The 57,671-nt window shown below is 42.9% G+C and carries 56 protein-coding genes and 1 tRNA gene (2 of these 57 cut by a window edge); 31 read left to right on the top strand and 26 right to left on the bottom strand.

All coding sequences use genetic code 11. The features are described 5' to 3' along the window. The 5 genes from FGG15_RS16315 to FGG15_RS16295 form a co-directional block, all read left to right on the top strand. Positions 1 to 2,094, top strand: the 3' portion of a protein-coding gene (locus tag FGG15_RS16315; RefSeq protein ID WP_138838154.1) for a zinc-dependent metalloprotease. 405 nt of this gene lie to the left of the window's left edge; only the last 2,094 of its 2,499 coding nucleotides appear in the window; the start codon falls outside the window, past its left edge; it ends in the stop codon at positions 2,092 to 2,094. 173 nt (positions 2,095 to 2,267) lie between these two features. After that, positions 2,268 to 2,456 (top strand): hypothetical protein, encoded by a 189-nt coding sequence (locus tag FGG15_RS16310; RefSeq protein ID WP_138838152.1) that lies wholly within the window; start codon positions 2,268 to 2,270, stop codon positions 2,454 to 2,456. A gap of 105 nt (positions 2,457 to 2,561) precedes the next feature. Continuing rightward, entirely contained in the window at positions 2,562 to 3,008 is a 447-nt protein-coding gene (locus FGG15_RS16305) for a hypothetical protein (protein WP_138838150.1), read from the top strand. A 169-nt stretch (positions 3,009 to 3,177) separates the two neighbouring features. Next, on the top strand, positions 3,178 to 3,996 hold the full coding sequence (locus FGG15_RS16300) for an SH3 domain-containing protein (RefSeq protein ID WP_138838149.1): 819 nt from the start codon (positions 3,178 to 3,180) through the stop codon (positions 3,994 to 3,996). Between the two features lie 247 nt (positions 3,997 to 4,243). Further along, complete coding sequence (locus FGG15_RS16295; protein WP_237561845.1) at positions 4,244 to 5,581, top strand: vanadium-dependent haloperoxidase; 1,338 nt, start codon at positions 4,244 to 4,246, stop codon at positions 5,579 to 5,581. A gap of 29 nt (positions 5,582 to 5,610) precedes the next feature. Here FGG15_RS16295 and FGG15_RS16290 read toward each other — a convergent pair whose 3' ends face one another. Both FGG15_RS16290 and FGG15_RS16285 read right to left on the bottom strand, forming a co-directional pair. Further along, entirely contained in the window at positions 5,611 to 6,447 is an 837-nt protein-coding gene (locus tag FGG15_RS16290) for an NmrA family NAD(P)-binding protein (protein ID WP_138838147.1), read from the bottom strand. A 30-nt stretch (positions 6,448 to 6,477) separates the two neighbouring features. Further along, positions 6,478 to 6,879 carry a DUF5367 family protein gene (locus FGG15_RS16285; protein WP_138838145.1) on the bottom strand — a complete coding sequence of 134 codons (402 nt, stop codon included), beginning with the start codon at positions 6,877 to 6,879 and terminating at the stop codon, positions 6,478 to 6,480. Between the two features lie 102 nt (positions 6,880 to 6,981). Here FGG15_RS16285 and FGG15_RS16280 point away from each other — a divergent pair, with 102 nt between their 5' ends. Next, positions 6,982 to 8,040: an adenylate/guanylate cyclase domain-containing protein gene (locus FGG15_RS16280; protein WP_138838143.1), complete on the top strand. Its 1,059-nt coding sequence runs from the start codon at positions 6,982 to 6,984 to the stop codon at positions 8,038 to 8,040. On the opposite strand, the gene FGG15_RS16275 is transcribed toward FGG15_RS16280, so the two are convergent. Continuing rightward, positions 8,041 to 8,898 (bottom strand): helix-turn-helix transcriptional regulator, encoded by an 858-nt coding sequence (locus FGG15_RS16275; protein WP_138838141.1) that lies wholly within the window; start codon positions 8,896 to 8,898, stop codon positions 8,041 to 8,043. It lies immediately after the preceding gene. 68 nt (positions 8,899 to 8,966) lie between these two features. Between FGG15_RS16275 and FGG15_RS16270 the strand changes: the two genes are divergently transcribed. From FGG15_RS16270 to FGG15_RS16250, 5 genes are all read left to right on the top strand, one after another. Next, positions 8,967 to 9,374 carry a VOC family protein gene (locus FGG15_RS16270; protein ID WP_138838140.1) on the top strand — a complete coding sequence of 136 codons (408 nt, stop codon included), beginning with the start codon at positions 8,967 to 8,969 and terminating at the stop codon, positions 9,372 to 9,374. Positions 9,375 to 9,488: 114 nt separating this feature from the next. After that, complete coding sequence (locus FGG15_RS16265) at positions 9,489 to 10,073, top strand: TetR/AcrR family transcriptional regulator (protein ID WP_138838138.1); 585 nt, start codon at positions 9,489 to 9,491, stop codon at positions 10,071 to 10,073. Positions 10,074 to 10,122: 49 nt separating this feature from the next. Next, positions 10,123 to 11,010, top strand: a complete 888-nt coding sequence (locus FGG15_RS16260; protein ID WP_138838136.1) for an SDR family oxidoreductase — start codon at positions 10,123 to 10,125, stop codon at positions 11,008 to 11,010. A 146-nt stretch (positions 11,011 to 11,156) separates the two neighbouring features. Beyond that, a complete protein-coding gene (locus tag FGG15_RS16255) occupies positions 11,157 to 12,011 on the top strand; it encodes a helix-turn-helix transcriptional regulator (RefSeq protein ID WP_138838134.1) in 855 nt (284 codons plus the stop codon). Positions 12,012 to 12,093: 82 nt separating this feature from the next. After that, positions 12,094 to 12,849 carry a hypothetical protein gene (locus FGG15_RS16250; protein WP_138838133.1) on the top strand — a complete coding sequence of 252 codons (756 nt, stop codon included), beginning with the start codon at positions 12,094 to 12,096 and terminating at the stop codon, positions 12,847 to 12,849. Positions 12,850 to 12,901: 52 nt separating this feature from the next. On the opposite strand, the gene FGG15_RS16245 is transcribed toward FGG15_RS16250, so the two are convergent. After that, complete coding sequence (locus FGG15_RS16245) at positions 12,902 to 13,426, bottom strand: FMN-binding protein (protein WP_138838131.1); 525 nt, start codon at positions 13,424 to 13,426, stop codon at positions 12,902 to 12,904. Beyond that, entirely contained in the window at positions 13,410 to 14,333 is a 924-nt protein-coding gene (locus tag FGG15_RS16240) for a DUF6607 family protein (RefSeq protein ID WP_138838129.1), read from the bottom strand. The genes FGG15_RS16245 and FGG15_RS16240 overlap by 17 nt, the downstream gene beginning before the upstream one ends. A 101-nt stretch (positions 14,334 to 14,434) precedes the next feature. Between FGG15_RS16240 and FGG15_RS16235 the strand changes: the two genes are divergently transcribed. Genes FGG15_RS16235 through FGG15_RS16225 form a run of 3 tightly spaced genes read left to right on the top strand, consistent with a single transcriptional unit; the run spans position 14,435 to position 18,604 of the window. Continuing rightward, positions 14,435 to 16,600 (top strand): TonB-dependent receptor plug domain-containing protein, encoded by a 2,166-nt coding sequence (locus tag FGG15_RS16235; protein WP_138838127.1) that lies wholly within the window; start codon positions 14,435 to 14,437, stop codon positions 16,598 to 16,600. Positions 16,601 to 16,605: 5 nt separating this feature from the next. Beyond that, positions 16,606 to 18,147, top strand: coding sequence for an HmuY family protein (locus tag FGG15_RS16230; RefSeq protein WP_138838125.1), 1,542 nt, complete (start codon positions 16,606 to 16,608; stop codon positions 18,145 to 18,147). A 10-nt stretch (positions 18,148 to 18,157) separates the two neighbouring features. Then, positions 18,158 to 18,604 (top strand): DoxX family membrane protein, encoded by a 447-nt coding sequence (locus tag FGG15_RS16225; protein ID WP_138838123.1) that lies wholly within the window; start codon positions 18,158 to 18,160, stop codon positions 18,602 to 18,604. A 199-nt stretch (positions 18,605 to 18,803) separates the two neighbouring features. On the opposite strand, the gene FGG15_RS16220 is transcribed toward FGG15_RS16225, so the two are convergent. The 3 genes from FGG15_RS16220 to FGG15_RS16210 form a co-directional block, all read right to left on the bottom strand. Next, complete coding sequence (locus FGG15_RS16220) at positions 18,804 to 19,220, bottom strand: nuclear transport factor 2 family protein (protein WP_138838122.1); 417 nt, start codon at positions 19,218 to 19,220, stop codon at positions 18,804 to 18,806. Positions 19,221 to 19,328: 108 nt separating this feature from the next. Beyond that, positions 19,329 to 20,288 (bottom strand): alpha/beta fold hydrolase, encoded by a 960-nt coding sequence (locus FGG15_RS16215; RefSeq protein ID WP_138838120.1) that lies wholly within the window; start codon positions 20,286 to 20,288, stop codon positions 19,329 to 19,331. A gap of 67 nt (positions 20,289 to 20,355) precedes the next feature. Beyond that, the gene (locus FGG15_RS16210) at positions 20,356 to 20,910 is read right to left on the bottom strand and encodes a TetR/AcrR family transcriptional regulator (RefSeq protein ID WP_237561844.1); all 555 of its coding nucleotides are present in this window, start codon (positions 20,908 to 20,910) and stop codon (positions 20,356 to 20,358) included. 158 nt (positions 20,911 to 21,068) lie between these two features. On the opposite strand from FGG15_RS16210, the gene FGG15_RS16205 reads away from it, so the two are divergent. From FGG15_RS16205 to FGG15_RS16195, 3 genes are all read left to right on the top strand, one after another. After that, complete coding sequence (locus FGG15_RS16205) at positions 21,069 to 21,932, top strand: helix-turn-helix domain-containing protein (RefSeq protein ID WP_138838117.1); 864 nt, start codon at positions 21,069 to 21,071, stop codon at positions 21,930 to 21,932. Positions 21,933 to 22,013: 81 nt separating this feature from the next. Then, positions 22,014 to 23,018: an NAD(P)/FAD-dependent oxidoreductase gene (locus tag FGG15_RS16200; protein WP_138838115.1), complete on the top strand. Its 1,005-nt coding sequence runs from the start codon at positions 22,014 to 22,016 to the stop codon at positions 23,016 to 23,018. 129 nt (positions 23,019 to 23,147) lie between these two features. Next, a complete protein-coding gene (locus FGG15_RS16195; protein WP_138838113.1) occupies positions 23,148 to 23,501 on the top strand; it encodes an endonuclease domain-containing protein in 354 nt (117 codons plus the stop codon). Between the two features lie 168 nt (positions 23,502 to 23,669). Here FGG15_RS16195 and hemL read toward each other — a convergent pair whose 3' ends face one another. The 4 genes from hemL to FGG15_RS16175 form a co-directional block, all read right to left on the bottom strand. Next, complete coding sequence (hemL, locus tag FGG15_RS16190) at positions 23,670 to 24,947, bottom strand: glutamate-1-semialdehyde 2,1-aminomutase (RefSeq protein WP_138838112.1); 1,278 nt, start codon at positions 24,945 to 24,947, stop codon at positions 23,670 to 23,672. Between the two features lie 87 nt (positions 24,948 to 25,034). After that, complete coding sequence (locus FGG15_RS16185; RefSeq protein ID WP_138838110.1) at positions 25,035 to 25,886, bottom strand: glucosaminidase domain-containing protein; 852 nt, start codon at positions 25,884 to 25,886, stop codon at positions 25,035 to 25,037. Next, positions 25,883 to 26,761 (bottom strand): 1-aminocyclopropane-1-carboxylate deaminase/D-cysteine desulfhydrase, encoded by an 879-nt coding sequence (locus FGG15_RS16180; protein WP_237561843.1) that lies wholly within the window; start codon positions 26,759 to 26,761, stop codon positions 25,883 to 25,885. Before FGG15_RS16180 ends, FGG15_RS16185 begins: the two co-directional genes overlap by 4 nt. Before the next feature lie 36 nt (positions 26,762 to 26,797). Next, positions 26,798 to 27,127: a hypothetical protein gene (locus FGG15_RS16175; RefSeq protein ID WP_138838107.1), complete on the bottom strand. Its 330-nt coding sequence runs from the start codon at positions 27,125 to 27,127 to the stop codon at positions 26,798 to 26,800. Between the two features lie 167 nt (positions 27,128 to 27,294). Here FGG15_RS16175 and FGG15_RS20110 point away from each other — a divergent pair, with 167 nt between their 5' ends. Continuing rightward, complete coding sequence (locus FGG15_RS20110) at positions 27,295 to 27,456, top strand: DUF5522 domain-containing protein (protein WP_161991984.1); 162 nt, start codon at positions 27,295 to 27,297, stop codon at positions 27,454 to 27,456. Between the two features lie 69 nt (positions 27,457 to 27,525). Beyond that, the gene (locus FGG15_RS16170) at positions 27,526 to 28,113 is read left to right on the top strand and encodes a DUF4136 domain-containing protein (RefSeq protein ID WP_138838105.1); all 588 of its coding nucleotides are present in this window, start codon (positions 27,526 to 27,528) and stop codon (positions 28,111 to 28,113) included. Between the two features lie 86 nt (positions 28,114 to 28,199). Here the strand turns inward: FGG15_RS16170 and FGG15_RS16165 are convergent, their stop codons facing one another. Beyond that, the gene (locus FGG15_RS16165; protein ID WP_138838103.1) at positions 28,200 to 28,667 is read right to left on the bottom strand and encodes an Lrp/AsnC family transcriptional regulator; all 468 of its coding nucleotides are present in this window, start codon (positions 28,665 to 28,667) and stop codon (positions 28,200 to 28,202) included. Positions 28,668 to 28,825: 158 nt separating this feature from the next. Between FGG15_RS16165 and FGG15_RS16160 the strand changes: the two genes are divergently transcribed. Further along, positions 28,826 to 30,592: an aromatic amino acid hydroxylase gene (locus FGG15_RS16160; protein WP_138838101.1), complete on the top strand. Its 1,767-nt coding sequence runs from the start codon at positions 28,826 to 28,828 to the stop codon at positions 30,590 to 30,592. Here the strand turns inward: FGG15_RS16160 and FGG15_RS16155 are convergent. The 4 genes from FGG15_RS16155 to alaS are packed head-to-tail and all read right to left on the bottom strand — an operon-like array spanning position 30,560 to position 35,449. Further along, positions 30,560 to 31,186, bottom strand: a complete 627-nt coding sequence (locus tag FGG15_RS16155) for a DUF4230 domain-containing protein (protein ID WP_138838099.1) — start codon at positions 31,184 to 31,186, stop codon at positions 30,560 to 30,562. The genes FGG15_RS16160 and FGG15_RS16155 overlap by 33 nt on opposite strands. Beyond that, positions 31,183 to 32,166 (bottom strand): GSCFA domain-containing protein, encoded by a 984-nt coding sequence (locus FGG15_RS16150; protein WP_138838097.1) that lies wholly within the window; start codon positions 32,164 to 32,166, stop codon positions 31,183 to 31,185. The genes FGG15_RS16155 and FGG15_RS16150 overlap by 4 nt, the downstream gene beginning before the upstream one ends. 1 nt (position 32,167) lies before the next feature. Beyond that, on the bottom strand, positions 32,168 to 32,821 hold the full coding sequence (locus FGG15_RS16145) for a hypothetical protein (protein ID WP_138838096.1): 654 nt from the start codon (positions 32,819 to 32,821) through the stop codon (positions 32,168 to 32,170). Between the two features lie 3 nt (positions 32,822 to 32,824). After that, positions 32,825 to 35,449, bottom strand: a complete 2,625-nt coding sequence (gene alaS, locus FGG15_RS16140) for an alanine--tRNA ligase (protein WP_138838095.1) — start codon at positions 35,447 to 35,449, stop codon at positions 32,825 to 32,827. Positions 35,450 to 35,554: 105 nt separating this feature from the next. Here alaS and FGG15_RS16135 point away from each other — a divergent pair, with 105 nt between their 5' ends. The 6 genes from FGG15_RS16135 to FGG15_RS16110 all read left to right on the top strand — a co-directional run bounded on the left by FGG15_RS16135 (position 35,555) and on the right by FGG15_RS16110 (position 39,219). After that, positions 35,555 to 36,532, top strand: coding sequence for a M23 family metallopeptidase (locus tag FGG15_RS16135; RefSeq protein WP_138838094.1), 978 nt, complete (start codon positions 35,555 to 35,557; stop codon positions 36,530 to 36,532). Continuing rightward, positions 36,532 to 36,861 carry a MerR family transcriptional regulator gene (locus tag FGG15_RS16130; RefSeq protein WP_138838093.1) on the top strand — a complete coding sequence of 110 codons (330 nt, stop codon included), beginning with the start codon at positions 36,532 to 36,534 and terminating at the stop codon, positions 36,859 to 36,861. Before FGG15_RS16135 ends, FGG15_RS16130 begins: the two co-directional genes overlap by 1 nt. A 27-nt stretch (positions 36,862 to 36,888) precedes the next feature. Beyond that, positions 36,889 to 37,488: a LemA family protein gene (locus tag FGG15_RS16125; RefSeq protein ID WP_138838092.1), complete on the top strand. Its 600-nt coding sequence runs from the start codon at positions 36,889 to 36,891 to the stop codon at positions 37,486 to 37,488. A 2-nt stretch (positions 37,489 to 37,490) separates the two neighbouring features. Next, positions 37,491 to 37,928 carry a TPM domain-containing protein gene (locus tag FGG15_RS16120; RefSeq protein ID WP_138838091.1) on the top strand — a complete coding sequence of 146 codons (438 nt, stop codon included), beginning with the start codon at positions 37,491 to 37,493 and terminating at the stop codon, positions 37,926 to 37,928. Then, positions 37,909 to 38,694: a TPM domain-containing protein gene (locus tag FGG15_RS16115; protein ID WP_138838090.1), complete on the top strand. Its 786-nt coding sequence runs from the start codon at positions 37,909 to 37,911 to the stop codon at positions 38,692 to 38,694. The genes FGG15_RS16120 and FGG15_RS16115 overlap by 20 nt, the downstream gene beginning before the upstream one ends. An 87-nt stretch (positions 38,695 to 38,781) precedes the next feature. Then, a complete protein-coding gene (locus tag FGG15_RS16110) occupies positions 38,782 to 39,219 on the top strand; it encodes a hypothetical protein (RefSeq protein WP_138838088.1) in 438 nt (145 codons plus the stop codon). Positions 39,220 to 39,237: 18 nt separating this feature from the next. Here FGG15_RS16110 and FGG15_RS16105 read toward each other — a convergent pair whose 3' ends face one another. Both FGG15_RS16105 and FGG15_RS16100 read right to left on the bottom strand, forming a co-directional pair. Next, positions 39,238 to 39,708 (bottom strand): nuclear transport factor 2 family protein, encoded by a 471-nt coding sequence (locus FGG15_RS16105; RefSeq protein ID WP_138838086.1) that lies wholly within the window; start codon positions 39,706 to 39,708, stop codon positions 39,238 to 39,240. A gap of 27 nt (positions 39,709 to 39,735) precedes the next feature. Further along, positions 39,736 to 40,143 (bottom strand): nuclear transport factor 2 family protein, encoded by a 408-nt coding sequence (locus FGG15_RS16100; protein ID WP_138838084.1) that lies wholly within the window; start codon positions 40,141 to 40,143, stop codon positions 39,736 to 39,738. Positions 40,144 to 40,359: 216 nt separating this feature from the next. Here FGG15_RS16100 and FGG15_RS16095 point away from each other — a divergent pair, with 216 nt between their 5' ends. Further along, positions 40,360 to 45,927, top strand: coding sequence for an alpha-2-macroglobulin family protein (locus FGG15_RS16095; RefSeq protein ID WP_138838082.1), 5,568 nt, complete (start codon positions 40,360 to 40,362; stop codon positions 45,925 to 45,927). 13 nt (positions 45,928 to 45,940) lie between these two features. Beyond that, positions 45,941 to 48,313 carry a penicillin-binding protein 1C gene (gene pbpC / locus FGG15_RS16090; RefSeq protein WP_417936062.1) on the top strand — a complete coding sequence of 791 codons (2,373 nt, stop codon included), beginning with the start codon at positions 45,941 to 45,943 and terminating at the stop codon, positions 48,311 to 48,313. Between the two features lie 3 nt (positions 48,314 to 48,316). Here pbpC and der read toward each other — a convergent pair whose 3' ends face one another. Beyond that, positions 48,317 to 49,618 carry a ribosome biogenesis GTPase Der gene (gene der, locus FGG15_RS16085; protein ID WP_138838078.1) on the bottom strand — a complete coding sequence of 434 codons (1,302 nt, stop codon included), beginning with the start codon at positions 49,616 to 49,618 and terminating at the stop codon, positions 48,317 to 48,319. A gap of 76 nt (positions 49,619 to 49,694) precedes the next feature. On the opposite strand from der, the gene FGG15_RS16080 reads away from it, so the two are divergent. Then, positions 49,695 to 50,195, top strand: a complete 501-nt coding sequence (locus FGG15_RS16080) for a 6TM ABC transporter family protein (protein WP_138838076.1) — start codon at positions 49,695 to 49,697, stop codon at positions 50,193 to 50,195. A gap of 14 nt (positions 50,196 to 50,209) precedes the next feature. On the opposite strand, the gene era is transcribed toward FGG15_RS16080, so the two are convergent. Both era and FGG15_RS16070 read right to left on the bottom strand, forming a co-directional pair. Further along, entirely contained in the window at positions 50,210 to 51,094 is an 885-nt protein-coding gene (gene era / locus FGG15_RS16075; protein WP_138838074.1) for a GTPase Era, read from the bottom strand. Next, on the bottom strand, positions 51,081 to 52,445 hold the full coding sequence (locus FGG15_RS16070; RefSeq protein ID WP_138838071.1) for an alanine/glycine:cation symporter family protein: 1,365 nt from the start codon (positions 52,443 to 52,445) through the stop codon (positions 51,081 to 51,083). The genes era and FGG15_RS16070 overlap by 14 nt, the downstream gene beginning before the upstream one ends. Before the next feature lie 235 nt (positions 52,446 to 52,680). Between FGG15_RS16070 and FGG15_RS16065 the strand changes: the two genes are divergently transcribed. Both FGG15_RS16065 and FGG15_RS16060 read left to right on the top strand, forming a co-directional pair. Further along, positions 52,681 to 52,753 (top strand) — tRNA-Met (locus tag FGG15_RS16065). A gap of 54 nt (positions 52,754 to 52,807) precedes the next feature. Then, a complete protein-coding gene (locus tag FGG15_RS16060) occupies positions 52,808 to 54,175 on the top strand; it encodes a tyrosine-type recombinase/integrase (RefSeq protein WP_138838069.1) in 1,368 nt (455 codons plus the stop codon). Positions 54,176 to 54,202: 27 nt separating this feature from the next. On the opposite strand, the gene FGG15_RS16055 is transcribed toward FGG15_RS16060, so the two are convergent. From FGG15_RS16055 to FGG15_RS16040, 4 genes are all read right to left on the bottom strand, one after another. Continuing rightward, positions 54,203 to 55,066, bottom strand: coding sequence for a hypothetical protein (locus FGG15_RS16055; protein WP_138838067.1), 864 nt, complete (start codon positions 55,064 to 55,066; stop codon positions 54,203 to 54,205). A 143-nt stretch (positions 55,067 to 55,209) separates the two neighbouring features. Beyond that, positions 55,210 to 55,662, bottom strand: a complete 453-nt coding sequence (locus FGG15_RS16050) for a hypothetical protein (protein WP_138838066.1) — start codon at positions 55,660 to 55,662, stop codon at positions 55,210 to 55,212. Between the two features lie 82 nt (positions 55,663 to 55,744). Continuing rightward, complete coding sequence (locus FGG15_RS16045) at positions 55,745 to 56,419, bottom strand: recombinase family protein (RefSeq protein WP_138838064.1); 675 nt, start codon at positions 56,417 to 56,419, stop codon at positions 55,745 to 55,747. 257 nt (positions 56,420 to 56,676) lie between these two features. After that, positions 56,677 to 57,671 carry the 3' portion of an MFS transporter gene (locus FGG15_RS16040; protein WP_237561842.1) on the bottom strand. It continues 244 nt past the right edge of the window, so the window shows 995 of its 1,239 coding nt (coding positions 245-1,239); the start codon falls outside the window, past its right edge; it ends in the stop codon at positions 56,677 to 56,679.

The following is a 57,671-nucleotide window of genomic DNA, read 5'->3' as shown; positions in this document are numbered from 1 at the left end:
CTACCCATTCATGAAGCGGTGGTCAATTCCAATTTTGAACCGGTGCTTTTTGCATTCAACATCAAGGCCTTTAATGAAAAAGATTCCTTAAACCCAGCAACAGTCATTGAGGTGGATCCTTTGTTTACCAAAGATGTCAATTCTCTTGGCTTGCCGGAAGGCCGTCGCAAACAGTTTAAAGTAAGCCGATTGGATGGGGAACGAAGTTATATTGAGACCCTCAAAAGTTATCCGCTAAATGTGGAAGCTCGGCATGTAAAGACCTATTTTGCCAAGGAAGCTCCCAGTAATCAGAGTCTGGGTTCCATTTCCATAGAAATCAACAATTCCATGATTCTGTTGCCCAAGGAACCTATGAAACGTAGATACTTTGATGAGCGCGTAGGTTGGTTTGCCCGCGGACAAGTAGACTACGGGCTGGATGCCCAGGAAAGCAAAACGGTTCGCTATTTGGATCGTTGGCGTTTGGAGGTGAAACCCGAGGACATAGAAAAATACAAGGCTGGAGAATTGGTAGAACCTAAGAAGCCCATTATATATTATGTGGATCGCGCTACCCCTAAAAAATGGCTTCCTTATATAAAACAAGGTATTGAGGACTGGCAAGTGGCCTTTGAAGCGGCTGGGTTTAAAAATGCCATTTTGGCGAAAGAACCTCCAACTCCAGAAGAAGACCCCGAATGGTCACCGGAGGATGTTCGGTATTCTGTGGTCCGCTATTTGGCCTCCCCTATTCCCAATGCAAACGGCCCACACGTTAGTGATCCGCGAAGTGGGGAGATTTTGGAATCGGATATCAATTGGTACCATAACGTAATGACCCTTCTGCGCAACTGGTTCTTTGTGCAGACCGCAACCATAAATCCAGATGCACAAGGTGTTGCCTTTAAGGATGATATCATGGGTAGGTTGATTCGTTTTGTGTCTGCACACGAAGTTGGGCATACGCTTGGTTTGCCCCACAACATGGGAAGTAGTGTTGCCTATCCTGTAGATTCTCTGCGTTCCGCTTCCTTTACTAAAAAATATGGCACTGCTCCATCCATTATGGATTATGCACGATTCAATTATGTGGCACAACCTGGTGATGGCGATGTTGCATTAATGCCCAATATTGGGGTTTATGACAAATACGCCATTAAATGGGGATACAAACCCATTTTGGACAAATCGGCAACGGATGAGAAACCCATTCTGAACAGCTGGATACGTGCCCATGAAAACGACCCTATGTATCGCTTCGGGCATCAACAAGTAGGTGACATCCACGACCCCAGTTCCCAAACTGAGGATTTAGGTGACGATGCTATTAAAGCCAGTCTATATGGCATTGAAAACTTAAAACGAATCGTACCCAATCTGGCCCAATGGACTACAGAGGATGGGGAAAATTATGATGACCTGGAAACTCTGTACGGTCAAGTAGTGGCCCAATACAGAAGATATATGGGTCATGTTTCCAATAATATTGGTGGGGTTTATGAGCACCATAAAACGGCGGATCAAGAAGGGGCGGTGTACACCCATGTGTCCAAGGAACATCAGAAAAATTGCATGGCCTTTATCCAAGAGCAATTGTTTAAAACTCCCGATTGGCTAATAGATCAGGACATTTTCAATAAGATTCAATATTCTGGATCCGTGGAGAATATCCGTTCCACCCAAGTTCGATATTTGAACACCATCCTGCATTTAGGAAAAATGGCACGTCTTATTGAAAATGAGACCATAAATGGTTCCAATGCCTACGGTGTGTTGGAAATGATGCAAGATCTACGAAGTGGAATTTGGTCAGAAACCCGAAGCGGAAGGGCCATTGATACCTACAGAAGAAATCTTCAAAAAGCCCATATAGATCGATTGGAGTATCTAATGACCGCTGGAAATCAGGGCAAGCTTCCGGATTTTGGGGGTTATCGTAAATCTACCATAATCAATACCAGCCAGTCCGATATTCGTTCTGTGGCTAGGGCAGAGCTTGGTAATCTAAAAAGGGATATCAGAAATGGGCTCGGTAGAATTTCCGATCGTATGAGCAGGTATCATCTTCAAGATGCCTTGGAGCGCATTGACGCGATTCTAGACCCAAAATAGAAGGGTCTTTGTAGGAATATAATACAAGCTTTGATGGATTTTCGGTAAACCATGCATTTTATCGATTATACCATACATTTTATCTGATTCACATCTAAAAATGCTATTTTCACAACATATCGTGGAAACACGCTAATGGTTTCCCTATTTTAGTAATCCCAAATCCTAAAATCATGACCTACAAAATCAAAAGTCTTCTTTATTTCTGCGCTTTTCTGATTTCATCCACCATCTATTATGGTGTAGAACAGTACGAAGAATTTCAGCAACAAATCCTAAATGAAGAAGTGGCTGAAACGCAGTTCGCAGATTCCTTGGAGAACAATGATTCCTCAGAAGAGTCTTTAAAAACTTCCAAGTAGGTCAACTACCAATCCAATTCTTAAAAGCTTCATAAATGATACTTGGTTATTAAACCATTGGGCGCAAGTTATGTCCAATAACCAAATCATTAAAAATTTAAGCATATGAAACGATTAGTAGTATTTGTAGTGTTGTTGACCTCTGTTGGAGCGATAGCACAGCGACATCAGGATTCTAGGATGGGGAAAAAAATCAAAGCGGACATGACGGCCGAGCAGCTGGCTACGCTCCATACCAAAAAGCTTATTCTTGCACTTGACCTAACAAGCCGTCAAGAACAACAGGTCATGGCCATTAACTTGGAACAGGCTGAGTTTAGAAAGGCCAAGCACGAGGAGTTCCAAGAAAAAAAGGAAAGTGGCACCTTTAAAAAACCCACGGCGGACGAACGTTATGCCTTGGAAAATGCGCGATTGGATCGTCAAATCGCCCATCACCAAAAAATGAAGGAAGTATTGTCCGAAGAACAATACAAAACCTGGAAAAAGTTAGCGCTAGGAAAAAGAATGAACGGCAAAAAGAAAATGCAGGAGAAGGGAAGAAGAGGATAGTGTTTTTTGTTGATTTTAGAAGCCCCGCCTTGCCATGGACGGGGCTTCTTTTTTTTTATCCCATTAGTTTCCACGGGCTGTAGGGACATTTGATAAACCATTTTAACATTTTGCTCCGTATATAAGATAACACCCATTTGGGCTGTCTTCATCTTAAATTTGACACGATATGAAAGCAAAATTTCTAATCACGGCCCTAACCACCCTATTTACTCTCCTTTTTACACATGCACAAAATAGAATTCATTGTCCTCAGGAAGAATGTTCCTTTCAATCAGGACAAAAGGTATATGTTTTTGGTAATGATGTGAAACTTAGAACCTCCCCTAGTGCGGAATCCAAGGTTTTGGAGCTCCTCAAAATTGGGGAATGGGTAGAAATTGTGGAAAAGACCAATTTCTCCTGGCCCTATAAAGGTTTTGACTCTCCTTTTTACAAAGTAAAATATGATGATGGCGTCACCGGTTATGTCCTAGGAGGACTGCTATCCTTGGAACGAAAAACGCTGAACGGTGAAAACTACTATTTCGCCTACTCAAAAGAGGGAGATAGAATTTATCTGAACATACGAAATGTAATGAACGGGAAATATGATGAAAAGAAAATTTCCCTATCGAACTCGCATTTTGAGATAAAAACGTTTGACGACAAGGGTATCACCGGCCTGGACGGCATGCTATATGTCGACTACTTTTCGGAAGCCTGCGGCGAAGATGGGGGTGGTATTTATCTTTTTGTTCAAAATGGTGAGCTTAAAGATGTAGCTGCCCTTTCGCAAGTTTCGGATGCTGGGGTGTACTTCCACGCAGAACAATTTATCTTTCCTGATGACGCCGGCGGGCTTCCGGACAAAATCCTGTTCAAAAAAGAACAAGGTGAAATTTTCGACGAGTCTACCCATTGGACCAAGACCACAGTAGAAATCCGGGAATTGAGTTGGATGGATGGTCAATTGGTTCCTGATTATCGAGAATCGGCTCCGAACTAGATATTTCTCGCAGGGACTTGGAATCTTCACCACTGCCGTTTTTCATTTTGCTAATATTTAGCAGAGGACACATTAAAAATGTCCAAAAATGAAATTATAGTGTTGGCTATTAGAATTTTAACGTAATTTAGTTTCTAGAAGTCTTCCCCCTTATTTATTAATACCAACGCATCATACGTCCTCGTTTTCCATTCAGTTTACCCATGGAAATTTGACGAGATACGATTGCGATTAAATCCGCGAAGACATGAAAAAACCAATCTCATCTTTATCTAAGTTTTCAGTTATTGCCGTTTGTGCAATTTTATGGCATGGTTGCGCAGAAAAAAAGATTAGCATTGCCGAGTACGGACCAGAAGTACTCAATAACTGGAATCAAAAAGTGATGGAAGTTGCCGTGGAAGAGGATGGATTGCTTACCCTGAAAGGGCTTCGGACAATTTCCATGATGCATATTGCCATTCATGATGCCCTAAATTCAATTTCACCAGTCTATGGTACCTATGCATTTTCTGAATCGAAAGGGCAAGGAGACCCTTTGGCAACTGCTGCTTACGCTGCATATCTTGTGGCAACTGCGCAATATCCTGATAAAAAAGATCAATTTGATGCAGAACTTCATCTTTGGCTCCCAGATCCCGAAAATCCATATTCCAACGCCAAAGTGCTTGCTGAAAAATCGGTAAATGCTATTCTACAAAAACGCCATCAAGATGCTTGGGATGGTGCAGCTGAATATACTTGGCATCCTATGGCGCCCGGTGTCTATGCAGAGTTCAACGAGCATAGTGGAACTCCTGAAGGTTTTATTTTTGGTTCAGGCTGGGCAAAAGCGGAGCCATTTATGCTACCCGCGCCTGATCATTTTCGATCTCCACCTCCGCCCGATATCCAAAGTGAGGCTTATACCAAGGCTTTTAATGAGGTAAAGGAAGTTGGCGGCACCCAAAATGAAATACGAACAACAGATCAGGAGCATTTGGCCATGTGGTGGAAGGATTTTGTGGAAAATTCCCATAATCGACTGGTCAGGCAATTGGTGCTAAAAGAAGAATTAAATCTATGGGAAGCAGCACGCCTTTACGCCCTTATGAATATGGCTGTATATGATGCCTACATAAATGTATTTGACAACAAATTCCACTACAACCATTGGCGGCCGTATACGGCAATCCGATGGGCCGATAACGATGAAAACCCAGATACGGAAGCTGATCCCGATTGGAACAACCTCCACAAACACACCTATGCCTTCCCTTCATACCCCTCTGCGCATGGCACCGCAAGTTCTGCGGCCATGGAAACTTTGGCACACACTTTAGGGAAGGGATATGATTATAGCTTTGTAATGGTAACAGAGGAAGTGGACAGCGCCGGTCCATTCTCCGAAAAAGTAAAAATGGATCCCCCAACCCGTTCCTTCGATAGCTTTTCAGATGCGGGCTTGGAAGCTTCCTTGTCCAGAATTTATCTGGGAATCCATTTCCGTTACGACTCCGAGGAAGGGCACCGGTTAGGACAGAAAATAGGTGACTATGCCGTGCAGAATTTTTTATTGCCTCTAACAGAAAAAGGCGGACAGTAAAGTCCACCTTTTTTTTCATTTAATCGGCGTTATACCTTAACTGGTTCGTTCCAGATACCAGTGGCCATAGTTCTTTCGAGATATTCGGAAAAATCTGTGGGCTTTCTTCCCAACACTTTTTCAATATCCCTTTTGATAACCTGATTATCAGGATTGGTGAGTACTTCGGCGAACAAATAATTGATCAACCAAACGTAATCCGCAGGGACTCCCTGATCTTCCATAGCTTTTACATAATCAGCCAGGGAAATAGGCATAAATCCAATCTTCCTACCCGTAATCTTGGAGATGTCTTGAATGACTTCCCTAAAGGTCAACAACCTCGGACCCGTCAATTCGTAGATTTCTCCATTGTGTTCCTCCTTCAATAAAGCTTCAACCACCACATCGGCAATGTCATCGGCGTCCACATAAGGAACTTCAACATCGGCGTGGGGTAAAGCCACAAATCCTTGCTGAATGGGTTCCAAGAAAAAGCTTTCGCTAAAATTTTGGTTGAACCAGCTGGCGCGAACAATAGTTTGTGCCACACCTGAATCAATGACCACTTGCTCACAACGTTCTGCCTCCCTCTCACCTTTCCCGGATAATAATACTACCTTTTGGATATTTTGTCGCTTTGCTTCCTCCATCAATCCCTGAATGGCCTCAAATGCCCCGGGTACGGCCAAATCGGGTTGAAAAGTAATATACATACTATCCATTCCATCCATGGCCTTCGCCCAAGTTTCTGGTTTGTCCCAATCAAATGCGGGAGTTTCACTTCGGGATCCAATACGCACATTATGTCCCATTTTTGATAGTCGTTCTGCCACTCGGCGGCCAGTTTTTCCCTTACCGCCCAATACTAAAATGTTGCTTTTCATGATTTTCTAATTTTGATGTTATACTTTTTGTTATTGTGTTATGCTATGTGTTGGTTTAAACACTTTGAAATACCAAAAGAGGGCAGATACCGTAATGAATTCCAAACCGATTAGCCAGAAATCCATTGATCCAAAGAAGCTTGCATAGGACCCTCCAGACGGAAGAATCAATAAGGGTACTGTGATCAAAGCGTCCAAGCTTGCGCTAACCAAAAGCATCGCCAATCCCAATTTTAAACCGTGGGTTGAGCTGCCCTTGCGATAGTACAACCAAGCACCTGCCCATACCAAAATTGGGACTACCAAGGCCAACCCAATATTGGCTTGTACATATCTGTTTTCCGTTATAGGTAGCTCGTAAATCAATGTGAAAGCAGATACCCCTAGAATCCAGATTGCGATAGATATGCCTAATGTTTTTATTGTTTTCATTTCTTTGTTTTTTTTGATTACAGGACAAAACTACCTTGGGTTTTCTGGCTTGATTTGTTCAAAACGGATGAAGATTTGTTCGAAAAGGATAACTTTGAAAATATGGTTGGAACGTGGATCAACAAGCGCCGATGGCGCACCCTTAGATTCTATATGATTGGTTGGACCTTGAGTTTTGTCTTTCTAAGTATCGTTCGCGGTGTGGGTACGGAAGAAGTAGGAAGTCTTAAGTTTGAATTTCAGGATAGCCTGCTTATTGCCTTTTCGTTGGGACCCATTATGGGATTCGTTTCTGGCTTGGCTCAAATTATTTCCGAAGAACGCATCTATAAGAATATTTCACTTAGAAAGTTTCTGCTTATACAGCTACTCTATACACTTCTATTTATGGTTCTCCTAGTGGTAGTCGCCTTCGGTATCTACAGTCTGTATTTTGGCACATCCATTGATCTGCTCACTTTTGCATTTGATACAGGAAGTGTGGCCATTTATTTTTACGTGACCTGTGTGAATATTTTTTTGTCCATTCTTCGGCAGGTAAACCTTATGCTTGGGGAAGGGAATCTGTTCAAATTGATTATGGGAAGGTTCTACACACCTCATGAGGAAGAACGCATCTTTATGTTTTTGGACCTACAGGCATCAACCACCCTAGCAGAACGATTGGGTCATGTAACCTATAGCAAATTGGTCCAGGATTGTTTCAACGATCTAGGAATTGCTGCGGCCAATAATGGGGAAATATATCAGTATGTGGGTGATGAAGCCGTGTTGACCTGGCCTTTGGATGAGGGCATTCATAATCAGAATCTACTCAAGACCTTTTACAGATTCAAACAGCAATTGGAAAGCAAGCGGGAGTATTACGAGAACACCTACGACTGCCTTCCCTTTTTTAAAGCTGGCGTACACGCCGGTATCGTTACGGTAACCGAAGTGGGAAAATACAAAAAGGAAATAGCCTATCACGGCGATACTATCAATACCGCAGCCAGAATTCAAGGGCAGTGCAACAATTTGGGCAGTGAACTTTTAGTATCTGAGACCTTAAAAAATCGACTGGATGGTTCCCATTACATTTTTGAACATATTGGCAGTGTGCCGCTTAAAGGGAAAAAAGGTGCCGTATCCATTTGTTCGGTACGAGTAGATGTGTACTAGCTATCCTCGTATCTGACTAGGACGAAACCCATATTTCTTGGCAAAGGCGTTGGAAAATGAACTTAAACTGTCATATCCCACATGCCATGCGGCCTCTTGAACCGAGGCTTCCTGATTTCGTAACAGGTCATGCGCCTTGGACAATCTTTCGTTTTGGAGATACTTAAAAACCGGCACCCCAAAATAGGCCTTGAAGTTCTTTTTTAGTTTAAAGCTGTTCAACCCTATTTGTTTGGAAAGTTCTGATAAGGAAGGAGGCGCGTCCAAATTTTGAGCCAGGATTTCCCTGGCCTGTACCAACTTTTCTTTTTCGGATGTTTTGATTCCGTTGTCATCCCGCTGTGCCAATTGTCCAAAAAAATGGGAGAGCAAGGTGGTAACCTGACTACGGAAAAACATCATTTTGGTCTTTCCTTGGTAGGGCGAATGAAATATCTGGTGGACAATGGACTGCATCTCTGGGGTCATATAAAATTTGGGGCCCTGCACATAGTGGTCGGAAGGATGCACCAAATGGTTCAACATCTGGGCAAACAACTCCCCTTCCCCATGGGGCAATTTTTCCAAATTTCGAGGTGAGGTAGCAATCAGAATGCATTCCAAGGGTTTATTTGCGGAGACTGTATGGACAAATTCCACTTTGTCATCGGCATAAAAGGATAAAGCAAGTCCTTTACTATGCCGATACGCCTTTTCTTTCCCTTCAAATTGAACGCTTAGTTCCACATTTCCTGCACCATAGAAGGCAACCGCGATTACCGGCTCGTCAAAAGTGCAAGAATCAATGGTAATTTCCTCGGAATCTGCCTCTTCCACTAAAACTATAAAGTCGTTGATGTCCAATAGCTCCCTGATCATTCGTCATATAAATAGGTACTTAAATTTACGTAATTTGAAAACAACACATTAACCTAAACCATACACAAATGGACATTTTTAATACGTACATCCCAGAAGGGTTCCAAACGGTTAGCAGCTACTTATTTGTTTCTGACCCCATTCAGGAAATTAGCTTTCTAAAAAATGCCTTCCATGCCGAGGAATTAAATCGGACCAGCATGCCCAATGGCGATGTGGCCAATTGTATTCTTAAGATTGGCAATAGTTGCTTTATGATCAGTCAGGCCCGTGGGGAATTTGAAGGAATGCGAACCTCCTTTTATTTATTTGTAAACGATGTGGACCGGATGTACCAACACGCTTTGGATAATGGAGCCGAATCCGTCCTTGAACCAGCCGATATGTCTTATGAAGACCGGCAGGCAGGGGTTAAAGACCCAGCTGGCAATTATTGGTGGATTTCCAAAAGACTGGTACAAAAACCTTACAACTAGTCGGTTACCATTATTTTGATATCACTTTGACCTAAAATTGATTGACCTTTTTCAACAAAATAGCGGTAATATAAAAAAATGTGCTACTTTTGTAGACGACTGGTCTAATACCATATGGAAACAGCAAAGGAAACTACTTTACAGCGCATTTTAAAAATTGGGGGCGATCTGATTATCCAAAAGGGATTTAACAATGTGGGCATCAATGAGGTCTTAAGCGCTGTGGACATTCCCAAGGGTTCCTTTTATTATTATTTCAAAAGCAAGGAGGATTTCGGACTACAAATCATTAAGAATTATGGGGATGAGTCCTTAAAGTTGCTCAACTCCTACTTTAAAGATAAGACCAAGAATCCCAAAGAGCGCTTCATGACTTTTTTCCAGGATATTAGACTAGTGTATATCCAGAAAGACTTTACAGAGGGCTGTTTGCTAGGGAATTGCAGCTTGGAACTAAGCGATTTGAAATCGAGCTACGCTCACGGGGTCGCCCATGAGCTTGACCGATGGGAAGCACTATTTGAAGCTTGCATCAAGGAAGGACAAGAGGACGGTAGCATTGGTAATACTACAGATGCAAAAAAATTGGCAGCCTACATGCTCAACAATTGGGAAGGGGCCATCCTACGGATGAAGTCCACCAAAAGTGCAAAACCCCTTTCCCTCTTTATAGAATTTACAGAAGAATTATTATCCTAAATTTTTTAATCTATTTGTAGACGACTAGTCTACTATTAATTTAAACATCATGAAAAAAAACATTTTAATTACAGGAAGTAGCAGCGGATTTGGATACCTAACCGCTCTATCGGCCGCAAAGGCAGGCCATAAAGTTTGGGCCACCATGCGCAATGCCGATGGTAAGAACTTGAAAAAGAAAAAAGAACTGGAACAAATTGCATCCGAAGAGGCTTTACAACTTAATGTGCTTGAACTGGATGTTACGGATTCCAACTCCATAGATCGCGCCGTGGAAACCATTGTTGCAGAAGACGGTAAAATTGATGTGCTGGTCAACAATGCTGGAGTCATGTTTGTAGGTATCACGGAAGCGTACAGCTTGGAACAAATCCAGAAGCAATTCGATGTGAACTTCTTTGGTATTGCACGAACGGTAAAGGCGGTGACCCCACACATGAGAAAAGTTGGGGATGGCTTGATCATCAATACCACTAGCCTAGCTGGAAGACTTGCATTCCCTTATTTTGGTGTGTATTGCGCCAGCAAACATGCTGTTGAGGCATATTCACAATCCTTGCGATACGAATTGGCCCCTTTTGGCGTGGAAGTGTGCATCGTGGAACCAGGACCGTTTGGCACCAATCTCTTGTTTACCGGACCCAAAGAAGCTGACCAAATAACTTTTGAGGCCTATGGCGACTTTAAGGAAGTTCCCCATGCCATGCTCAAAAATTTTGAAGGTCTTTTCAATAGCGAAGATGCCATTGACCCACAATTGGTAGCCGATGACACCTTAAAACTTGTTGAAATGGACAAAGGCAACAGGCCTACCCGAACAGTTTCGGGAATTGATTATGGCACAGTGGAATTTAATGCAAGAACCCAACCTATTCAAGATGCCCTGATCAAAGAAGAATTGCAAATGGAACACTTGCTCACCGTTTCCCAAAACTGAGCTAAAGGAAACCAAAAGGTAAAACCCTATACTTCGAGGTTTTGGTTGTGGAAAGCACATTTGAGCGCAATAGACTGAATGCAGCTTGCTTGCTAACGGCGGGGCTATGCCCCGCCAAATCCCTATTTGGCACTAAATGATTCACCGTGATTAAAGAATATAAGCGCATAGATCTTTTTGGGAAAATGTTGTTTGAAAAAGCACTCATTTTACCCCCTTTTAGAGCGCCCAACCCCATGCATAACGAGGCCTGTTTTCTTCATGTCCGGGAGGGGAGGTATAAGTCATTTTCAGAAAATGAATTCCTCCAAATGCATACCAGGCAATCGGTCTTGATGAAATGTGGTAATTATGTAGGACAAATGGTTTCTGATAATAGAACAGGTCAATACCAAGCAGTCGCAGTACACTTTCATCCGGAAGTGTTACGGAAAATATATGGTAACGACCTACCCAAATTTTTAGTCAACCAAAAGAAAAACACACCTCGCTATAATATGGCACTGATTGAAGCCTCAATTCCAGTAGATAAATATGTGGAGGACGTGTTGTTCTATTTTGACAACCCCCATTTGGTCAACGAGGAACTCCTATGCCTAAAGACCAAAGAAATCATCCTGCTTTTAATGCAAACACAGAATGCAACGCACATTCTTCAAATACTGGAAAACCTTTTTACAGAGCGAACGGTGGATTTCAAAACTACAATAGCAGCCCATATTTTCTCGGAAATAAGCATAAACGAACTGGCCCAACTGACCAATCTAAGCTTGTCCTCATTCAAAAGAAGGTTCAAGGAAATCTACCAGCTACCTCCCCAACAGTACATCCTTGGTCAACGTCTGGCAAAAGCCAAAGATTTATTGCAGGTCTCTGATAATTCCATCCAGGACATTGCCTTTGCAACTGGCTTTAAAACCATCCATCACTTTTCCTTTAAATTCAAGCAACGTTTTGGTACCTCCCCTTCCAACTATAGATTGAACTTCCTAGGTAAATAGTTGGCCCTTAGCCTAAAAATCTTCTCCTGTTTCATTTGCAACTTTGTGTCGTTGAATGAGTTAAATCTAAATCAATGACATCATGAAAAAAACAATCACCCTTAGTTTAATGCTAATGGCCACATTGGTTCTTAGCGGATTCATTATTTCAAAAACAGCAAACAAAAACATGGAAACAATTGCAGACAAGGATGAACAAATCATCAATACCGGCTTCTTTTATCTCAAGGAAGGGAAGGAAAAAGATTTTGAAAAACTGCGAAGCAGAGGTAATGTGCTTCTAGAAAAATATGGAGCTAAAATAGAGCGCGTCATTAAGCCGAAAATGTTGGCCATGGGCGACCTAGATCTACCCGATGAAATCCATTTTGCAGTATACCCCAATTTAGCGGCCAAAGAAGCCTTCGACAAGGATCCGGAATTTATAAAGTTAAAACAGGACTATATTGCCACATCTGTGGAAAAAATGTTTGGATTCGCTACAAAAAGAGACCCCGACTTTGACTTTTTCAGGGAAATTGGGGATGCCACCAAAACCTATGGTATTGCCTTGATCTATTACAAGGAAGGTAAAAAGTTTCAAGAACAGTTCACGGAATATCACAATGCGGCTTGCGAGATCATCCCAGAATTTGGAACCCATTTTGAGCGCTTTCTAATCCCATTTGCCTCGGCTAACGATTTAGTGGAACAACCCAATGAGATTCATAGGTTTTATTTTGACAGCCCTGAGGGGATGCAGAATATGGTACAGGACTCAAGGATGCAGGCCTTGTTTCCAAAGCGGGATGACAGTTTAAAAAATCTAGTCTTCATTATTGGTGAAGCCTTGCAATAGACAAAATGACCAAAGAAAAAACGGGGCGTTAAACCCCGTTTTTTCTTATTGGTTAGAGATTTCTATCTGTCTGAAGCAATTTCATTTTGGCCAACGCCTCATTCACAGCTTTGGTCATGGATTTTGCGGAAATGGTCGCCCCGGAAATGGCATCAATATCAGTCCCATACTCCAGGGTACTATCGGTTGTTTTGCCAATAAAATGTTTTAACCACCGCTGACTCCCAATTTGCCTACCGTGGTTTTCCCGATAAATCAGCACCTTGGCTTTTTTAACACTAAGATCTGGATTAAAAAGCACCACATAGTCAAAAACATCCTTCATACTGGGGGCCTTTCCCAAATAGGCGTAACCCAAAATCTCGTTTTGAAGCAGTATTTTAAACAAACTGTCTTCGCCTAATTCTACATTCATAGGTTGAAGTTCAAAATCTTCAACTTCAAAAGTGGTTTGAACGGCACTTTCCAACTTTTGCTGTAAACGGGGCGAAATCTTATCAGAGGTAAAAGCCAAAAAGAAAAAGGCCATGCATAGCACGACCCATTTCTGAAAATTGTACTTATTTACTTTCTTCATTGGTTTGGCCTGAATCCGCAACAAACTTGTTGATCAATTGGGAAATTTCTCCAGCACCTGCTTCTGCTTTTTCTAAAGGATAAAAGTGCATAAACATAGGTTTTTCGTCCACTTTTTTAAGCAGGGTTAAATCCCCTTGACGGTCATAGACCTGATCCCAAGAATCGCGAACATTGGCCCAAAACTCCTTATGTTCGTTCCACCAATCCACAGCTAATCGGCATTTGGAATCCTCCACTTTTTTATAAATGTTCATCCCTTTTTCTTGTGCCAACAGTACATCAGCCTTCCCATCCTTGCGGATTATCTTATCGTTGTCCTGCTCGTGAACCCAACCATAGGAAGTGATTTCCAGACGGTTACCTCGTTTCATAACGTTGTAGTCGCTTCGTTTGGAGTATTCGCGTCTTGGCAAAGGTGAATCCGTCTTGTTTTCCCAGTAGTGTTTGCCGTCTACATGCACCCAGGTGGCAGAACCGGAATAACGCGGGCTATCGTCCACCTGATATACTTTTTGGCTCCATTGGCCCTTAACCTGTTCCTTCGGAAGCGTTCCAAACTTCCAATTGTTGTCCTTGTCATAATAGAACACATTTTGGTTTTCGTATTCCCAATCCTGACGCCAATGTTTGATGACCATGGAATCATTGATCACCAATAAATGTTGGATCGAAATTTTGTTTTTTTCATCAACAATGGGCAAAGCCAGTTCCAAGGCGCCAGCTGTATAGTCCATTTTCTTCTCGTAATCGATTTCAGGGGCAAAGGTCTCCGTGTACTTAAAAGTGATGTCGTAGCAACCGCACATGTCCAAAATAGCTTGGCGGTCCAAATCCTTTTTTTTCTGCGCTTGCATAATTGTAGTTGCACTTACCAATAGTGCCAATAAAATGGTTGATTTCTTCATAGTGGATTCTTATAGATGAATTAAAAATTGAATGACAAAAATATTAATTTTATTTAGACTGAATTAAAATTACTTATATATTTGTCGACAATTAATCAAGAATGAATCTAAATAACCAAATACCCGTAATCTTAACATCCTGTTTAATAGGTGCTTATGTAAATTCGCAACAACTCGATTCTCTAGAGCAAGAATCCATGGCACTCAAGCAATTGAATGAAGTTGTGGTGACCGGAGAGAGCAAAGTGATGTCGCTCAGCAAGAAACTATTCGCCGTTGGGGTGGTAGATCAAAAGGACATTGCCAAAGTTGCGGGTAACAATCTGGCCGATATTCTGAACTATAACCTCAACATCACAATTACCCCAGATGCTTCTACCGGAAGATCCACTGTGAACATGTTTGGTTTGGATGGGCAATACGTGAAAATCTTGATTGATGGCATCCCTGTTGCCAGTGATAATGGGGTAGGCAATAATATCGATATCACCCAAATAAATCTAGAGGATGTTGACCGCATCGAAATCGTGGAAGGCTCTATGGGAGTGCTGTATGGGGATAATGCGGTAGCAGGGGTTATCAATATCGTAACCAAACGAGGCCTGGAAGGTGACTATGCCTGGCAGGTGCAAGTATCCGTACAAGAGGAAACCGTTGGAGACGAATATGCCCTGTTTGATGAAGGCCGACACATCCAAAACTTTAAAGTCAGCAATCAGGTCAATAACAAGTTGGGCTACTCCATTGGCGCATCCAGAAACGATTATGCCGGTTTCTATAACAACTTCCGAGGTAAAGATTATGTCAATATCCAAGATAATACCTTGATCAATGACGGTCTCCGCGGAACCGAATGGAATCCTAAGGAACAACTGACCGCATTTGGTAACCTAAATGCCACCTTGGGCAAGCACAGTATCTTTTTTAAGCTGCAGTACTTTGACGAAGAGGTGACGGTTTACGATCGCAACGTAACCGGACGTTTGGACCCCGGCACCGGTTTGGTAAACCCTACTGCATTGGACGAAATTTTTGAAACCGATAGCTGGGTCAACAACCTCACCGTTTCGGGTCCTTTAAAAGGACAGACCAATTACAATCTGTTCTTTTCATACCAAGACCAAAAACGCCACTACCAACAATATGTCTACAACATTCTACAACAAGGTATTGAGTCTTTTATCGCGGATGATCTAAGTCAGTCTAGTAAAATTTACTATTCCAAGGGTTTTGTCTCCAACATCGTCCCCAAATCGGAGTTTTTTAATGCGCAGTTGGGGTATGAGTTCACCCGCCAAACCGGGTTTGATGCCATCGCCACTGGGGAATATTCCAATGACGTGGTCGAAAACACTTTGGAAAACTATGACTTTTTTGGGGTACTGGACTTTAATCTAACAGACAAGCTTTCCTTTTATCCGGGAGCACGGTTCACCAACAATTCCCAGTTTGGCAACCAATTGATATGGTCCCTTTCCTCTACCTATGATTTTACAGATACCTTCAAACTAAAAGCCGTCTTTGGCTCTGCATTCAGGGCGCCCAATTTTGAGGAGTTGTTCTTCTATTTTGTGGATGCCAACCACAATGTGCAAGGGAATCCCAACCTTCAACCTGAAGATGGAATTTCCGTGTTTTTGAATTTGGAAAACAAGTACAAAATCGGGGAAAGTGGCCTTCTAAAATCGGCGATTAAGTCGTATTACTTTGATATTCAGGACAAGATAGCCAGCGTGGTAACCGCGGATGATAATGACCGAAGCCTCTTCACCTTTGCGAATGTGGATTATTCCAAGATTTTGGGATTTTCGTGGGAGAACAGCATCAAATTGGACCGTTGGCAAGCTGGATTGGGCGCAACTTATATGGGCGAATCCACAGCGATTGACGGCTCTGCGAATAGTAACAGTGATTATCTCTGGAGCTTTAACCTTCAGACTACCTTGGGCTATACCATCCCTTCTTGGAAAACCACACTTTCCACCCAATTAAAATATACCGGAAGAACACAGGTTTTGGTCCCTGGGGACAGTGGTCCCGTGGTAGGGCAAACCGATAATTTCACTTGGATGGACGCTTCTGTTAGAACAAGTCTTACCAAGGATTTGGATATCACCCTTGGTGCACGAAACATCCTCGACATTGTTACCGTAAACGCCTCCAATGTGCCTTCAGGAGCACATGCATCCAATTCAACTTCTAGCAGGTTGTTCGGTAACGGAAGATCTTATTTTCTAAAACTATCATACAAATTAAACCTTAATTAAAAACCATGAAAAAACTTACTTTTCTATCCGTATCACTGTTTTTGGCAATGCTGAGTGCTTGTAGTAGTGACGATTCAGATGATCTTATTGATTTTTCGGTAACTTTTAGTACTGCCACCATTAGTACTTCGGAAACGGATACCACCAAGGAAATCACCCTGAATTTTTCACGAGCGGCCACTGAAGCTGGCACGATCACGGTATCCTTTACAGGCGAAAATGCGGTTTACGGCACCGATTTCTCTACTGTTCCAGCAGCAACCTCCGGAAGTATTTCCCTTCCTGTGGCGGTGGGAGATTTAAGCACTACCATTACCTTCACTAAAATCTTGGACCCCATTGAAGGAACCACCAAGTCGGTTACCTTCTCCTTGGATGAATTTGACAATACGGACTGGATGAATGGTTCCGTAAACTCCGCGACCGTTAGTTTTTCACCCATCGCAGCCTTGAACGGTATCATCGATTTGGAAAATGGGGGTTCCAACATGCCCAATCAAGTGTATTTCGATTTTAGCTCTGGAGTTCAGACAGCGGTAAAACGGGATACTTGGGAACTAGGTCTGTTCAATGGCTCCGAAAACCGGGTGTATTTGAATGCCTCGCTACTGGTATCGGCCGCCGAGTTGGAAGGAATCACAGATCTACTTTCGGTAACCGAGGCCACAGCTTTAACCTCTCCCTTGGAACTGAACACTTTGGATGCTATGACCTTTCAACCTACCACAGTAACCGTAAACACTGTGGAAGAACTACTCCAAGGATTGCCTGTGGGTTATTTCCAGTACGGGGATATTGACGAAGGTGTAGTCTTTACCGATACCTGGCAAGGGGATTTGGAAGGGACGGCCTTTGCAGAGATTTCCACAACGGCCGACGAAAACAATGTTTACATTGTGGGTCTTGGAAACGAGATTCCTACCGAAGCCGCCGAACCTGGAAGTATCAACACCACTGGCGACCATCGAGGCTTTATGAAGGTGCGGATCCTGAGCGATGGAAGCAATTATACCATTCAATATGCAGCCTTGGACGAGACAGCAAATTTCTCCGAGGTAACAGTTCCCAAGAATTCCAGCTACTTGGTTTCTGGTTTTAGCTTGACCGAAGGTCAGAGCGTAAGCGTAGAACCAGCAGCTGATGCATGGGACATCAACTTTAGTGGGGTGTTTTCTTATTATGGTTACCAAGGCCCACTTGTTGCCGGATTGACCTATTCCGATTTTGCCGTGCACAACACTTTGGGAGATGTGGGACTTTACCAGATAACCACCTATGAAAGGGATTCCGAAGGTGTGGTTACCGAGTTTGATGTGCCTTCCTATGCCGATTTTGCCAGGGGCGATGTGGACGAATCCGCATTGGTTTACGATGACAGAACAGCAATCGGTAGTGGATGGAGAGATGCCTTTGGCGGGGTATTGAAGGATGACCGCTATTACGTGCTAAAAGATGCCGCAGGAAACTACTATAAGATGATGTTCACTGCCTATATAAGTAACGAAGGGGTTCGTGGTAACGCCCAATTTACTTACGAAAGACTTTAAAAAGGACATCATGAACATCAAGAATATTGTTTTTATAATCCTTCGTCTGGTTTTGGGCGGAATGATGGTCTACGGAGGCATCCAGAAGTTCCAGAAACCAATCCCAACCCCAATCGAGGTTGTAGAAAAAGCCGAGAAATTTAAAGCTCCTGAAAAGGAAAGTACCCTTCAAAAAATATTGTACATCAGTGGAGCCAAACAGACCGGATACTTTTGGCAGGTGCTGGGTATTTGCGAGTTGTTATTTGGTCTGTTGGTACTGTTGCAAGGCACCAGCTTTGTGGGCGCCATTTTCTTACTGCCCATCACCTTGCACATTTTTTTGTTCCATGTTTTTTTGGAAGCTGATGAGCTAGGCGAACTATTAGAGACCGGAGGTCTGTTTGCTATCAACATTTTGCTCATTCTTAAAGAACGAAGCAAGTGGCAACACCTGCTTTGGATCAAACCGATTTAGTTAGGTTGGTTTAGTTAGATTTTTGTGGAAAACGGGGCTTTTACGCCCCGTTTTTTTTGTAAAACCCCTCCCCTCCGGCTCAATTGCAAATTGAGCCACCTTCCCACTTCGAAGGGAGGAGTAAATTTATAATACTAGAATGCTCCTCTCCTTGTGAAGGGGAGGTGATTCCAACGAAGTTGGAATCGGAGGGGTGGAATCACAATCGCCTATCCCCTTCCAAAATAGCCACATCATTAATACTTGCATACCGCTTCTTCATCAGGCCATTTTTATCAAACTCCCAATTTTCATTGCCATGGGCGCGGAACCATTGTCCGTCCTTGTTTTGATACTCGTACTCAAACCGAACAGCAATACGATCATAGCCATGCGCCCAATACTCCTTTTTGAGTTTGTATTGGCGTTCATTTTCCCATTTGTCCGTCAAAAACGCTTGAATCTCTTCCCGCCCATTGATGAACTGCGACCGATTTCGCCATTCGCTATCCGCCGTATAGGCTTTTGAAACTTTTACCGGATCTTGACTGTTCCAGGCATCTTCCGCCAATTGTATTTTTTGTTTGGCCGTCTCCAAGGTGAATGGAGGAACCGGCTGTTTTACTTCTTGTTCCATAGTATGTTGTTTATGCTGACCTAAGTCGGATTAAAACCCAAAACACTACCCGTAGCCTCATGAAAAAAAATGAGCCACGGGCAGTGCACCTAATTACTGGTTTTCGAATTATTTTATCTTATTCTTTGATAGGAAGTTGCTGATATAATTGGCAATCTCATCCCCTTTTTCCTCCAGGGCAAAGTGTCCAGTGTTCAACAAATGGAACTCCACATTCTTAAGGTCACGTTTGTACGGATGCGCTCCTGAAGGTGGAAAAATGTAATCGTTCTTTCCCCACACGATCAAGGTAGGTACCTGATATTCCCGAAACAGTTTTTGCCATCCAGGGTATCGGTCCACATTGGTACGGTAATCGTAGAACATGGCCAGCTGGATTTCGTTGTTCTCCGGACGGGCCAAGTGTTGCAGGTCGTGGTGCCAGTTATCCGGACTTACTTTGGTACTGTCCTGCACCCCATGCAGGTACTGCCATTTAAGACCACCAATCTGGTGAAATCCTTCCAAGGACTTTTTGTTTTCTTCCGAATTGTCAGCCCAAAGCTTGCGCAGGGGATCCCAAAAATCTGCCAAACCTTCTGAATAGGCGTTTCCGTTTTGCACAATAAATGCTTCTACACGCTCTGGATGTTTCTCAAAAATGCGATACCCTACTGGTGCACCATAGTCCATGAGGTATAAGCTGTATCGGTCTACTTTAAGTTGCACCAAGAGTTCATCAACAATCTCGGCAAAGTTGTCAAAGCTGTACTCAAATTCGGACATGGGTGGTTGGGAGCTGCGCCCATAGCCAGGATAATCCGGTGCGATTAAATGATAATCTTGGGACAAATCTTCTATTAGATTGCGGAACATGTGTGAAGAAGTGGGGTACCCGTGCAACAACAACAGGGTTGGGGCATCTTTGGGGCCTGCTTCGCGATAAAAAATATCCAAACCGGCCACCTTGGCAGTGTTGAATGTGGTTGGATAAGGCTCTACACCGGACTTTTTACGCTGTCCGTTAAGGTTCGTGGCCACAAAAAGTGCCATTACAAATACTACTAGAATTGATTTACTTGTTTTCATGATTTTAATCTCTATTGTTGTTTTTGTTAATTACCGAACGTTCGGTTATTATATGGGTTAAATTTTTTTATGCTGTATATCTCCGTTCAATATTTTGGAGGGTCTCGGCAAAAGGCTCGGTGTTGCCCATGGCCTTACTTAGCACCAGACTTCCTTGGACCTCAATAAAGCTCTGCTTGGCCAATTGCATGGCGGTTTCCGAATCTTTGCCAACGGCCTCGCCCATAATGCTGAACGATTCCAACCACTGCCCAATCCCCTGCTCTATTTTGTTGCCAAAGAGCGACATGCCGGTGTCCATACTCAAGGAGCGGTACAGGCAGACCTTCGTCCCATGGCCGTATACCTCTCCAATATTGTGCAGGGCATCTTTAAGCCGTTGTTGGGGTGGCAATTCCGCATTGGAAAGTACCTTATAGACCTTTTCATTGATCCAGGCTTCCATAAAGTCCAGCACGGCATCCGTCATTTCCTTTTTACCTCCGGGAAAGCGGTGGTAGAGACTGGCTTTTTTTAGTCCAGTGGCCTCGGCTAACTCGTTTAAGCTCGCCCCGTCATATCCCTTGGAACGAAACACGGACATGAGCCCGTATAAAATTTCCTGATCTGATACTTTTGCCATTCTCATGGGACAAATGTACAATCATTTTCAATTTTACCAAACGTTCGGTAATATTTTAACACACTTTAACGGAATTGGTAGACTCATGCTATTCCCTTGGAGAAATTGGTATAACAAACTAGCTTTATATATTGCTAAATAGGATTAGGTATAATCACATGAAAGAAATCCCAATTGCACGGCTGCATCATTTCCAAGAGGAACCCCACCTTTTGGGGAACTTTATCATTAGGGATATTACCATACTTTTGGAAGAAATCCCCATGGTACAGGAACTGCACCGGCACGATTTTTACTTTGTCCTGGCTTTGGAGCATAGCTCTGGCCAACATCATATTGACTTTACGCCCTATCCGGTAGGTGATCATTGCGTGTTCTTTATGCGACCCGGGCAGGTGCACGATCTTACATTGGACCAAGGCTCCACCGGTTTTGTAATGCAGTTTACTTCAGACTTTTTTGATAATTGCAGCATGGATTCCAGATTGCTGCTCCGCTCTTGCAGCAATACCACGCTGTATTCCTTCAATCCTTCTTCTTACGCAAATGTGACCGCACCCTTACATGCCATCCTGGACGAGTTTTCCGCAGAACGCCCAGGTCATGAAAAAATGATCAAGGCGCAACTGGACATTTTCTTAATCGAGCTTTTACGCCAGCAGCAAGCTAAGGTTCCCAAGCTTAAAGGCCCAGACCTCTACCCCCGCGAGCAACTGGAGGTCTTTTTGGAACTGCTGGAAACGCATTTGGGCACCCATAAAAAGGTTTCGGACTATGCCGAGATGTTGAACCTAAGCGCATACCAGCTCAACAGCATTACCAAGGCCGGATTGGGCAAGACCTGTTCCCAAGTCATCAATGACCAGATGATTCTAGAATCCAAACGGATGTTGCTGGCCACCAGCAATCAGGTCAAGGAAATTGCCTATGCCTTGGGCTACGAGGATGTTTCCTATTTTATCCGGTTCTTTAAAAAACACACGGGACATTCGCCAGACGCCTATCGGCAAAACTTCGCATAAGTCCTATTCAACCCTGCACTTGTCCTACTGCCCAGACCTTTATGGTCTATACTTTTGTTCTTGTATTATTAAGAGCTCGTCATGAGACCCATGAGCCGAAGGACATTTATAAACAAGAGCAGCAGCGTTACCGCATCGGGCATGCTGTTTCATCCCTTAAATTTTAGCACCTATTATCCCATGAAAAAGAACCATTTTGATGTTATTATTGTTGGCGGAAGCTACTCGGGCCTCTCCGCTGCCATGGCCCTGGGTAGGGCCCTGAAAAAAGTTTTGATCATAGATAGCGGTAAGCCCTGCAACCGGCAAACCCCCTATTCGCATAATTTTTTGACCCAGGACGGGGTACCGCCACATGAGATTGCCCAACTGGGTCGAAGTCAGGTAGCCCAATACAGCACCGTTCAATTTTTTGATGGCTTGGCTACCGAAGGTAGAAAGATTGCAGATGGGTTTGAAATTACCACTTCCAACAAGGAGCAGTTCACAGCTAAAAAGCTGGTCTTTGCCACGGGTATAAAGGACATTATGCCCACCATTGAAGGTTTTTCGGATTGTTGGGGGATTTCCATTTTGCACTGTCCCTATTGCCATGGGTATGAAGTACGCGGTGCCAAGACGGGAATTCTGCTTGATGGGGAAGAGGCCTTTGAGTTTGCCAAATTCCTGACCAACTGGACCGAGGACCTCACCCTTTATACCAACGGAAAAACTAGCTTGTCACCCGAGCAGGTGCAGCAACTGAAGTCGCTCCATATTAAGCTTGAAGAAAAAGAAATCCAAAAAGTGGAGCATGAAAAGGGATACATTAGCCAACTTCATTTTGAAGATGGAAGTACTGCTCCCCTTACGGCGATGTATGCCCATATTCCTTTTGAACAGCATTGTGATATTCCCATTTCCCTTGGCGCTGAACTGGACGAACAAGGATACCTTGCCGTAGATGAGATGCAGAAAACCAGCGTGGAAGGAATTTACGCCTGCGGGGACAACACCACTCGGATGCGAACCGTGTCCAACGCGGTGTACATGGGCGCCATGACGGGCATGCTGCTGAGTAAGGAGATAATTATGGAGGAGGTTTAGTGATTTGTATATGCTTTAAACTTAAAAAAAACTCCTCCCTTCGTAGGAGGGGAGGTGTCCGAAGGACGGAGGGGTTTTAGCTAATTAATAAATTAATTACCTTACCCCTACCCAATCTTACAATACCCAATGAGGCGACATAACAAACGTATACTAAAACAGTATCGGAAAGACCTACGTAAAAACCTGACCCCGGCCGAGGCTTTTCTCTGGACAAAACTGCAACGCAAACAAATGGACGGAAGGAAATTCAGAAGACAGCACAGCATTGATAATTTCATTGTGGATTTCTATTGCGCTTCTGAAAAACTGATTATTGAACTGGATGGACAGGTGCATTTTAATGCTGTGGCCCAAGAAAAAGATTGTTTCCGGACTCAATATTTGGAAAATCTGGGTTTTACCGTTCTCCGATTTGAAAATAGAATGGTGTTTGAGAATTTGGTTTCGGTGCTAGAGGAGATTCAGGAGCATTTTGATTAGTTGTAACCAAATTCATGTTTTGACCCTTCCGTCCTTCGGACACCTTCCCTTAAAGGGAAGGAGCAGTATTTAATTAATGTGAAATTTGTTGCTCCACAAGGATATGGGAAGGAGCAATATCCAATTAAATTTAAATTAGTTTCTCCTACAGGAATCTGGGAAAGGACATTAGAAAATAGTTCCAACAGCTTCAATGGTCTTGTCCAAATCCGAATACGTCAAAGCATCATTCAGGAAGTAACTTTCGAAAGCCGACGGTGGGAGATAAACTCCTTGCTCCAGCATCCCGTGAAAGTATTTTTTGAAAGCATCGTTATTGCCTTTGGCCGAGGAAGCAAAATCCACAACAGGGTCTTCACAGAAATGCACAGAGATCATACTGCCATATCTGTTGATTTGGTGCGTCACTTTTTTTTCGGTCAAAACTTCCGCGATACCATTATGTAGATATTCCGTTTTTTCGGCTAGACTAGTGAATACTTCAGGTTTATTGTTAAGTTCAGTAAGCATGGCCAATCCGGCACTCATGGCCAGCGGATTCCCGCTCAAGGTTCCGGCTTGGTATACTGGACCTTCCGGTGCTAAATGAGACATAATCTCCGAGCGTGCTGCAAAAGCACCCACGGGCAGTCCACCGCCAATTACTTTTCCAAACATCACAATGTCTGCGTCAATGCCCAAGGCTTCTTGTGTGCCACCTTTGCCCAATCGGAAACCGGTCATTACCTCATCAAAAAGCAACAAAATGCCTTCTTGGGTGCAAAGCTCACGAAGGCCATGGATAAATTCATCTGTAGGGATAATACAACCCATATTTCCGGCCACAGGTTCCAGAATAATGGCCGCAATTTCACCTTTATTGGCTTCGGCAAGGGCTTTTACCCCTTCCAAATCGTTATAATTGGCCAACAAGGTATCCTTGGCGGTTCCCTGAGTCACTCCAGGACTGTTCGGACTTCCAAAAGTCACCGCTCCGCTCCCCGCCTGAATCAAAAAAGAATCGGAATGGCCATGGTAACAACCCGCAAATTTGATAATCTTGTCCTTTCCTGTATAACCACGTGCCAATCGGATCGCGCTCATACAAGCTTCGGTGCCGCTGTTCACAAAACGGATTTTATCAATGTTCGGCACCATGGAAACGGCCAATTGGGCCAGTTCGGTCTCAATTTCGGTGGGCATTCCAAAGGAGGTTCCTTTTTTGGCCTTCTCAATCACTGCATTGATTACAGGCTCATGGGCATGGCCCAAAATTAACGGACCCCAAGAGGCAATGTAGTCAATTAATTGATTGCCATCTTCATCATAGAGATAAGCCCCTTTGGCCTCTTTTACGAAAATGGGTTCTCCGCCTACGGCTTTAAAGGCTCGTACTGGTGAATTTACTCCACCCGGGATGTATTTTTTGGCCTCGGCGAACAAGGCGCTACTTCGTTGGTATAGCATGTAGTGTTCTAGTCTTTGATGTCCGTTCGAGCGCAGTCGAGAACGACATCCATATAATCACATCTCGACTGCGCTCGATGTGACATTTTACTTCGTCTTTTCTTTTCTAATATTCAACACCTGCCCAATGGAAATGGTATTGCTGCTCAGATTGTTGAGTCGTTTTAGTTCATCTACCGAAATGGTATATTTTCTTGAAATGCCATAAAGTGTATCACCTTGTTCCACCACATGGGTGAATACGTCATACTTTTTGGGTGCCCGTACGGTATCCAGTCCCCCGCGAACTATTGCTTCATCATATTGGTCCAAATTGTAGCGCTCTATCAAGGCAATCAGCTTTTGAGGATATTTGCGGTCCGTTGCATATCCTGCTTGACGCAACCCGTAGGCCCATTTTTTATAGTCGTCCCGTCTGTAATTAAAGAGAAAAGCATATCGCGAACGTGAAGACAAGAAAATGCTATGGTCCCGGAACGAATACATAGGATGGTTGTATTTTCTAAAGCACTCCCCCTTTGCATCATCATCATGGAAATCGAATTCCCCGTCCCATCCGGTGTGGCATTTTATGCCGAAGTGGTTGTTAGTTTTTCGCGTTAACTCACCCTTTCCCGATCCACTTTCCAAAATTCCTTGCGCCAAGGTAATGCTGGCCGGAATGCCAAAGGCTCGCATTTCGTATTGGGCCATTTCGGCAAAAGTTTCGATGTATTCCTGGGTATCGGCAATGGGAAATTTTACAAATCGGCCTGGGTTAACAGGCAGTGGGTACAATTCCGATTCCTTGGGTCCATCTTTAGGTAAATCCCGATTAGGGTTTCGGTGGGTTGTAGTTTCCACCACCGGTTTCGGCTGTCGTGTAACTGTTCTCTTTTTGGATTTACAACCCGTTAATAAAACAACGAGCACCATAACATATCCAACTCTTCTGATCATAAATCCAATAACGGTAAATTCTTTCGTTTCAGTACTTCGTTCATGCCTTTTATCCCTTGTAAACCTCCGGTATGGATGGCCAAAATTTGGGTACTTGACTTAAAAAAGCCTTTTTTTATCAGGTCAAAAATACCAAAAACCATCTTTCCCGTGTAAACGGGATCCAAGGGAATGCCTGTTTTCTTTTTAAAATTGTTGATAAAGTCAACCAATTCGGTGTTGATTTTAGCATATCCGCCAAATTGGTAATCCTGGATTAATTCCCAATTTCTACTATCTGATAACTTCTGGATATCGGCATTTAAAAAGTCCCCCTTAAGCGCGGGAAATCCCAAAACTTTTTGGTGTGGTTGTGCTGAATTGATAAGTCCAGCTATAGTTCCACCCGTACCCACGGCACTACAAATAAAATCGAACCTGTTATCCTCCTCAGTCAAAATTTCTTCACAACCTTTAATGGCCAAATCATTAGTTCCGCCTTCGGGCAAAAGATAAACATTGCCAAATCTTGACCTTAACTGATTTTGATATTCTGGATTGCCTTTTTGCCGATACTCGCTTCGGGATATAAAATAAAACTTCATTCCATGTTCTGAAGCCAGTTTTAACGTTGGATTTTTTTGCCACCCCTCCTCTAGCTCCTCCCCTCGGATGACTCCGATGGTTTTTAGTCCGGCCTCTTGACCAGCAAAGGCTGTAGCCGCAATATGATTGGAAAAAGCACCACCGAAGGTGAGTAAGGTGTCCTGCCTCCGCTGTTTCGCCTCAACAAAATTGTATTTGAGTTTTCGGTATTTGTTTCCGGAAATATGCGGATGAATAGTGTCCTCCCTTTTTAGATAAAGAGTCACCCCTCTTTCCTTAAAAAATGGCAAATCAACTTTTTGATTGGGAACCAACAATCTTGAAAATTAACGCGTCAAATAGTTCAAAAAACTATAGGGTTTTCTCTGGAATATATACTCCATATCATCCTCATTGGCGTAGGCCTCACGTTCAAAACTGATATTTTGGTAGGCCCTATAACTGTCCAGATATAAAACCGTTCGCAGTATCCATTCGGTAATATAAAGGAAATAGAAAGGTATGATGAGAAGTTCCCGTTGCTGTTTCAGGTGAATACGCTCATGGTTGATCAATACATCGTCTTTCCTAAGAGCACCTTCCTTTAAAATGATAAAGGGCCATAAAGACAAGCCTACATAGTTGCGATAAAAGAAATGTTTAAAGACTAAAATCAAATCGAATTATCATAGGTTTCCTACAAATATAACTTTTGTGGCCTCACAACTTTGGAATACATCGATAATAAGATTAACAATTTCGGTGAATAACGCAATCCTTACCATGTCATGCCTTTCATCGGAATAGCTTAATTTTATATGGTATAGGACAGGATTCATCATAAATGAAGGAGCTCATTCCTCTTGAAGAGGGCGATTATTACTTATCCGAAGAAGGATATAAGGTGTTTACAAAACAATACCATCTTAAAAGGGGTTATTGTTGTGAAAGTGGTTGCCGACACTGTCCCTATGGCTACGATAAAAAAACAAATCGCCAGCGTTAATAGTATGTTCGGCATAATATTTGTGACTTATTTTTAGTCTTTTCTGTTGAACTCAAAAGTAAAATTGATATGAAAAATGTAAAACTTCTCACCTTGGTCGCATTAGCGGCTACATTTATGGTTTCCTGCTCTTCTGTACGCGTGGTTTCCGATTATGATACCCAAACGAATTTTGGCGAATATCAAACCTATGCCTTCTACAAAACCGGCATTGATAAGGCCCAAATATCAGATTTGGACAAAAAACGAATTCTAAAGGCTATTGAGACGGAAATGACTTCCCGTGGCTTTGCCAAATCCCAAAAACCCGACGTGCTGATCAGCATTTTCACCAAGGAACGTGAACGTGTAGATGTGTATAACAACAACTTTGGATGGGGTGGCGCATGGGGCGGCTTCTACAATCCCTGGGTCTGGGGTCCTGGTTGGGGCTGGGGCTGGGGAGGAGGCTTTGGAAACAATGTAAGCACCCGTACTGAAGGCTCCCTGTACATTGACGTTATTGATGCCAACAAAAAAGAACTGGTTTGGCAGGGACGCGGCGTAGGGACGCTTAACAATACCAAGAACATTGAAAAGAAAGAGGAGCGAATCCGTGCGTTTGTTTCACATATTTTAAAAGAATATCCTCCGATGCCAGCGGTGGCATCCAACTAAAAAAAGATAAGTAGAACGAAGAGTCTGTAGTAACTGGTTTGGAGTTTATTGCGGTTGATAAGTGAATTGGATTCTTCGTTCTCTTTTTACAATAACGGAAAGCTTGTTTGGTTTTTCACTTCCTTTAGGACAAAGGCACTTTTTACCGCCCCAATGTTGGGCAATGATGCAATTTTGGTCTTGGCAAAATTGTAGTAGGCATCCAGGTCTTTTACAATGACCTTAAGTAAAAAGTCAAATTCCCCTCCCACCACAAAACATTCGGTTACTTCTGCAAATTGTTTGACCTGGTCTAAAAAGTCATCCATCAAATGGCCTTTTTGGGCCTCCAAGGATACAAAACTAAACACGGTAATACTGTGTTCAATCTTCTCCTTGTCAAGGATGGCAGCATAATTTTTGATGTAACCCTCCTGCTCCATTCTTCGGATACGTTCGTAGACGGGTGTCTTTGTTAATCCCAGCTGCTCCGCAATGGTTTTGGCGATGGTCTTGGCATCTTTTTCCAATATTTTTAGAATCTCACGATCAATGGAGTCCAAGCGTTCCTGCATATTTTCCTGTTTGGGTATTCAATTTATCATAAAATTAGACATAATTACTATATTTTATAAGTCTAATAGACTTTATTCCTATATTTTATTTGATTAACAGTGCTTAACCTATATTTTGTAACTTTATATAGCACATATACCTATATTTTATTCAATCAATGAAACAAGAAGCCTACGAAAGCAATCCTATTTTGGACAAGCTTCCAGAACACCTGAAGCAGTTCATTAAACCGCAGAATTATGAGGAATACACCCCCATAGATCAGGCTGTTTGGCGCTATGTGATGCGGAAAAATGTGGATTACTTGAGCAAAGTAGCTCACAAATCGTATGTGGAAGGATTGGAAAAGACTGGAATTTCCATTGACAATATTCCTAATATGTATGGAATGAACCGCATTTTAAAGGAAATTGGATGGGCTGCCGTAGCAGTGGATGGATTTATCCCTCCAGCCGCTTTTATGGAGTTCCAAGCCTACAATGTTTTGGTCATCGCTTCGGATATTCGCCAATTGGAAAACATTGAATATACACCTGCTCCTGATATTATTCATGAAGGAGCTGGACATGCCCCCATTATTGCCAATCCGGAATATGCAGAATATTTGCGAAGGTTTGGGGAAATTGGCTGCAAGGCCATCTCCAGTGCCAAGGATTATGAGCTATACGAAGCAGTACGGCATCTTTCCATTATAAAGGAAGCGGCCGGCACCCCTCAATCAGAAATAGAAAAAGCAGAAAAACACATTGAACACTTGCAGGAAAATATGGGAGAACCCAGTGAAATGGCCCTCATCAGAAACTTGCATTGGTGGACCGTGGAATATGGTTTGATCGGGACTGTTGAAAATCCAAAAATTTACGGAGCAGGACTGCTTTCTTCCATCGGTGAGAGCAAATGGTGCATGCAACATGATGTGCAAAAACTACCGTATACCCTGGAAGCTGCGCAAACCGCATTTGATATCACCAAACCCCAACCTCAATTGTTCGTGACCCCACATTTCGCACATTTGAGTCAAGTACTGGAGGATTTTGCCAATAGCATGGCATTGCGTACAGGTGGCCTTGAAGGGGTTCAAAAACTTATTTCCTCCAAAGCCCTTGGAACTTTGGAATTGAGCACGGGTCTACAAATTTCTGGAACGTTTGGAGAAGTAATTGAACACCAAGGAAAACCCATTTATATCAAAACCAATGGCCCAACAGCGTTGGCCTACAGGGATAAAGAGTTGGTAGGGCATAGCACTTTGGACCATGCGGATGGATTTGGCTCTCCCATTGGAAAGCTGAAGGGTATTAATCTTGCCATAGAAGATATGAGCCCGCGCGACCTAAAAGCCTACAAGATTTTTGAAGAGGAACAGGTCACTCTTAAATTTGAAGGTGGTGTAAAAGTGGAAGGTACCATTGTGACCGGAACCCGAAACCTTCAAGGAAAAATTATTCTGATCACCTTCAAGGATTGCAAAGTAAGTTATCAAGATGAAGTGCTGTTTTTGCCCGAATGGGGTCTGTATCATATGGCCGTTGGACAAGATGTAGTCTCAGCCTATAATGGCCCAGCCGATTTGCTAAGTTTTGACCTCATCACCCACAAGATTACAGAAACGACAATCAAAAAGACCAGGGATAATCAGCGTTTAAAGCTTGAGGCCCATTACAAGAGGGTTCGTGATTATCGAGATGGTATCAATACCTTCATTTCAAGAGGCAAGCTTTTTGAAGAAGTCAAAGAAGAATTCCCAGAAGATTGGCTGCTACCGGTTGAACTCTACGAACTGGCCAGAAAAGGACAGCGGGACGAGTTGGCCATTACCATCAAATCCCATTTGGAAGAAGTAAAAAAATCACGTCCAGAGGTTGGGCATTTGATTGACGACGGGTTACAATTAATCGACCAAAGTTTTGCCAAGGTCAAGTAGTTCATTGGTCGAAGCAATTGGTTTTTCTTGATAGGTAAGTCTCCAACCCATCGAATTTGACAGCACATAAATCCGCGAAAGCTCGTTCAACAACCTGTTCTCAGCATTTGATTTTAGGGATGAAGCCTCTATTTTTTTTCGGAGGGATTCGTTTACATTTTCCTTAATGGCATTATAGTCCTCTGCCCCAAAAGGATTAAAATAATCCGCCGTTACATCATAATATTCAAAATCCGGATTAATGGTAATCTCCGGCTCTGGTATAGATAAAATCCTAATGGTTTTCTCTGCCTCTATCACTTCAATTTCCAATTGGGAAAGGTCATAGGAAATGATGGCTTGGGCATTGGCCACGACTAATGCTTTTTTGTCCGCGGTGACCAAACTTCCAAACAACTCCTTAGAATCTGCATAATTATATACTTCCGAAAAATGTCCTTCAGTCACAATCAACTTAGAGACATTTTTCAACTCCTGTTGAATAAGCAGGGAACTCTCCGTTAACAGGGCCTTATCCTGATTGTAATCCGTACAAGATTTGTAAATCAATATGGAAGTAAGGGCAATCAATGCCCCCAGGAGTATTTTTTTCATGGTTCAAAATGCATAAAGGGGTATCGCTCCTTAAGATACGTGATTTTAGCCTCTAGCGACGTTCTGAACTTTTGATGCCCTTCAGATTCTGGGTTAAATGGTCGATGTTCCAATCCTTTTTGAATGCCTTCCACCTCTTCCATTACAGGGTAAATTTCTTCAGAAATCCAAACCGATTTGAACCGCTCCCAGATATAGTCAACCGCCAATTCGTTGGGATGGATCAGGTCCTTAGCATAAAACCGATAATCCCGTAGCTCATCCATCATGATTTCATAGCTTGGAAAATAATGACCTCTCAACTTCCCCTTCGACTGGCTCAGGGTGACATCTCGAGATGAGAAAAGACCGTGCAGTGCCGCAATTAGGTGTGCCTTGCTCCGTTGATTTTCCACAAAGCCGTCTTTGAGATGGCGAACAGGCGATACCGTGAAAACAACGGTAGCCTTTTTGTTTACTTCTGAAACGCATTCCAAGGTTCGTTCTAAGCTAGATTCAATTTCTTTGATCGTCAACAATTCCTTGCCAAACTCCTTTTGGGGCGCCTTGTGGCAATTGGCCACTATTTTTTGGGTTGAATGGTTTCGATAGACCCAAGCTGTCCCCAAGGTGATCATTATATGCGAAGCTGAACGAAGCCATTTTTGTGTCTCCTGTAAAGTCGAATTTAAATTTTCAAGGAGTGAATCTTTAGAATTTGCTGCTAAATCCGAATGCGCGTCAAAACAGAGCCATCTCTCATCCTGTTCAAATACTTCTTGTGGTTGGTAGGGTTGTTCCTGTACAGCCCGGGTGACCAAATTCTCGATGGCCAGCGGGTGAAACAGAATCCCAAAGGGATTTAGTTTGGTTTGGAACTGGAAATATTCCAGTTTCGTCCCCATGTTTTCCACAAAACAGGAGCCCAGCAATAAGATTTTGCTTGTGTAATCAATGGGGTTGCCAATCGGTTCGAGTGGTATTTGGGTCTGTAGTTTCATGCTACTCGCAATTTCCAATGTTCTCGATCATATCCCGATATTGATTTTCCAATTGCTCTTCCAATTGACCCATAAAGTTTAACACCCGAATCAAATCATCAATGGACTTGTTCCCCAAAGCTTCTGTAGCCTTCTTGAGCTCGCTTTTAACCAAGTTCTGGGTATGATATATTCCCTGAAGCTCATAAAGGCAATCATATCCAAATTCATGAAAGATTCCTGTGGATTTTGAGATTTCCCACGCAATGTTGCTCAAATCCGTGATTTCCAAAAATATGGTCGTATCTCCTTCGTATTTGTACTTTCCATTTCCTACCGAGACCGAGTCTATGGTCTCTATCAAATCAGGATATGAATTCACAAAAGCATTCCATCTTTGTGGTGTCAAGAGCAGTTCATCTTCATCGTTCTTTAGGCTGTCCAATTCTTGGAAAAATTTGGGGATTTTTTGGTTTTCGGTGTGATTTTCCGCCAGCTGTTCCAAGTTAGCTTCCAATTCAACCTTAATTTTGGTCAGTGCAATCTCCTTGTTTTTCTGGATAGCTCTTGAAGCATTCCAATCGTTGAACCAAATGGCCAAGTTAATACCAACAAATAACAAAAGGATTTCTCCAAAAATGTATTTCCAGTTGATATGCTTTAGCTTAAAGGGCACTTATTATGTGGTTGCTTTTACAATTTCAAGAGCATTATCCAATGCTGTGGGAATACCGGACGGGTTTTTACCTCCCGCCGTGGCAAAGAAAGGCTGTCCACCTCCTCCACCTTGGATGTGTTTTCCCAATTCACGAACAATGGCTCCCGCGTTCAATCCCTTGTTGGACGCCAATTCTTTGGAAATGTAACAGGATAAAAGTGCTTTTCCATCGTTTTCAGCTCCGAGGAGAAGGAAAAGATTGTTAATTTGCCCGCCCATTTCAAAGGCCAAATCCTTGATTCCGGCGGCATCCAATTCTACCTGTTTGGCTAAGTATTGGATACCATTTACATCCTGCAATTCAGAAATCAGTTGATTTTTAAGGCCTTTGGCCTTATCCTTCAACAATTGCTCCACCTGCTTTTTGAGCGCATTGTTTTCGTCCTGTAGTGCAGTCACCGCCTTCACCGGGTCTTGGGCTTTGTTCAATAGATCCTTAATCTCGAAAAGCATACGATTATTGGAAAAGTAGAATTCCTTAACCGCATCTGAGGTAATGGCTTCAATCCTTCGGATACCGGCTGCTACCGCTCCTTCGGAAACAATTTTAAAATGCCAGATATCCGAGGTGTTCTTTACATGGGTGCCTCCACAAAGTTCAATGGACTGGCCAAAACGAACAGTCCGGACGGTATCCCCGTACTTTTCCCCAAACAGGGCCATGGCACCTTGGTCCATTGCCTCTTTCAAAGGAATGTTCCTATGCTCTTCCAAAGGCAATTGCCCTTCAATTCTTGAATTGACAAAATTCTCCACATCCCGAAGTTCTTTGGTGCTCAACTTGGAAAAATGGGAGAAATCAAAACGCAAATACTTGGAATGTACCGCAGAACCTTTTTGCTCCACGTGGGTTCCCAACACCTCTCTTAAAGCTTGGTGCAATAAATGGGTTGCCGTATGGTTGCTAGCCGTACGCCAACGTTGTTTTTGATCCACAGCCGCCTTAAAGGTTCCCGAGATGTTTTTGGGCAGATTTTCCGTAAAATGTACTATCTCGTTGTTTTCCCTTTTGGTGTCGATGATATAGACCACATCGCCATTGGATGCTTCCAAGTAGCCCTTATCGCCAACCTGTCCGCCACCTTCAGCATAAAATGGAGTTAGATTGAAGACCAATTGATACTGATCGCCCCCTTTTTTGCTGGTTACCTTGCGATACTTGACTACCTTCACCTCAGATTCCAGTTGATCATAACCAATAAATTCTTGCTCCGAGTCCTCCAAAAGTACCGTCCAGTCTTCCTTGGACACTTCTGAAGCAGCCCGGGAACGGTCTTTTTGGGCTTTTAGGGCTTTTTCAAAACCTTCGGTATCCAACTGATATCCCTTTTCTTCCAAAATCAAGGAAGTCAAGTCAATAGGAAACCCAAAAGTGTCATACAATTCAAAGGCTTTTTGCCCATCAATGGTTTTATCCTTGGCGGATTTAATCACCGAATCCAACAAGACCAAACCTTGCTCCAAGGTGCTCAAAAAAGAACTTTCCTCCTCCTTGACCACGTTTTCAATAAGCTGATATTGCTCCCGAAGTTCTGGAAACGCTTTCCCCATGGTTTCTCCCAACACCTTTACCAAGCGATAGATAAAAGGCTTGTTGGTTCCCAAAAAAGTAAATCCATAGCGGATGGCCCGTCTTAAAATCCTTCGAATAACATAGCCTGCCCCATTGTTGCTCGGAAGTTGTCCATCAGCAATGGAAAAGGCCACTGCCCTTATGTGGTCTGCCACCACCCTGATGGCAATATCGGTTTCCTCGTTTTTGCCGTATTTCTTACCGGTTATGGTCTCAATTTCCCGAATCAAAGGGGTAAATACATCCGTATCATAGTTGGACTGTACACCTTGCAAGACCATGCATAATCTCTCAAAGCCCATTCCAGTGTCTACATGTTTTTCTGGAAGGTTTTCCAATTGTCCATTGGCCTTCCTGTTATATTGCATAAACACCAGGTTCCATATTTCCACTACCTGGGGATGGTCTTGGTTTACCAAGGAGGCACCTGGAACCTTGGCTTTCTCTTCCTTAGATCGTATATCCACATGGATTTCGGAACAAGGACCGCAGGGACCTTGGTCGCCCATTTCCCAAAAATTGTCCTTTTTGTTCCCCATAATGATTCTGTCCTCAGGAACTATGGCCTTCCAAAGCTCAAAGGCTTCCTTGTCCATCTCCAAATTATCTGCATCATCACTGCCCTCAAAAACAGAGACATACAGACTATCCTTGTCAATTTTATAAACTTTGGTAAGCAATTCCCATGCCCACTGAATGGCTTCTTTTTTAAAGTAATCCCCAAAACTCCAATTGCCAAGCATCTCAAACATGGTATGGTGATAAGTATCCTTACCTACCTCTTCCAAATCGTTATGTTTTCCGCTGACCCTAAGACATTTCTGGGTATCTGTGACCCGCTTGGATTTGGGGATGGAGTTTCCCAAGAAAAACTCTTTGAACTGGTTCATTCCCGCATTGGTGAACATCAAGGTGGGATCATCCTTCATGACCATGGGAGCCGAAGGAACAATCTTGTGTTTTTTATCCTTGAAAAAGTGTAAAAAATAGTTTCTGACTTCTTGGGATGTCATCGGAAATGCTAGGGTTTTATTAAATTTAACACTTTAAGCAAAACAATTTTTATATTTGTTTGTTCTCCTTAAAAAGAATGCGCAAAAATAGGATAAAATCCCTACATGTCTAAAGTTAAGTACTATTACGATCCGGATACTCTTTCTTACCGAAAGATTGAACCCAAAAAGTCCAAAAAGTACCGAAATTTTCTCTTTTTCCTGTTGGGTTCTGCTTTATTTGGTATTCTTGGATTGATTGTCCTTCTTAACACCAGTTGGTTAAATACGCCCAAGGAACTTTCCTTGGATCGAGAGGTACGCAATTATGAGCTTCAATTTGAGATTTTGACCAAAAAGATGGAACAAATGGAGCAGGTTTTGGCCAATATTGAGGATAGGGACAACAATATTTACCGCCTGTACTTTGAAGCTAATCCCATACCCGAAGAACAACGCAGGGCAGGTTTTGGAGGAATCAATCGATATAAATCCTTGGAAGGGTTCAATAATTCTGAAATCATTATCAATGCCACGCAACAGTTGGACATTATTCAAAAGCAAATGGTGATCCAATCCAAATCCTTGGATGAAATTGCCAAGCTGGCTGAGGAAAAAGAAAAATTGTTGGCTGCAATTCCCGCCATTCAACCGGTACGTAATGAAGATTTAACCCGTATGGCTTCTGGCTACGGTTGGCGTTCCGATCCCTTTACCAAGGCTAGAAAGATGCATTGGGGTATGGATTTTACCGCTCCAAGAGGGGTTCCTATCTATGCCACTGGAGATGGTGTGGTAAAACGAGCAGACAACAGATCTTCAGGATATGGAAAGCATATACGCATAGACCATGGTTATGGTTATATGTCGCTCTACGCCCATTTGAGCAAATACAATGTAACCAAAGGGCAAAAAGTAAAGCGAGGAGACCTCATTGGCTTTGTAGGCAATACAGGTCGCTCAGAGGCCCCACACTTGCACTACGAAGTCTTTAAGGACGAGGAACGGATCAATCCGATCAACTTCTACTACGGAAGTTTGACGGCGGAAGAGTTTGAAAACATGCTCAAGTTCGCCAATCAAGAGAATCAATCCTTGGATTAATGCACATAGACCTCCCGGAAAAACGATATTATGGCATTGGCGAAGTGGCCAAGGCTTTTGGAGTTAACACCTCCCTGATTCGTTTTTGGGAAAAGGAATTTGATGTGCTCCAGCCCAAAAAGAATGCCAAGGGCAACCGTAAGTTTACTCCCCAAGACATCAAGAATTTGCAGTTGATCTATCATTTGGTCAAGGAAAGGGGCTTCACCCTTGAGGGCGCCAAGATCCATCTGAAGGAGGAAAAACAAAAAACCCTCTCCAATTTCGAGGTCATTCAGAAACTACAAAAAGTGAAGGCCGAGCTGCTCAAGATCAAGGAACAACTATAACTATATAAAACACTAAAAACCAAGAAGATGAAAAAAGGCATTCTTGCTGTGATTGTAATAATCGTGCTCGCCGTTATTTTAGGTGGATGGTACGTTAGAACCAACAATACGCTGGTAGATATGAAAGGCCAGGCCACCAAACAATGGGCCAATGTGGAAAGCTCGTATCAACGAAGAAGTGACTTAATTGGCAATTTGGTAAAAACGGTCCAAGGCGCTGCAGATTTTGAAAGAGGAACACTAAAGGATGTTATTGAAGCCAGAGCCAAGGCCACCTCAACTACCATAGATGCCAACAATATCACCCCTGAGCAACTAGCGGAATTTCAACAAGCACAGACCGGACTTTCTTCCGCCCTTTCAAGACTGTTGGTCACCGTAGAGCGCTATCCCGACTTAAAATCAAATCAAAACTTTTTGGAACTTCAGTCCCAATTGGAAGGTACAGAGAACAGAATCAATGTGGAGCGAAATCGCTTTAACGATATTGCCGGAGAGTACAACATCAAAATTCAAAAAATACCCACCAATATTATTGCAAGCATTGCCAATTTTGACCCATTGGCCTTGTTCAGTTCCAATCCTGGTGCCGAGAATGCACCTGATGTTAATTTCGATTTCAATTAAACATGTCCAAAGTAGAGGATTTCCTAACGTATGAGGAAGAACAGGATATAGTGACTGCTATTCTTGAAGCCGAGAAAAGCACTTCTGGTGAAATACGAGTTCATATAGAATCCTCAGCCAAAATGGATCACTTTAGCCGTGCCCAACAGCTATTCCATTTCCTAAAAATGGACAACACCAAGGAAAGTAACGGTGTACTGCTGTACGTTGCGGTTGAGGACAAAAAATTTGTAATCTACGGTGATACCGGAATTTACAGGGCGGTACCCAAAGGGTTTTGGGAATCCACCAAGGAGGTTATTTCCAATCATTTTAAAACTGGGGATTTTAAACAGGGCATTGTAGAGGGTGTGCAGCGCGCCGGGAAGGAATTGCAGGTTCATTTCCCTTGGGACCAGACAGACACCAACGAATTGAGCGATGCCATATCCAAAGGTTAACCTACTCCTCGCTTTCTTTTTTACCACCATTACATGGGGGCAGTTTACCATACCGGAAAAACCCCAAAAACAAACCAGTGTCTACGACTATGTAGATTTATTGCCCGCCCATCAAAACAAGGCTTTGGAGCAAAAACTTATTCGATATTCGGATAGTACCTCCACCCAAATTGTGGTGGCCATTATTGGCACCACCCAAGGGGAGGACATTACCTACCTTGGGGCTCAATGGGGGCATAACTGGGGCATTGGCCAAGCGGATGAGGACAATGGTGTATTGATACTGTTAGCCAGGGATGACCGAAAAATTGCCATTAATACGGGTTATGGCGTAGAAGGCTCCCTTACGGATTTTATGTCCAAGCGCATTATTGAATCCGTTATTATTCCTGAATTTAAAAAAGGGGATTATTATGGGGGACTGGACAAAGGCACCGATGCCATTTTTCAGGTATTAAATGGAGAATTCAAAGAAGGTCGAAGCTTTGGAAATGATACTGGATTTCCTTTTGAAAAACTGCTTCCCCTGATTATTTTTCTTATCGTTTTGATCATCCTCTTCCGAAAGGGCAAAAACAACCGTGGGGGCCGTGGTGGAGGGCGAAGACGAGGCCCTGATATCTGGGACATGATTATTTTGAGCAATATGGGTAGAAGTTCCGGTTCCTCCGGTGGATTTGGAGGTGGGGGATTCGGCTCAGGTGGCTTTGGCGGAGGTTTCGGCGGTGGCGGATTTGGGGGCGGTGGTGCCTCTGGAGGATGGTGATTATTACCCAATAGTCTGGGAATTGGACCTGGAACCCTTGTAAAAAGCAACTTTTTTGCTAAATTTTATCTAAATATAAACTTCGCCATGTTTCGTAGACTAGTTATCTTGATTTTACCTACCCTCCTATTGCTGTCGTGTTTGAACTCTGACGATGCCAACTGTTCTGATTTATGCCCAAGGTTGGGTGTTTTGGCTTTTGATGTGCTTTTAGATGGCAACAACGTTTTTGACAATGGCACCTACAGCATCAATGATGTGACCATAGATGATGAAAACACCCAATTTTCATTGGAGTCCATTTCTAGTCCCATCCTGTTGGTTCAAGACCCTGATTGGAGTGAGGGCTCTTTTAATTACTTCGTTAGGCTAAGCGACGAACACTCCTTTACGGTAAATGCTACCTTCGAGCTTTCACAAGCAACAGAGTGCTGCAGCCCTATTCCAGTTCTATCAGCAATTAGGATAAATGATATTAATCAAGAGGTTCCCCTAACTGATGGGTTGGCTACTGTTAATTTATAAGGTAATAAACTTAGATAGTTAATTCATAGGCGAACTATGAGTGGCTATTGCCCTAACTTTACCTTCCTTTTTCTGGTATACATCGGTAAACCGCAAATTTAAGATTGTGGTGTCCTGTTTGTCGGCCCCTAAAATCACCATCCTTTCCCATCCCCTAATCACGGCAATATCGTCATAAAGTTTAACCTTCAGGTCGTGATACTCAATTTCGTCAAATGAATAATCCGCTTGACTAAACTCATCAATAGTGGTAATTTTATTTGTGGTTTTTCCATCGCTGGATCCGGAATATTCCCAGGTATCATCCAATACTTCTATAAGTGGACCGGCATCACTTTTTAAATAGGCATTAGTCCAGGTATGAAGCAGGTCCAGGGCCTCCTCTTCGGTTATTTCATCTACTGTTTCCGGCTCAATAATCGGCTCGGCCGTTTGTTTGCAAGCAGCAAATACAAGCATTGCCGCCATGATTAAAGCAGTTCTTATCATTCAAAAAAAGTTATTGGGATTTATGACTTAGTCTAAGCGTTTATAGAAAATCTTGTTCACAATTTTCCACTCTCCATCAATTTTGAGCAGGTTCATGAAATCCACAAAGGTGAAATCTGGATATTCCAGTTCCAATCGAGCGTTGGCAGCATGCCCTGAGACCGTGATTTCTGCTATTCGGTTCTTGCGGTTTATCCGATCACCAGTTTTCATCCCGCTGAAAAACTCCAGTGCATTAACTTCTTTATAGCCCTCTTCGGTGATGTATTTCATGGTGGCCGTTTCATGAAACGCCTTTTTTAAGGTATTGAAGTCCCTATTGGACCCACCTTCCATATAATAGCCCAAGGTTTGTTCAATTAATTCATAGTCAGATTGGGCATTTACCATTCCTATAATCCCGAGGGAAAAGAGGCAAAGAAATAGATTTCGCATGATGTTCGTTTTTAGGTTGTTGTATGAATTTCAAGATATTGTTTTTGAAAACCATTTGAAATGGCCAAATCATAAATTTTTCATAAGGTTCCGTCCATTCAAAAAGGCCATCCGTAAATCATAATACGTTCTTCATAAGATCGTCCCCCGCTTCTCCTCATATTTAAGCTATCTTGTCTCTGGCAAATTTATTGTTCATTAAATTCTGTTTTCAAGATGGTTCGCACGCTTCGTTTTCTATTCGTTTTCCTTTTGATATGTTCCGTATCCTGTAAAAAAAAGATAGATCCAGAAAATCTGGACAACCTGTTTAAGTTTAAGGATTATATCAGCTATCATACCCATGGCAATGAAAGTATAGCCACCCCCATCCAAATAGTGCTGGCCAAACAATTGGACCAGTTTGAACTGACCCAGGAACTTCCTTCGGACTACTTAAAAATATCCCCAAAGGTTGACGGAAAATTGGTCATCGAAAACGGCAGGGAACTTACTTTCCAACCTTCGGAATATTTACAACCGGACATGGAATACATGGTAACCTTGCAACTTCACAAATTGTTTGACGACATTGAAAGCGATTTCAAAAAATACAGCTTCGGCTTTAAAACCCTTGCCCCCAATTTTAAGATTACCCTTGGAAATCTTCAGTCTTACAGTAAAAATTGGCAGTATTTGACAGGTACCCTGGAAGCTTCAGATGTATTGTCTGCCGAAAAAATCACAGCTATTTTGTCCGCGACCCAGGAAAACAAAAAAGTTGCCATCAACTGGCAGAATACTACAGAAGATGCCAAATACTTCAGTTTTACCATTGACAGTATTTCCCGAAAAACAGATGACAGTGAATTACAACTTCGTTGGGACGGTTCCGAGATCAACATTGACAACGAAGGCTCAGAAACATATACCATTCCAGGACTGAACAAGTTTGTGGTGGTCGATGCCAAAACCTCAACAGCTCCCAATGCTGCCCTAACGCTGAACTTTTCAGAGCCCTTAAATGAAAATCAAAATTTAAATGGTCTGGTGACCATTGAGGGTGCCGAAAGTCTGCGTTATGAAATAGATGGAAATGTCCTCCGGGTTTATCCCTCAAACAGAATACTGGGGGAGGTCAAAGTGAATGCATTTGAAGGTATCAAGAGCGCTTATGGGTTCAGTCTTAAAAACAGTTTTTCCAAGTGGATTTCCTTCGAACAGCTCAAACCCAATGTTAGGCTCATTTCCAAGGGTACCATCCTGCCCAATGCAGCATCCACCCCTATATATTTTGAAACGGTCAATCTCGCAGCTGTGGAGGTCAGGGTCATTCAGGTTTTTGAAGACAATATGCTGCAATATCTGCAAAACAATAACCTCACGCCCCAATACCGGTCGGATTTAAGACCAGTTGGACGAAGGGTGGCCTATAAGGTCATTCCTCTGGCCGCAGATGGTAGGGAAAACTCAAGCTATTGGAAAGCCCATGCCCTGGATCTATCTGAACTGACCCAGATAAACCCTGGCTCCCTATATCGAGTCGAGTTCAGTTTTAAAAAGGAACATACCACTTATAGCTGTAATGACAAGGAGGAAAACGAAGTGAATACAGCACAAGGAATGGAGAACCCTTCACTAAATACTGAGGAAGAGAGCCTTGAAGAACGCTATTGGGACAATGAAATATACTATTGGAGAAATTACTCCTACAATTGGGAAGAACGGGACAATCCTTGTCATCAAGCTTATTACAATGAGGACAGAATAGCTTCGACACACTTGTTGGGCAGCGATTTGGGATTAATCGTCAAAAAAGGGAACAACCGTTCCTGTCATTTTGCCGTCACCAATTTGCTGACAGCAATGCCAGAGGCCAACACCAAAATCAAGCTTTACAATTTTCAGCAGCAATTGTTGGGCGAAGTGACCACGGATGCCTCCGGTTTTGGTATTTATGATGGCGAGAAAAGTTTGGCTTTTGCTGTGGCAGAAAAAAACAACAATTATGCCTACGCCAAGTTGGCCGATGGCAATGCCCTATCCTTAAGCAAATTTGATGTGTCCGGGGAAGAATTGCAAAGTGGACTGCAGGGATTTATATATACTGAAAGAGGGGTTCACCGACCAGGCGACACCGTCCATTTAACATTCGTTCTGGATGACAGAAATAATCCATTGCCTGAAGGACACCCAATAACTTTGGAAGTCAACGATGCTCGTGGAAAGTTGGTCCAACGCACCCTTTTGAAAACAGAAAGTGCTCAAGTTGCGGATGGACTATATGCCCGAAAGGAAGATCAATTCTACTATTTCCCAATACCCACCAAACCCAGTGCACCCACTGGGACATGGAACGCCAAAATTGTGGTTGGGGGTGCCCAATTCCATAAAAGTCTAAGGATAGCTACCATAAAACCCAACCGTTTAAAGGTGGATTTTGCTTTTGAGAACGAGATTTTAGAAGCAAATCAAAACAACAAGGGGCAGGCAAAAGTGCAATGGCTCCATGGCGCCCCGGCACGCAATCTTAAAGTGGACATCAATGCCAAATTGCAAAATGCTGTATCCGCCTTTTCTGGTTTCAATGGTTATGTTTTTCAAGATCCCGTGTGCACATTCAATGAAATTGAAACCCGATGGGTCGATGCCAAACTTAATGAAAAAGGGATTCTGGATATCAACCAGAAATTGGATGTCAATGCAAAAGCCCCAGGGATGCTTCAAGCTGTTTTTACCACAAAGGTATTTGAAGGCGGGGGTGATTTTTCCATAGATGTTTTTAGCAAAAAGTTGGCACCATTTACACATTTTGTGGGAATGCGTTCCCCAAAAGCCAAGCAATATGGTTCTTTCCTGACCGATGAAAACAACAATTTTGATGTGGTCAGTGTGAATGCAATGGGTAAAACCGAAGGCAACCGAAAACTTAAGGTGCAAATCTTCAAAATTGAATGGCGCTGGTGGTGGAACCGGGGATTTGACAATCTTTCCCGATATGAAAACGCAACGGTACATCGTCCTTTCAAGGAAATGACCGTTACAACCAAAGCGGATGGAAAGGGTAGTTTTAATCTCAACATTCCCGATGATGATGGCGGCCGTTTCCTGATCAGGGTCATTGACGAGGCATCTGGACATGCAACAGGTCGTACCGCATACTTTTACAGAAATTGGTGGCGTAGACCAGCTTCAGGAGATACAGAAAGTTCAAAGATTCTCATTTTTTCAGCGGATAAAGAGAAATATACGCTAGGCGAAAACGCCGTGGTTACCTTCCCTTCAGATAGCGGAGGACGAGCTCTACTCAGCATAGAAAATGGCTCAGAAGTCCTGTCTCAGCAATGGATAGAGACCTCCGCCAAGGAAACCCATGCTAAAGTTCCGATTACGGCAGAGATGGCTCCCAATGTTTATGTCAACATTTCCCTTTTACAACCGCATGGGCAAGTTAAAAATGACCTCCCAATCCGCTTGTACGGCGTGGTACCCCTATTGGTAGAGAACCCAGACACTTTTCTAAAGCCCGAACTAAAAATGCCGGAAGTGTTGCAACCGGAACAATCTTTCAAAGTAACCGTATCTGAAACCGATAACAAACCCATGACATATTCTTTGGCAGTAGTGGATGATGGACTCTTGGATCTTACCCGATTCAAAACCCCGGATATTCATAGCTCGTTCTATGCAAGACAGGCTCTTGGGGTCAAAACCTTTGACATTTTTGATGATGTTATGGGAGCCTATTCCGTAAGTGTGGACAACATCTATGCGATTGGAGGGGGTGGTATTGGAGAAGGCGCCAAAAACCGTAAAGCACAGCGTTTTAAACCTGTGGTTACCTATCTAGGCCCCTTCAGTTTAAAAGCTGGAGAAAAAGCAGACCACACCATAAAAATACCCAATTATGTAGGTTCCGTGCGAACCATGGTGGTGGCTGGTAATCAAAATGGAGCCTATGGTAATGCAGATAAAACCACCCCAGTTCGGAAACCGTTGATGGTATTGACATCCATTCCAAGGAAATTATCTCCTGGGGAAAAAGTAACTATCCCCGTAACCGTTTTTGCCATGGAGAAGAAGGTGAAAAACGTTAGGGTTACCATAGAATCAGACCAGGCGTTGAAGCCTATTGGTTCAACATCCAAGGATATCACCTTTGATTCAGTTGGGGAGCAAATAGTCAATTTTGACTTTGAGGTACATCCAACAACCTCCTTTCAAAATATAAAGGTTACAGCCTCCGGGGCGGGAGAAAGTGCTAGTAGTGCCATAGAAATTGATGTGGAAAACCCAAATCCAATCACCTCCAAAAGCAGCTTATACACCATTGAAGGCAACCAATCCCAAATGGTTACACTGGAACCCTTCGGAACTTCTGGAACAAACACTGCATTTATCGAGTTTTCCACACTACCTCCCATGGACTTTTCCAAGCGTATGGAATATTTGATTCGATATCCACATGGCTGTGTTGAGCAAACCACTTCCGCTGCTTTTCCACAACTCTTTTTGGCCGATGTCCTTGATATCACTTTTGACAAGGAAAAAGAGGTGGAGAAAAATGTGAAGGCAGCAATTAAACGCCTGAACGATTTTCAGTTACCCAATGGCGGGCTCAGTTATTGGCCCAATTATGGGGGTGCCAACGATTGGGGTACTTCCTATGCCGGACATTTTATGTTGGAAGCCAAGCAAAAAGGATATCAATTACCACTTACTTTTTTAAGCAATTGGTTGCACTATCAAAAAAATACCGCCAAGCAATGGAGCAATCAACGCAGTAGTTACAATGACGACATGGCCCAGGCGTATCGTTTGTATACCCTGGCCCTGGCCCAACAACCAGAATTGGCAGCCATGAACAGATTACGGGAGTCCAACAAGTTAAGCAATGAGGCCAAATGGCGACTGGCAGCAGCTTATGCCTTGACCGGTAAAAAAGAAGTGGCCCAGCAAATTGCGCAAACCGCCAATATCAATTTTCAGTCAAACAGCTATAATTACAGAACCTATGGTTCTGTTTTCCGGAATAGGGCCATGGCCTTGGAAACCATGGTGATTCTGGGTCATAGCCAACAGCGAGAACTTGCCGAATCCTTGGCCAAAAACTTGTCATCCCAACGGTGGTACAGCACCCAAGAAACCTCCTATGCGCTGCTGTCCATGGCGAAAATGGTGAGCAAAAATGGAGGTAAGTCGTTGGATTTGAGCATTACCCAGAATGGCAAAAAAGTGAATGTAAAAACAGATAGGGCCATTGCCCAGCGACCCCTTACCATAACATCGGCTACGGATAAGGTGCGGATAGAAAATCATCAAGGGAACATCGTTTATGCTACCCTTTCACTCAGTGGTCGACTTCCTGTTGGGCAAGAACTTGCCCAACAACAAAACCTAAGGCTTTCCGTAACTTATCAGGATCCTCTGGGAAACACCGTGGATGTGAGCCAATTGCGACAAGGAACCGAATTGCAAGCCAAAATTAATGTGTTCAATACTTCCAACGATTTCATCAATGATATGGCCTTGACCCAGATTGTTCCAAGCGGATGGGAAATTGTGAACACGTCTTATGCTGGCTTTGGGGATGATAATTCGGGGAATGCATCTTATATGGACACAAGAGATGACCGAACCCATTTCTATTTCGATTTAGAGGCTAAAAAGAGCAAAACTTTTACGATAAAATTAAACGCCTCTTACCTCGGAGATTACTATTTGCCCGGAGCCCAGGTAGAGGCCATGTATGATAATAATTATAATGCCCGAAACAAGGGGCAATGGGTCAAGGTGGTACAATAATTTGAAGCACAGGATGATATACCTCACATCCATATATAACAGGCTAGCATTGAAGCACAAGATCGGGCTGGGTTCCTTTCTGATATTATTCATTGTATGGCTGTTTTGTCTTCCGAAATTGCTCTTTAACGACCCCACCTCTACCGTGGTTTTAAGCTCAGACCAGGTATTGGTCGGAGCACGAATTGCGGAGGACTGCCAATGGCGTTTTCCTGAGCTTGATTCCGTTCCTTACCGATTTAAGCAGTCCGTTTTATGCTTTGAGGACGAGTATTTTTACCAACACCCGGGTTTTAACCCAGTTTCCATCTTCAAAGCGATACAGCACAACCTTACCAAGGACTCCCAAAGGGGCGGAAGTACAATTACCCAACAGGTCATAAGGCTGAGCAGAAAAAACAAATCCAGAACCTATTGGGAAAAAGGCATTGAACTTTTTATGGCCACCCGGCTGGAACTACGCCATTCCAAAGAGGATATCTTACGCCTTTATGCCAGCCATACCCCTTACGGTGGGAATGTGGTAGGATTGGAAACCGCTGCTTGGCGCTACTTTGGCATTCCAGCCCATGAGCTAAGCTGGGGACAATCGGCAACCTTGGCAGTGTTGCCCAACGCTCCATCCCTTATTTTTCCGGGAAGAAATGAGCAAACCCTCAGAAACAAACGGAATCGCTTATTAAAAAAAATGTGGGCAAAGAATGTCATTGATCAAACCACCTATGAACTTGCCATAGCCGAGCCATTGCCTCAAAAACCAATGCCCCTGCCCAATATTGCGCCCCATTTAACGGAACGAATCAAAAAAGAGCATCCAGGAAAATCCATTACCACATCTTTGGACCGACAACTACAAACTCAAGTCAACAGACTCGCCGCACAACATTATCAACGTTTAAAAAGCAACGAAATCCATAACTTGGCCATTCTGGTTCTTGATGTGGAAACCAGAAAGGTCTTGGCCTACGTGGGAAACTCCCCAGCATCTGCGGAACATGGTAATTATGTGGATATCATCACCAAAAACCGAAGTACAGGAAGCACCTTAAAGCCCTTTCTATTTACATCCTTACTGCATGAAGGGCAATTGCTCCCGAACAGCTTGGTCAATGATATTCCCACCGTAATCAATGGGTACAATCCAAAAAACTTCAACAAAAAGCATGCTGGGGTAGTTCCAGCCAGCTGGGCACTTTCTAGATCTTTGAATGTACCAGCCGTTCGATTATTAAGGCAATTTGGGCTTCAAAAGTTCCATAACAAGATCCAAAAAATGCAAATGAAATCACTAGATAAACCTGCGGAGTATTATGGATTATCCCTTATTTTGGGAGGTGCTGAAAGCTCCTTGTGGGACGTCACCAAAAGCTATGCTTCCGTGGCATCAACTCTAAATTACTTTGTATCCAATTCAAGCACCTATCGCTCCAATGAATTTTCTGAACCTTCCTATCTAATGAATCAGGAAATCGATTTTGGAGAGGAACAGTTTGATGCCCCAGTGTTTAGTGCAGGAGCCGTTTATCATACGTTCAAATCCTTAAGGGAGGTCAATCGCCCTGAAGGGGATGAAAATTGGCAGTTTTTTGATGCTGCCCAACCCATAGCCTGGAAAACTGGAACAAGTTTTGGCTTTAAAGATGCCTGGGCGGTGGGGGTAACCCCAAAATATGCCATAGGGGTTTGGGCCGGTAATGCGGATGGCGAGGGCAGACCTGGATTGGTTGGCATTTTAGCAGCGGCTCCCATTTTGTTTGATGTATTGGGCACTTTACCCCATAGTGGTTGGTTCCAAGAACCCTATGACGACCTTATTGCTTTGGAAACCTGTACCAAAAGCGGACAACGGGCTTCGGTTTTCTGTGAAGATACCCAAGAACTGCAACTTCCCGCTAACGGATTTAAAAGTTCAACCTGCCCGTACCATCATCAAATTTTTTTGGATGCCCAGGAAAACTATCGTGTTACCTCTTCCTGTTATCCGTTGGAGGATATGGTACAAAAAAGTTGGTTTAGTCTACCAACCGTTGTGGAATACTACTATGCTGATACCAATCCCAATTATAAAAGTTTACCCCCGTACCTTTCTGGTTGTGGTTCCGAAGAACAGCAGCTGATGGAGTTCATTCATCCCAAATTGAACGAGGAAATTCTTATTCCAAAAGATTTGGGAATAAGTCAAAAGGATGTGGTTTTTAAATTGGCGCATCAACAAGAAGATAGCACAGTGCACTGGTATTTGGATGAGACCTATGTGAACACGACCACCAGTTTTCACGAGCTGATTCTGCCAGTGAAGCCAGGGGCTTATACCCTAACGGCAGTGGACAATAATGGCAACCGAATCCAACAACCTATACAAGTGGAGTTGGCTTCAGGCCCATAACACCTACTTTTTCCGCATAAAAATGGTAATGGGCACACCGCTAAAATCAAAATGCTCCCGAAGCTTGTTCTCTAAAAACCGTTTGTATGGTTCCCGAATATATTGTGGCAAGTTGCAGAAAAACGCAAACTGTGGATACGGCGTTGGCAGTTGTGTACAGAATTTTATTTTCACATACTTTCCCTTGTAAGCAGGAGGCGGTGTATGCTCAATTATGGGCAACATAATGTCGTTGAGTTTACGCGTCACGATCTTTTTTGAACGGTTTTTGTACACGTCAACTGCAGTTTCAATGGCTTTGAATATGCGTTGCTTGGTAAGTACGGAAATGAACAGAATCGGAACATCATCAAAGGGTTCTATGGCTTTTTTGATTTTCTGGGTGTACTCCTTGACCGAATTGGTTTCCTTTTCTACCAAATCCCATTTATTGACAAGAATTACAATTCCCTTGTTGTTCCGCTGTGCCAACCAAAAAATGTTCTGCACCTGACCGTCAAATCCGCGGGTGGCGTCCAATAGCAGAATACAGACATCGCAATGTTCAATGGCCCTTACGGATCGCATTACGGAGTAAAATTCCAAGTCTTCCTTTACTTTGGCCTTTCTTCGGATACCTGCCGTATCCACCAAATTAAATTCAAACCCGAACCTATTGTATTTGGTATCGATACTATCACGTGTAGTCCCTGCAATATCGGTAACGATGTACCGTTCTTCCCCAATCAAGGCATTGATGAAGGATGATTTTCCAGCATTGGGCCTGCCCACAACCGCAAAGCGGGGCAGTTCACTTTCTTCCTCCTCTATCTCCGGAAGCACTTCGACCAAGGCATCCAACAACTCTCCCGTTCCGCTACCATTGATACTGGACAAGGTGTAATAATCTCCTAATCCCAAAGCATAAAATTCAACAGCGTCTGATTCGCGCTGAGCGTTATCCACCTTGTTTACGGCCAAAAACACCGGTTTATCCACTTTGCGAAGCAGTCTGGAAACATCTTCATCCATCCCGGTTACGCCAGATTCCACATCCACCATAAAAATTATGGCATCTGCCTCATCAATAGCCAACTCCACCTGTTTGTCTATTTCTTGTTCAAAAATGTCATCACTCCCCACTACATACCCACCGGTATCGATCAAAGAAAATTCCTTACCGTTCCAATCGCTTTTTCCATAATGGCGATCACGCGTAACCCCACTAACGGCATCCACGATGGCCTCCCTGCGCTGGATCAATCGGTTAAAAAAAGTGGATTTGCCTACATTGGGTCTTCCTACAATGGCTACAATAGCTCCCATCCGCATTAAATTTTGGCAAAAATACCATTATTTATGAAGAAAAAATGATACCTTTTTTTTTCAATTTCAACTACTTATGAGCGACTTTACCAACGAAATTGTTTTACGCCCTCGTTTTGAGATTTCTTTTAAGGAAGATTTGGAACGTTTGGAGTCTATTTTTGAGACCCCGCCCCCGGATCCCTTCCTGGTAAAGCGTTTGGATGAGCATATTTACATCCGGTTCAAAAAATCGGAAACCAATTTTTGGACTCCCCAGGTGCACTTGGAACTCACCTCTTTTGAAGAAGGGATTAGTAAGATTCATGGGGTTTTCGGACCAAATCCAACTTTGTGGACCTTTTTTATGTTCCTGCATTTTGGAGTAGGTACCCTATTTGTGATTTTAGGTGTTTTTGCCTATTCCAATTATTCATTGGGGTATGATGTAACACTTTGGCTGGCAGGGATGTTTTTTCTAGTGGTTATATGGTTTGCGCTATACGCTTTTGGAAGAATGGGAAGAGCTAAGGGCCAACCACAAACAGATCAACTTAAAACCTATATCAGGGAACTAATTGCTGGACTCAAGAGATAAAAGAACATCGGGTTTTAACTATTATATCCGAAACGGCGTAGTTGGGAAGTATTGTTTCTCCAATTTTTATTGACCTTGACATACAGTTCTATATGAACTTGTTTATCAAAAAATTTCTCCAAATCCTTACGGGCCTCAACCCCCACTCTTTTCAATGCACTCCCTTTGTGACCAATGATGATTCCCTTTTGAGTATCACGTTCTACCATAATTACCGAACGGATTCTGATAATGTCGTCGTCTTCAATAAATTCTTCGGTTTCCACCTCAACTGCATAGGGAATTTCCTTTTTGTAATGCAAGAGTATTTTCTCCCGTAAAGTTTCATTCACAAAAAAGCGTTCCGGTTTATCGGTCAATTGATCTTTGGGATAATATGGGGGCGCTTCCGGGAGTAATTCCAGAATACGGTCAAAAACTTCTTTAACATTAAAATTTTCAAGGGCAGATATGGGATGAATCTCTGCTTTAGGAAGTAATTGTTGCCAATGTTGAATTTGTTCTTCAAGAATCTCTTGTTCCGAAGTGTCAATTTTGTTGAGAAGCAACAGCACCGGTATTTTGCTGTTTTCAATCTTTTTAAAGAAGGCTTCGTCCTTCAGCGCTTTCTCACCAATTTCCACCATATATACGAGCACATCAGCATCCTCAAAAGCCGATTTTACAAAATCCATCATTGAACTCTGCAACTCGTAGGCTGGTTTTATGATTCCAGGGGTATCGGAAAGAATCACTTGAAAATCATCGCCGTTTACAATACCCAGAATGCGGTGCCTAGTGGTTTGTGCTTTGGAGGTGATAATGGAAAGCTTCTCCCCCACAAATGCATTCATGAGGGTTGACTTCCCCACATTGGGGTTGCCTATAATATTTACAAAGCCCGATCTATGCTTGTTCATGCTTTAACTTTTGAAAGTATATTTTGGCCGCGGCATTTACCTTAGGTGCCAAAATCAGTACGGCTATCATATTGGGGATTACCATTAGGGCGTAGGACAAATCAATAAGGTTTTTGACCAAATCCAAAGAAGCTACAGCGGCAAAGACAATCATAATCACAAAATAATGGTTATAAAATCTCCCAATCTTTGCGTTGGTTAGGAAGGACAGACATTTTACACCATAATACGAATATGTAAACAAAGTGGACAAAGCAAAGGCTGTAACAATAATCATTAGCAAATCATCCCCAAAACCAAACAAGGTAGTTCTAAACGCCTGCAAAGTCATCACAATTCCGCTGGAATCGTCCAGATACGCACCACTTAAAATAATAACTACCGCGGTAAAGGTACAAACCAAAATAGTGTCAATAAATGGGCCCAACATCGCCACCAGGCCTTCACGAATGGGTTCATCATTTTTGGACTGCCCATGATACATGGGCGCACTACCCAACCCTGCTTCATTGGAGAACATGGCACGTTTGACGCCAATTATTACCAAACCCCAGAATCCACCCGTAACAATGGTCTTAAAATTCCATGCCTCTGAAATAATCAGTTTTAAGGCAGGAATAACTTGCGAAGCGTTTAACACCATAACCACGATTACAGCCACCAAATACACCATGACCATGACTGGAACTATGGCTGTGGCCACCTTAGCTATTTTGGTCAAGCCGCCGAAAATAACAAAGGAGGTAATAATGGCCAACACAATTCCGACACTCAATTTCCAATTGAAATCACTCATGGTAAATAAGGAATCGGACGGCTCCACCACGCTCATAAAAGTCTCGGTAAATTGATTGGCTGTGAAAACACCCAGGAACCCAAAAATGCCCGAAAGACAAAAGAAGATGGCCAGTGGTTTGTACTTATTTCCCAATCCTTTGGTGATATAAAACATGGGGCCTCCTTGTAGTTTTCCTTCGGAATCCTCCCCTCTGAACATAATGGACAAACTACAGGAATAGAATTTTATGCACATGCCAATAATAGCGGTCATCCATATCCAAAAGACAACCCCAGGTCCTCCATCATGAATGGCAATGGCAACCCCGGAAATGTTTCCCAAACCTACGGTAGCCGCCACTGCAGCGGAAAGGGCCTGCAATGAACTCACATCCCCTTTGGCATTTTTATCATCGTACTTTCCTCTGGTAATGGCAATGGCATGACCAAAAAAACGATATGGGGTCAATTTGGAATAAAAAATCAAGAAGAGGCCACCTCCAATCAATAAGATGAACATGGGCCAGTTAGCCCATGAATTGGCATCTACCAAAAAGCTGTTTATTTTTTCCATGGTTTCGAAGGTAGCCATTTCGTCCAAAACTCACGCTTATAGAAAGCAATTCGACTTGTTTTTCAAATCAAACCCTCACTAATTTGGATATAATAAGAAAACGGTTGTATATTTGCCGTCCACATCGCGGGATAGAGCATTATCCTTCGACTCGGCTCAGGATAAAGTACCTACTTTACTTTTGGGAAAAGAAAAAACAAAGAAATCGGTTTTTAGTTCCGATTAAAATATACATCGCGGGATAGAGCAGTAGGTAGCTCGTCGGGCTCATAACCCGAAGGTCACAGGTTCGAGTCCTGTTCCCGCTACTAGGCCCAAGGGCAACAAAGACAACGGATTGTGTACCAACAATCCGTTTTTTTATGGCCACACTTTCGCTATTTTTGAAAACAGTACACGATACCGTACACGTTTTGGGCAAAAAACCTTCCTTTTCCGAACCCAAGATCTACACCGGCGGGGCAAAGCCCTCCGAGTGGTCCAGACTGTCCAAAAAGGAAAGGGACATTGCCCTGTCAAAGGACTGGTACGTATACTGGTCCTTCAGGGACCCGGGCACCGGCAAGCTAAGGCGGCAGCCCAATATCAAGGCCGGTGCAAACCGCTACAAGACCAAGAGGGAGCGCTACGCGCACCTAAGGACCCTAAGCCGTAGCCTCCAATTTCTTTTGGAGCAGGGATTCAGTCCCTATGCGGACAATAGCCACCTAAATGCCGTGTTGGGGTTGGATGGGATGGCCGGGCGACAACCCCAAAACGTTGCCGAAAAGGTTGTCATTGAGCCCGATACGGGAAAGGGACACCAAAACGATTCGCAAACAGGCGCTAAATTGCTGCAACCAGCTATCAAAGAGGCCCTTGTCTACAAAGAACATGTCCTAAGCCCTTCCTCCTATTCCAGATTTAAGAGCAGAACCCAACAATTTGCGCAATGGGCCCACAACAATCTTGGACATCAAGCAACGGTTTCCCAACTGGACAAAAAATCGATCATGGCCTATTTGACATTCGTTCTGAAACGCACAAGTCCCCGTACCCACAACAACACAAAGGCGGATCTAAGTTCGCTGTTCCAATTCTTTGAGGACAGCGGGCACATACCCCATAATTTTGTAAAGGGCATACGTTCCCTTAAGTCCAACCCTAATCTTCACAAGACCTATACCCCTAAACAGTTGCAAGAGCTGGAGGGGTACCTTGAAAAAAACGACCCCATTTTGTTGCTGTTCATAAGGTTCGTGTCGTATGCATTTTTAAGACCCATAGAAGTATGCCGGTTGAGGGTTGGCGACCTTGACATCGAGCAGCGAAGAATTTATGTGCAGACAAAGACAAAGAAAAGGGCGGCCAAGATATTACCGGATATCCTATTGGAACATTTACCCGATCTATCTAGGGCACTTCCAGAAAACCATCTTTTCGCCCTGCACCAAATTGGAGGTGTATGGAATACCCTAGAGGACAACAAAAGGAACCACTATAGTAAACAGTTCAAAAAAGCCAAGGATATCCTGGGTCTAGGGAAAGAGTACGGACTATATAGCTATAGACATACCTTTATAACAAAACTGTACCGGAAATTGGTCAAAAAATATCCGCCGGTAGTGGCAAAGGGGAAGCTCATGTTGATCACCGGACACGCCACCATGCCGGCGTTGGAAAAATACCTTAGGGACATCAACGCTGAATTACCAGAGGATTACTCCCACCTCTTTGGGGAAGAAACATAGGGTATGCAAAAGGATTTTTTCATGGTGCTAATCCTTTTTGGAAAAAACATTTTCAATCAAATACCTTAAAGCTTCTTCTTCGGACAGTAAGGTTCTTTCATTAAGGTTCTTTTTCGGGGACGGGGTTCTTTCAGTAAGGTCGGATTTGGTTGATGAGGTTCTTTCGGTTTCTTCCGTTTTAATATCTTCTCGTTGCCGCGTTACATTGTGTTTTTGTCCGAGACTATCACTTTTATCGTCATTTACCAAAGCTTTGTTGCCCTTTTGTGCCTTACTGGAAAAACCGTACATGTCGTCAAGGTTCAACAATATCTTATACACCATTTCAAATTCCAAGAACGACCTTATGGGTTCTGCCAGTTTTGCCTCGTTACTGTTAAAGTATGCGCTATTGCCCTCTAAATAGGGTAACAAAATGGGTGAGTTGGTAAGGTTGCTTTTCAATGCCTCCCGTTGCCCTTGTAGTAAGTCCATTTTGGGAAGGTTTTTGACCCTTTTTATATCCCCATTATCCCCATGGACATGGAAAATCCGGATCACTTTGGTGATGATATGGTCGGCAAGGACCTTAAAGTACTTTAATGCCGCCTCCCTTTCGGTCGCTTTGTCCATCCCGAAGACCTCATCGTTGAACTCCACAAAAAACTCATAGAATGGGGTATAAATGGTATGTTCAAAAGTTTTAAGGAGAAACTTGTGAAGGTCGTCAATAAGCACCTTTGTGGGCCTCGGTACAGGTGGGTCCTTGGGGGGATATACCTGGTTCAACCCCGTTTTTAGGGAAACAACATAAATATTCTGAAAAAGGCCCTCGGCAACAAAGAGCCTGTTGCGTTCACCTTTTTCCATATCCCCTAACGGGTACCCCTTTAAAAGCCCAAAATATGACATAGCCCTGTAAAATTAGGGAAACTGACAATTGGTCCGACAAAATTGTTCAAAGGTGGAAACCAATTTGTCAATGGGGTATATTCAATCCTTTGTTTGAACTTTAAACTCTTTTTGTTTTTCATAGAGAGTTTTTGCATCTAACATTACTCTACTTCAATTCCCACGTGCTGTCTATCGAAAGTTGTTAATGAGCTCACAATATTTGATTCATTCGCCATTAAAACACCATGTTCAATTGAAATTTTGAGATACACTATTTTATCCTTTAGTTTTTGTTGGTCTTGTAGGTTTTTGATGCTGAAATTTAAATCATCACCAAACCACAACGATTGTCCTTTTTCAAGTTTGCAGGATACCTTTTTATTAATTGAATCGACTACAACGCTATCATAATTTCTATCGCTAGAATATTCAAAGCCACGACTCATTTTTGTCAAATATGGTGTTGACACAAAAGGACCTGACAACTCAAAGTCTTTGACCTTGTACTCAATGGATATATTTTGATCGGATGAATTTATAATATAAAAATCAGTTATATATGAACAACCTGAGAACGTTAGAATGATAATAATATAAATCAGGGTTTTATTCATAATCCATTATTTGAATTTTCATAAATGTAGGAAAATTCAATTTGTGAAAAATTGGGTTTTCGGTGAAAGGAGAGTAAAACGGTCAATTGGATTTGATTTTCCTTTTGTGCATTTTACAATATGCCTTTTCCAAGTTTTGCTTCTTGTCCCAGAAAAGTGTACCACACTCTAGGCACTTTCGCCTTCCTTGGTATGCCAGATATTTATAGAGGGTCTTTTTGGATCCAACATCAATGAGTTTCATGATTTCCTCAACACTCAATTTATTGTCCCTGTAGTACCTTTCCGCCAACATGGCTTTGTGTAATGCCCGATTGCTCAGACCAGGCTTCCGACCGATTTTCAACCCCCGTCGCCTTGAACTCTCAAACCCTGCCCGTGTCCGTTCAATGATGATGTCCCTTTCCAATTGGGCAACCGAAGCGAACAGGTTGAATATGAACCTCCCGTGCGGTGATGCAGTATCAATGAAGTTTTCCTGAATGCTTTTGAAGTGGATGCCCTTTTGTTCAAAATCTTCAATGAGCTTGGTCAGATGTGAAAGGCTTCTGGCAATTCTGTCCAGTTTCCAAACCACAAGTGTATCACCCTCCCTCAAAATGGACAGCAGTTCATCCAGTCCCTTTCGTTCTGCCTTTGCTCCTGATGAAACATCCGCATAAATGTTCTTGGATTTGATTCCTTCCTTCAGAAAGGCATCCACCTGTAAATCGTGTTTTTGGGATTTTGTGCTCACCCTTGCATATCCGAACTTCATCTTTGGGGTAATAAAGGGTATATAAGGTAAACCATTTAAGTGTACGGAAAAAGTAAACTCCTTATTATCAATGAACTTGTGTTAGTGCAAAAGTTCAATTAAACGGTAAAATAAGTAAACTGGTTGTAACTCTAAAAAATGAATTAACGAGAATACCAAAAAAGATTGCAATCGAGAAGCTCGAAAAAATTCTTAGGTGAATCTAGATGCCAATCCCTTAAGATGGCTATTTTAGTGTTCCTTTCTTAACACATCATTCATGTCCCTTTTTCTTTTTTCCAGGTTAACAACACCAGAAGAATACATATAATTGCAGAAAGTACACATGTAGCATACATGCCGGACCAACCAAAAACCTGTGTAATCTTGGCTAATCCAATACCTGAAAATGTGGCTCCGACGTATCCAAAAAATCCTGTCATTCCACATGCTCCAGAGATTGCTTCCTTTACGGTCACCCTAGAGGCTTGAACACCACTGATCAAGTTTTGCGGGCCGTCAATCAAAAATCCAATAAGCAGAAGAAAAATTCCTGTGAAAAAAATGCTGTCGGGACCCGAATAAAAATAAAATCCGACAATACTCAGAGCAAGCAAACTCAGATAGATGACGTTAATGGGCACACATCTGCCGTTCCAATACCGATCAGCCAAATAACCAGCAACAATTCCTCCTGGAATTCCTGCAAGAGGCATAAGTGTCCAAAACATAGCAACACTAACTTGGTCGATCCCTTTTACATCATATAAAAAAATAGTCGCCCAATCCAATGTTCCAAACCGAATAATATAAATAAACATATTCGCAAAGCTCAATATCCAAATCTCACGATTTGTGAATAGGTACTTCTTCAGGATTTGCCAATGACTCATAGTGCTCTTGGTGAGCTCAACCACTGGTTTATCTTTTTTGTACTCCTCAATTGGTGGCAAACCCAAGGAAACAGGGCGATCTCTTAATACAATCAACAGAAAAAAGGCGGTGATGCACCCCAAAATGCCCGGCACATAGAATACCGCTTCCCAACCCAGAATACCTTTGTTGTATAGATTAAGTATTCCTGCCACCAATAAACCAATTCCAAAAGTTCCTGCTGTATGGGATGATGAAAGAATAGTCCACTTGGTCGCTCTTTCTTTTGGGGAAATCCAATGTACGACCCCCTTGGCAATGGGTGGAAAACCCATAGATTGAAAAGCCCCATTTAATCCCCAGAAAAAGACAATTAAATACAAGCTGTTCAGATAACCCA

This window comes from Flagellimonas algicola (genome assembly GCF_005937185.1).
Taxonomy (GTDB): Bacteria; Bacteroidota; Bacteroidia; order Flavobacteriales; family Flavobacteriaceae; genus Flagellimonas; species Flagellimonas algicola.
Note: the sequence above shows the minus strand (reverse complement) of the source record. Positions and strands in the feature narration are given on the sequence as shown.

Excerpts from the sequence above, each read along its gene's own strand:
- FGG15_RS16310 (WP_138838152.1), top strand. The coding sequence starts at position 2,268 with ATGACCTACAAAATCAAAAGTCTTCTTTATTTCTGCGCTTTTCTGATT.
- FGG15_RS16305 (WP_138838150.1), top strand. The coding sequence starts at position 2,562 with ATGAAACGATTAGTAGTATTTGTAGTGTTGTTGACCTCTGTTGGAGCG.
- FGG15_RS16300 (WP_138838149.1), top strand. The coding sequence starts at position 3,178 with ATGAAAGCAAAATTTCTAATCACGGCCCTAACCACCCTATTTACTCTC.
- FGG15_RS16295 (WP_237561845.1), top strand. The coding sequence starts at position 4,244 with ATGAAAAAACCAATCTCATCTTTATCTAAGTTTTCAGTTATTGCCGTT.
- FGG15_RS16290 (WP_138838147.1), bottom strand. The coding sequence starts at position 6,447 with ATGAAAAGCAACATTTTAGTATTGGGCGGTAAGGGAAAAACTGGCCGC.
- FGG15_RS16285 (WP_138838145.1), bottom strand. The coding sequence starts at position 6,879 with ATGAAAACAATAAAAACATTAGGCATATCTATCGCAATCTGGATTCTA.
- FGG15_RS16280 (WP_138838143.1), top strand. The coding sequence starts at position 6,982 with ATGGTTGGAACGTGGATCAACAAGCGCCGATGGCGCACCCTTAGATTC.
- FGG15_RS16275 (WP_138838141.1), bottom strand. The coding sequence starts at position 8,898 with ATGATCAGGGAGCTATTGGACATCAACGACTTTATAGTTTTAGTGGAA.
- FGG15_RS16270 (WP_138838140.1), top strand. The coding sequence starts at position 8,967 with ATGGACATTTTTAATACGTACATCCCAGAAGGGTTCCAAACGGTTAGC.
- FGG15_RS16265 (WP_138838138.1), top strand. The coding sequence starts at position 9,489 with ATGGAAACAGCAAAGGAAACTACTTTACAGCGCATTTTAAAAATTGGG.
- FGG15_RS16260 (WP_138838136.1), top strand. The coding sequence starts at position 10,123 with ATGAAAAAAAACATTTTAATTACAGGAAGTAGCAGCGGATTTGGATAC.
- FGG15_RS16250 (WP_138838133.1), top strand. The coding sequence starts at position 12,094 with ATGAAAAAAACAATCACCCTTAGTTTAATGCTAATGGCCACATTGGTT.
- FGG15_RS16245 (WP_138838131.1), bottom strand. The coding sequence starts at position 13,426 with ATGAAGAAAGTAAATAAGTACAATTTTCAGAAATGGGTCGTGCTATGC.
- FGG15_RS16240 (WP_138838129.1), bottom strand. The coding sequence starts at position 14,333 with ATGAAGAAATCAACCATTTTATTGGCACTATTGGTAAGTGCAACTACA.
- FGG15_RS16235 (WP_138838127.1), top strand. The coding sequence starts at position 14,435 with ATGAATCTAAATAACCAAATACCCGTAATCTTAACATCCTGTTTAATA.
- FGG15_RS16230 (WP_138838125.1), top strand. The coding sequence starts at position 16,606 with ATGAAAAAACTTACTTTTCTATCCGTATCACTGTTTTTGGCAATGCTG.
- FGG15_RS16225 (WP_138838123.1), top strand. The coding sequence starts at position 18,158 with ATGAACATCAAGAATATTGTTTTTATAATCCTTCGTCTGGTTTTGGGC.
- FGG15_RS16220 (WP_138838122.1), bottom strand. The coding sequence starts at position 19,220 with ATGGAACAAGAAGTAAAACAGCCGGTTCCTCCATTCACCTTGGAGACG.
- FGG15_RS16215 (WP_138838120.1), bottom strand. The coding sequence starts at position 20,288 with ATGAAAACAAGTAAATCAATTCTAGTAGTATTTGTAATGGCACTTTTT.
- FGG15_RS16210 (WP_237561844.1), bottom strand. The coding sequence starts at position 20,910 with ATGGCAAAAGTATCAGATCAGGAAATTTTATACGGGCTCATGTCCGTG.
- FGG15_RS16205 (WP_138838117.1), top strand. The coding sequence starts at position 21,069 with ATGAAAGAAATCCCAATTGCACGGCTGCATCATTTCCAAGAGGAACCC.
- FGG15_RS16200 (WP_138838115.1), top strand. The coding sequence starts at position 22,014 with ATGAGACCCATGAGCCGAAGGACATTTATAAACAAGAGCAGCAGCGTT.
- FGG15_RS16195 (WP_138838113.1), top strand. The coding sequence starts at position 23,148 with ATGAGGCGACATAACAAACGTATACTAAAACAGTATCGGAAAGACCTA.
- hemL (WP_138838112.1), bottom strand. The coding sequence starts at position 24,947 with ATGCTATACCAACGAAGTAGCGCCTTGTTCGCCGAGGCCAAAAAATAC.
- FGG15_RS16185 (WP_138838110.1), bottom strand. The coding sequence starts at position 25,886 with ATGATCAGAAGAGTTGGATATGTTATGGTGCTCGTTGTTTTATTAACG.
- FGG15_RS20110 (WP_161991984.1), top strand. The coding sequence starts at position 27,295 with ATGAAGGAGCTCATTCCTCTTGAAGAGGGCGATTATTACTTATCCGAA.
- FGG15_RS16170 (WP_138838105.1), top strand. The coding sequence starts at position 27,526 with ATGAAAAATGTAAAACTTCTCACCTTGGTCGCATTAGCGGCTACATTT.
- FGG15_RS16165 (WP_138838103.1), bottom strand. The coding sequence starts at position 28,667 with ATGCAGGAACGCTTGGACTCCATTGATCGTGAGATTCTAAAAATATTG.
- FGG15_RS16160 (WP_138838101.1), top strand. The coding sequence starts at position 28,826 with ATGAAACAAGAAGCCTACGAAAGCAATCCTATTTTGGACAAGCTTCCA.
- FGG15_RS16155 (WP_138838099.1), bottom strand. The coding sequence starts at position 31,186 with ATGAAAAAAATACTCCTGGGGGCATTGATTGCCCTTACTTCCATATTG.
- FGG15_RS16150 (WP_138838097.1), bottom strand. The coding sequence starts at position 32,166 with ATGAAACTACAGACCCAAATACCACTCGAACCGATTGGCAACCCCATT.
- alaS (WP_138838095.1), bottom strand. The coding sequence starts at position 35,449 with ATGACATCCCAAGAAGTCAGAAACTATTTTTTACACTTTTTCAAGGAT.
- FGG15_RS16135 (WP_138838094.1), top strand. The coding sequence starts at position 35,555 with ATGTCTAAAGTTAAGTACTATTACGATCCGGATACTCTTTCTTACCGA.
- FGG15_RS16130 (WP_138838093.1), top strand. The coding sequence starts at position 36,532 with ATGCACATAGACCTCCCGGAAAAACGATATTATGGCATTGGCGAAGTG.
- FGG15_RS16125 (WP_138838092.1), top strand. The coding sequence starts at position 36,889 with ATGAAAAAAGGCATTCTTGCTGTGATTGTAATAATCGTGCTCGCCGTT.
- FGG15_RS16120 (WP_138838091.1), top strand. The coding sequence starts at position 37,491 with ATGTCCAAAGTAGAGGATTTCCTAACGTATGAGGAAGAACAGGATATA.
- FGG15_RS16115 (WP_138838090.1), top strand. The coding sequence starts at position 37,909 with ATGCCATATCCAAAGGTTAACCTACTCCTCGCTTTCTTTTTTACCACC.
- FGG15_RS16110 (WP_138838088.1), top strand. The coding sequence starts at position 38,782 with ATGTTTCGTAGACTAGTTATCTTGATTTTACCTACCCTCCTATTGCTG.
- FGG15_RS16105 (WP_138838086.1), bottom strand. The coding sequence starts at position 39,708 with ATGATAAGAACTGCTTTAATCATGGCGGCAATGCTTGTATTTGCTGCT.
- FGG15_RS16100 (WP_138838084.1), bottom strand. The coding sequence starts at position 40,143 with ATGCGAAATCTATTTCTTTGCCTCTTTTCCCTCGGGATTATAGGAATG.
- FGG15_RS16095 (WP_138838082.1), top strand. The coding sequence starts at position 40,360 with ATGGTTCGCACGCTTCGTTTTCTATTCGTTTTCCTTTTGATATGTTCC.
- pbpC (WP_417936062.1), top strand. The coding sequence starts at position 45,941 with ATGATATACCTCACATCCATATATAACAGGCTAGCATTGAAGCACAAG.
- der (WP_138838078.1), bottom strand. The coding sequence starts at position 49,618 with ATGGGAGCTATTGTAGCCATTGTAGGAAGACCCAATGTAGGCAAATCC.
- FGG15_RS16080 (WP_138838076.1), top strand. The coding sequence starts at position 49,695 with ATGAGCGACTTTACCAACGAAATTGTTTTACGCCCTCGTTTTGAGATT.
- era (WP_138838074.1), bottom strand. The coding sequence starts at position 51,094 with ATGAACAAGCATAGATCGGGCTTTGTAAATATTATAGGCAACCCCAAT.
- FGG15_RS16070 (WP_138838071.1), bottom strand. The coding sequence starts at position 52,445 with ATGGAAAAAATAAACAGCTTTTTGGTAGATGCCAATTCATGGGCTAAC.
- FGG15_RS16060 (WP_138838069.1), top strand. The coding sequence starts at position 52,808 with ATGGCCACACTTTCGCTATTTTTGAAAACAGTACACGATACCGTACAC.
- FGG15_RS16055 (WP_138838067.1), bottom strand. The coding sequence starts at position 55,066 with ATGTCATATTTTGGGCTTTTAAAGGGGTACCCGTTAGGGGATATGGAA.
- FGG15_RS16050 (WP_138838066.1), bottom strand. The coding sequence starts at position 55,662 with ATGAATAAAACCCTGATTTATATTATTATCATTCTAACGTTCTCAGGT.
- FGG15_RS16045 (WP_138838064.1), bottom strand. The coding sequence starts at position 56,419 with ATGAAGTTCGGATATGCAAGGGTGAGCACAAAATCCCAAAAACACGAT.